General features: G+C 62.4%; 49 protein-coding genes, 13 pseudogenes and 1 riboswitch (2 of these 63 only partly in view). Of the genes and pseudogenes, 32 read left to right on the top strand and 30 right to left on the bottom strand.

Annotated elements, in window-relative coordinates; translation table 11 throughout:
* The 3 genes from N7E02_RS26865 to N7E02_RS26855 form a co-directional block, all read left to right on the top strand.
* On the top strand, nt 1-1,391 hold the 3' portion of the coding sequence (locus N7E02_RS26865) for a DUF1800 domain-containing protein (protein WP_286580841.1). Its footprint begins 82 nt before the window's first position; only the last 1,391 of its 1,473 coding nucleotides appear in the window; the start codon falls outside the window, past its left edge; it ends in the stop codon at nt 1,389-1,391.
* 4 nt (nt 1,392-1,395) lie between these two features.
* Entirely contained in the window at nt 1,396-2,583 is a 1,188-nt protein-coding gene (locus tag N7E02_RS26860) for a DUF1501 domain-containing protein (RefSeq protein WP_286580838.1), read from the top strand.
* 71 nt (nt 2,584-2,654) lie between these two features.
* Entirely contained in the window at nt 2,655-3,086 is a 432-nt protein-coding gene (locus N7E02_RS26855) for a hypothetical protein (RefSeq protein ID WP_286580837.1), read from the top strand.
* 77 nt (nt 3,087-3,163) lie between these two features.
* On the opposite strand, the gene N7E02_RS26850 is transcribed toward N7E02_RS26855, so the two are convergent.
* Nucleotides 3,164-3,550: an acyl-CoA thioesterase gene (locus N7E02_RS26850; protein ID WP_286584056.1), complete on the bottom strand. Its 387-nt coding sequence runs from the start codon at nt 3,548-3,550 to the stop codon at nt 3,164-3,166.
* A 239-nt stretch (nt 3,551-3,789) separates the two neighbouring features.
* Between N7E02_RS26850 and N7E02_RS26845 the strand changes: the two genes are divergently transcribed.
* Together N7E02_RS26845 and N7E02_RS26840 are read left to right on the top strand one after the other, a co-directional pair.
* Nucleotides 3,790-5,607: a methyl-accepting chemotaxis protein gene (locus tag N7E02_RS26845; protein ID WP_286580834.1), complete on the top strand. Its 1,818-nt coding sequence runs from the start codon at nt 3,790-3,792 to the stop codon at nt 5,605-5,607.
* A 217-nt stretch (nt 5,608-5,824) separates the two neighbouring features.
* Entirely contained in the window at nt 5,825-7,168 is a 1,344-nt protein-coding gene (locus N7E02_RS26840) for an extensin-like domain-containing protein (RefSeq protein ID WP_286580831.1), read from the top strand.
* An 89-nt stretch (nt 7,169-7,257) separates the two neighbouring features.
* Here N7E02_RS26840 and N7E02_RS26835 read toward each other — a convergent pair whose 3' ends face one another.
* Both N7E02_RS26835 and N7E02_RS26830 read right to left on the bottom strand, forming a co-directional pair.
* Nucleotides 7,258-7,452: a hypothetical protein gene (locus N7E02_RS26835; RefSeq protein ID WP_286580828.1), complete on the bottom strand. Its 195-nt coding sequence runs from the start codon at nt 7,450-7,452 to the stop codon at nt 7,258-7,260.
* Nucleotides 7,453-7,641: 189 nt separating this feature from the next.
* Entirely contained in the window at nt 7,642-7,878 is a 237-nt protein-coding gene (locus tag N7E02_RS26830) for a hypothetical protein (RefSeq protein WP_286580826.1), read from the bottom strand.
* Nucleotides 7,879-8,004: 126 nt separating this feature from the next.
* On the opposite strand from N7E02_RS26830, the gene N7E02_RS26825 reads away from it, so the two are divergent.
* Nucleotides 8,005-8,826, top strand: coding sequence for a sulfite exporter TauE/SafE family protein (locus tag N7E02_RS26825; protein ID WP_286580825.1), 822 nt, complete (start codon nt 8,005-8,007; stop codon nt 8,824-8,826).
* 16 nt (nt 8,827-8,842) lie between these two features.
* Here N7E02_RS26825 and N7E02_RS26820 read toward each other — a convergent pair whose 3' ends face one another.
* On the bottom strand, nt 8,843-9,694 hold the full coding sequence (locus N7E02_RS26820; RefSeq protein WP_286580823.1) for a tetratricopeptide repeat protein: 852 nt from the start codon (nt 9,692-9,694) through the stop codon (nt 8,843-8,845).
* A 74-nt stretch (nt 9,695-9,768) separates the two neighbouring features.
* Here N7E02_RS26820 and N7E02_RS26815 point away from each other — a divergent pair, with 74 nt between their 5' ends.
* The 3 genes from N7E02_RS26815 to N7E02_RS26805 all read left to right on the top strand — a co-directional run bounded on the left by N7E02_RS26815 (nt 9,769) and on the right by N7E02_RS26805 (nt 12,147).
* Complete coding sequence (locus tag N7E02_RS26815; protein WP_286580822.1) at nt 9,769-10,326, top strand: hypothetical protein; 558 nt, start codon at nt 9,769-9,771, stop codon at nt 10,324-10,326.
* A gap of 136 nt (nt 10,327-10,462) precedes the next feature.
* The gene (locus N7E02_RS26810) at nt 10,463-11,389 is read left to right on the top strand and encodes an ABC transporter ATP-binding protein (RefSeq protein WP_286580821.1); all 927 of its coding nucleotides are present in this window, start codon (nt 10,463-10,465) and stop codon (nt 11,387-11,389) included.
* On the top strand, nt 11,386-12,147 hold the full coding sequence (locus N7E02_RS26805; RefSeq protein WP_286580820.1) for an ABC transporter permease: 762 nt from the start codon (nt 11,386-11,388) through the stop codon (nt 12,145-12,147). Before N7E02_RS26810 ends, N7E02_RS26805 begins: the two co-directional genes overlap by 4 nt.
* A gap of 21 nt (nt 12,148-12,168) precedes the next feature.
* Here the strand turns inward: N7E02_RS26805 and N7E02_RS26800 are convergent, their stop codons facing one another.
* A complete protein-coding gene (locus tag N7E02_RS26800; RefSeq protein ID WP_286580818.1) occupies nt 12,169-12,573 on the bottom strand; it encodes a YkgJ family cysteine cluster protein in 405 nt (134 codons plus the stop codon).
* Nucleotides 12,574-12,855: 282 nt separating this feature from the next.
* On the opposite strand from N7E02_RS26800, the gene N7E02_RS26795 reads away from it, so the two are divergent.
* Nucleotides 12,856-14,070, top strand: coding sequence for a hypothetical protein (locus tag N7E02_RS26795; protein ID WP_286580816.1), 1,215 nt, complete (start codon nt 12,856-12,858; stop codon nt 14,068-14,070).
* Nucleotides 14,071-14,195: 125 nt separating this feature from the next.
* Here N7E02_RS26795 and N7E02_RS26790 read toward each other — a convergent pair whose 3' ends face one another.
* Complete coding sequence (locus N7E02_RS26790; protein ID WP_286580814.1) at nt 14,196-15,413, bottom strand: MFS transporter; 1,218 nt, start codon at nt 15,411-15,413, stop codon at nt 14,196-14,198.
* A gap of 72 nt (nt 15,414-15,485) precedes the next feature.
* Between N7E02_RS26790 and N7E02_RS26785 the strand changes: the two genes are divergently transcribed.
* A complete protein-coding gene (locus tag N7E02_RS26785) occupies nt 15,486-16,475 on the top strand; it encodes an AraC family transcriptional regulator (protein WP_286580812.1) in 990 nt (329 codons plus the stop codon).
* Between the two features lie 28 nt (nt 16,476-16,503).
* Here N7E02_RS26785 and N7E02_RS26780 read toward each other — a convergent pair whose 3' ends face one another.
* The 4 genes and pseudogenes from N7E02_RS26780 to N7E02_RS26765 all read right to left on the bottom strand — a co-directional run bounded on the left by N7E02_RS26780 (nt 16,504) and on the right by N7E02_RS26765 (nt 18,540).
* Nucleotides 16,504-16,755: a hypothetical protein gene (locus tag N7E02_RS26780; RefSeq protein WP_286580810.1), complete on the bottom strand. Its 252-nt coding sequence runs from the start codon at nt 16,753-16,755 to the stop codon at nt 16,504-16,506.
* Nucleotides 16,756-16,823: 68 nt separating this feature from the next.
* Complete coding sequence (locus N7E02_RS26775; protein ID WP_286580808.1) at nt 16,824-17,525, bottom strand: retropepsin-like aspartic protease family protein; 702 nt, start codon at nt 17,523-17,525, stop codon at nt 16,824-16,826.
* Nucleotides 17,522-17,743, bottom strand: coding sequence for a DUF1289 domain-containing protein (locus N7E02_RS26770; protein ID WP_286580806.1), 222 nt, complete (start codon nt 17,741-17,743; stop codon nt 17,522-17,524). Before N7E02_RS26770 ends, N7E02_RS26775 begins: the two co-directional genes overlap by 4 nt.
* Before the next feature lie 18 nt (nt 17,744-17,761).
* Nucleotides 17,762-18,540: pseudogene (locus N7E02_RS26765) on the bottom strand (adenosylcobinamide-GDP ribazoletransferase).
* A gap of 109 nt (nt 18,541-18,649) precedes the next feature.
* Here N7E02_RS26765 and cobT point away from each other — a divergent pair.
* Together cobT and N7E02_RS26755 are read left to right on the top strand one after the other, a co-directional pair.
* Nucleotides 18,650-19,669 (top strand): nicotinate-nucleotide--dimethylbenzimidazole phosphoribosyltransferase, encoded by a 1,020-nt coding sequence (cobT, locus tag N7E02_RS26760; RefSeq protein WP_286580804.1) that lies wholly within the window; start codon nt 18,650-18,652, stop codon nt 19,667-19,669.
* Nucleotides 19,670-19,676: 7 nt separating this feature from the next.
* Entirely contained in the window at nt 19,677-20,069 is a 393-nt protein-coding gene (locus N7E02_RS26755; protein WP_286580803.1) for a diacylglycerol kinase, read from the top strand.
* Between the two features lie 6 nt (nt 20,070-20,075).
* Here N7E02_RS26755 and N7E02_RS26750 read toward each other — a convergent pair whose 3' ends face one another.
* From N7E02_RS26750 to N7E02_RS26740, 3 genes and pseudogenes are all read right to left on the bottom strand, one after another.
* A complete protein-coding gene (locus N7E02_RS26750) occupies nt 20,076-20,348 on the bottom strand; it encodes a type II toxin-antitoxin system RelE/ParE family toxin (protein ID WP_286580800.1) in 273 nt (90 codons plus the stop codon).
* Complete coding sequence (locus tag N7E02_RS26745; RefSeq protein ID WP_286580796.1) at nt 20,345-20,572, bottom strand: hypothetical protein; 228 nt, start codon at nt 20,570-20,572, stop codon at nt 20,345-20,347. Before N7E02_RS26745 ends, N7E02_RS26750 begins: the two co-directional genes overlap by 4 nt.
* 49 nt (nt 20,573-20,621) lie before the next feature.
* Nucleotides 20,622-22,156: pseudogene (locus N7E02_RS26740) on the bottom strand (sensor histidine kinase).
* A gap of 121 nt (nt 22,157-22,277) precedes the next feature.
* Here N7E02_RS26740 and N7E02_RS26735 point away from each other — a divergent pair.
* The 4 genes and pseudogenes from N7E02_RS26735 (at nt 22,278) to N7E02_RS26720 (ending at nt 25,181) form a co-directional block, all read left to right on the top strand.
* Nucleotides 22,278-22,841 (top strand): thermonuclease family protein, encoded by a 564-nt coding sequence (locus N7E02_RS26735; protein ID WP_286580794.1) that lies wholly within the window; start codon nt 22,278-22,280, stop codon nt 22,839-22,841.
* Nucleotides 22,841-23,482: pseudogene (locus tag N7E02_RS26730) on the top strand (uracil-DNA glycosylase family protein). The gene N7E02_RS26735 and the pseudogene N7E02_RS26730 overlap by 1 nt, the downstream one beginning before the upstream one ends.
* Before the next feature lie 52 nt (nt 23,483-23,534).
* Nucleotides 23,535-24,023 carry an Lrp/AsnC family transcriptional regulator gene (locus N7E02_RS26725; RefSeq protein ID WP_286580792.1) on the top strand — a complete coding sequence of 163 codons (489 nt, stop codon included), beginning with the start codon at nt 23,535-23,537 and terminating at the stop codon, nt 24,021-24,023.
* A gap of 120 nt (nt 24,024-24,143) precedes the next feature.
* Nucleotides 24,144-25,181, top strand: coding sequence for an alpha/beta fold hydrolase (locus tag N7E02_RS26720; RefSeq protein WP_286580790.1), 1,038 nt, complete (start codon nt 24,144-24,146; stop codon nt 25,179-25,181).
* A gap of 56 nt (nt 25,182-25,237) precedes the next feature.
* Here N7E02_RS26720 and N7E02_RS26715 read toward each other — a convergent pair whose 3' ends face one another.
* Together N7E02_RS26715 and N7E02_RS26710 are read right to left on the bottom strand one after the other, a co-directional pair.
* Nucleotides 25,238-26,062, bottom strand: a complete 825-nt coding sequence (locus N7E02_RS26715) for a hypothetical protein (protein ID WP_286580788.1) — start codon at nt 26,060-26,062, stop codon at nt 25,238-25,240.
* A 126-nt stretch (nt 26,063-26,188) separates the two neighbouring features.
* The gene (locus N7E02_RS26710; protein ID WP_286580787.1) at nt 26,189-27,061 is read right to left on the bottom strand and encodes an NAD(P)-dependent oxidoreductase; all 873 of its coding nucleotides are present in this window, start codon (nt 27,059-27,061) and stop codon (nt 26,189-26,191) included.
* A 296-nt stretch (nt 27,062-27,357) separates the two neighbouring features.
* Here N7E02_RS26710 and N7E02_RS26705 point away from each other — a divergent pair, with 296 nt between their 5' ends.
* The 4 genes and pseudogenes from N7E02_RS26705 (at nt 27,358) to N7E02_RS26690 (ending at nt 31,331) form a co-directional block, all read left to right on the top strand.
* On the top strand, nt 27,358-28,323 hold the full coding sequence (locus tag N7E02_RS26705) for an aliphatic sulfonate ABC transporter substrate-binding protein (RefSeq protein WP_286580786.1): 966 nt from the start codon (nt 27,358-27,360) through the stop codon (nt 28,321-28,323).
* Nucleotides 28,324-28,376: 53 nt separating this feature from the next.
* Nucleotides 28,377-29,551 (top strand): annotated as a pseudogene (gene ssuD / locus N7E02_RS26700) (FMNH2-dependent alkanesulfonate monooxygenase).
* A 140-nt stretch (nt 29,552-29,691) separates the two neighbouring features.
* Nucleotides 29,692-30,483: an ABC transporter permease subunit gene (locus N7E02_RS26695; protein ID WP_286580783.1), complete on the top strand. Its 792-nt coding sequence runs from the start codon at nt 29,692-29,694 to the stop codon at nt 30,481-30,483.
* 11 nt (nt 30,484-30,494) lie between these two features.
* A complete protein-coding gene (locus tag N7E02_RS26690; protein ID WP_286580781.1) occupies nt 30,495-31,331 on the top strand; it encodes an ATP-binding cassette domain-containing protein in 837 nt (278 codons plus the stop codon).
* Nucleotides 31,332-31,459: 128 nt separating this feature from the next.
* On the opposite strand, the gene N7E02_RS26685 is transcribed toward N7E02_RS26690, so the two are convergent.
* The 8 genes and pseudogenes from N7E02_RS26685 to N7E02_RS26650 form a co-directional block, all read right to left on the bottom strand.
* Nucleotides 31,460-31,870, bottom strand: coding sequence for a HemJ family protein (locus N7E02_RS26685; RefSeq protein ID WP_286580780.1), 411 nt, complete (start codon nt 31,868-31,870; stop codon nt 31,460-31,462).
* Nucleotides 31,871-31,873: 3 nt separating this feature from the next.
* Complete coding sequence (locus N7E02_RS26680) at nt 31,874-32,437, bottom strand: DinB family protein (protein WP_286580778.1); 564 nt, start codon at nt 32,435-32,437, stop codon at nt 31,874-31,876.
* A gap of 211 nt (nt 32,438-32,648) precedes the next feature.
* Nucleotides 32,649-33,458 carry a class I SAM-dependent methyltransferase gene (locus N7E02_RS26675; RefSeq protein WP_286580776.1) on the bottom strand — a complete coding sequence of 270 codons (810 nt, stop codon included), beginning with the start codon at nt 33,456-33,458 and terminating at the stop codon, nt 32,649-32,651.
* 91 nt (nt 33,459-33,549) lie between these two features.
* Nucleotides 33,550-33,813: an usg protein gene (locus N7E02_RS26670; RefSeq protein ID WP_286580774.1), complete on the bottom strand. Its 264-nt coding sequence runs from the start codon at nt 33,811-33,813 to the stop codon at nt 33,550-33,552.
* 148 nt (nt 33,814-33,961) lie between these two features.
* A pseudogene (locus N7E02_RS26665) lies at nt 33,962-34,791 on the bottom strand (ABC transporter permease).
* Nucleotides 34,788-35,569: pseudogene (locus N7E02_RS26660) on the bottom strand (ABC transporter permease). Before N7E02_RS26660 ends, N7E02_RS26665 begins: the two co-directional pseudogenes overlap by 4 nt.
* Nucleotides 35,570-35,722: 153 nt before the next feature.
* Nucleotides 35,723-36,504, bottom strand: a pseudogene (locus N7E02_RS26655) (ABC transporter substrate-binding protein).
* Between the two features lie 480 nt (nt 36,505-36,984).
* Nucleotides 36,985-37,758 (bottom strand): hypothetical protein, encoded by a 774-nt coding sequence (locus N7E02_RS26650; protein ID WP_286580773.1) that lies wholly within the window; start codon nt 37,756-37,758, stop codon nt 36,985-36,987.
* 476 nt (nt 37,759-38,234) lie between these two features.
* Between N7E02_RS26650 and N7E02_RS26645 the strand changes: the two are divergent.
* Nucleotides 38,235-39,026 (top strand): annotated as a pseudogene (locus N7E02_RS26645) (OmpA family protein); the annotation flags it as partial.
* Nucleotides 39,027-39,078: 52 nt separating this feature from the next.
* Here N7E02_RS26645 and mobB read toward each other — a convergent pair.
* The 3 genes and pseudogenes from mobB to N7E02_RS26630 all read right to left on the bottom strand — a co-directional run bounded on the left by mobB (nt 39,079) and on the right by N7E02_RS26630 (nt 41,217).
* Nucleotides 39,079-39,590 (bottom strand): annotated as a pseudogene (mobB, locus tag N7E02_RS26640) (molybdopterin-guanine dinucleotide biosynthesis protein B).
* Nucleotides 39,590-40,213 carry a molybdenum cofactor guanylyltransferase MobA gene (gene mobA, locus N7E02_RS26635; protein WP_286580770.1) on the bottom strand — a complete coding sequence of 208 codons (624 nt, stop codon included), beginning with the start codon at nt 40,211-40,213 and terminating at the stop codon, nt 39,590-39,592. Before mobA ends, mobB begins: the two are co-directional and overlap by 1 nt.
* 95 nt (nt 40,214-40,308) lie before the next feature.
* The gene (locus tag N7E02_RS26630; protein WP_286580768.1) at nt 40,309-41,217 is read right to left on the bottom strand and encodes a DMT family transporter; all 909 of its coding nucleotides are present in this window, start codon (nt 41,215-41,217) and stop codon (nt 40,309-40,311) included.
* A gap of 201 nt (nt 41,218-41,418) precedes the next feature.
* Between N7E02_RS26630 and N7E02_RS30250 the strand changes: the two are divergent.
* Nucleotides 41,419-44,009: pseudogene (locus N7E02_RS30250) on the top strand (methyl-accepting chemotaxis protein).
* 6 nt (nt 44,010-44,015) lie between these two features.
* On the opposite strand, the gene N7E02_RS26620 reads toward N7E02_RS30250, so the two are convergent.
* Nucleotides 44,016-44,900, bottom strand: coding sequence for a LysR family transcriptional regulator (locus N7E02_RS26620; protein WP_286580766.1), 885 nt, complete (start codon nt 44,898-44,900; stop codon nt 44,016-44,018).
* 152 nt (nt 44,901-45,052) lie between these two features.
* Between N7E02_RS26620 and N7E02_RS26615 the strand changes: the two genes are divergently transcribed.
* From N7E02_RS26615 to thiD, 5 genes and pseudogenes are all read left to right on the top strand, one after another.
* The gene (locus tag N7E02_RS26615) at nt 45,053-45,526 is read left to right on the top strand and encodes a hypothetical protein (protein ID WP_286580765.1); all 474 of its coding nucleotides are present in this window, start codon (nt 45,053-45,055) and stop codon (nt 45,524-45,526) included.
* Nucleotides 45,523-46,401: a lactonase family protein gene (locus N7E02_RS26610; protein WP_286580764.1), complete on the top strand. Its 879-nt coding sequence runs from the start codon at nt 45,523-45,525 to the stop codon at nt 46,399-46,401. Before N7E02_RS26615 ends, N7E02_RS26610 begins: the two co-directional genes overlap by 4 nt.
* Before the next feature lie 76 nt (nt 46,402-46,477).
* A riboswitch (TPP riboswitch) is annotated at nt 46,478-46,573 on the top strand.
* A gap of 79 nt (nt 46,574-46,652) precedes the next feature.
* Entirely contained in the window at nt 46,653-47,456 is an 804-nt protein-coding gene (thiM, locus tag N7E02_RS26605; RefSeq protein ID WP_374730749.1) for a hydroxyethylthiazole kinase, read from the top strand.
* Nucleotides 47,453-48,087, top strand: a pseudogene (gene thiE, locus N7E02_RS26600) (thiamine phosphate synthase). The gene thiM and the pseudogene thiE overlap by 4 nt, the downstream one beginning before the upstream one ends.
* Entirely contained in the window at nt 48,084-48,911 is an 828-nt protein-coding gene (gene thiD / locus N7E02_RS26595) for a bifunctional hydroxymethylpyrimidine kinase/phosphomethylpyrimidine kinase (protein WP_286580760.1), read from the top strand. Before thiE ends, thiD begins: the two are co-directional and overlap by 4 nt.
* Here the strand turns inward: thiD and moaA are convergent.
* A complete protein-coding gene (gene moaA / locus N7E02_RS26590) occupies nt 48,898-49,896 on the bottom strand; it encodes a GTP 3',8-cyclase MoaA (RefSeq protein WP_286584055.1) in 999 nt (332 codons plus the stop codon). The two genes, thiD and moaA, sit on opposite strands and share 14 nt — an antisense overlap.
* Nucleotides 49,897-50,091: 195 nt before the next feature.
* Between moaA and N7E02_RS26585 the strand changes: the two genes are divergently transcribed.
* The 3 genes and pseudogenes from N7E02_RS26585 (at nt 50,092) to N7E02_RS26575 (ending at nt 52,973) form a co-directional block, all read left to right on the top strand.
* Nucleotides 50,092-50,466 carry a gamma-butyrobetaine hydroxylase family protein gene (locus N7E02_RS26585; protein WP_286580757.1) on the top strand — a complete coding sequence of 125 codons (375 nt, stop codon included), beginning with the start codon at nt 50,092-50,094 and terminating at the stop codon, nt 50,464-50,466.
* A 62-nt stretch (nt 50,467-50,528) separates the two neighbouring features.
* Nucleotides 50,529-52,353: pseudogene (locus N7E02_RS26580) on the top strand (monovalent cation:proton antiporter-2 (CPA2) family protein).
* Nucleotides 52,350-52,973: a pyridoxamine 5'-phosphate oxidase family protein gene (locus N7E02_RS26575; RefSeq protein ID WP_353622854.1), complete on the top strand. Its 624-nt coding sequence runs from the start codon at nt 52,350-52,352 to the stop codon at nt 52,971-52,973. The pseudogene N7E02_RS26580 and the gene N7E02_RS26575 overlap by 4 nt, the downstream one beginning before the upstream one ends.
* Nucleotides 52,974-52,998: 25 nt before the next feature.
* Here N7E02_RS26575 and N7E02_RS26570 read toward each other — a convergent pair whose 3' ends face one another.
* Together N7E02_RS26570 and fumC are read right to left on the bottom strand one after the other, a co-directional pair.
* A complete protein-coding gene (locus N7E02_RS26570) occupies nt 52,999-54,069 on the bottom strand; it encodes a GGDEF domain-containing protein (RefSeq protein ID WP_286580756.1) in 1,071 nt (356 codons plus the stop codon).
* Between the two features lie 286 nt (nt 54,070-54,355).
* A pseudogene (fumC, locus tag N7E02_RS26565) lies at nt 54,356-55,746 on the bottom strand (class II fumarate hydratase).
* A gap of 95 nt (nt 55,747-55,841) precedes the next feature.
* Between fumC and N7E02_RS26560 the strand changes: the two are divergent.
* Nucleotides 55,842-56,013, top strand: the 5' portion of a protein-coding gene (locus tag N7E02_RS26560) for a hypothetical protein (protein ID WP_286580754.1). The gene runs 74 nt beyond the window's last position; only the first 172 of its 246 coding nucleotides appear in the window; it begins with the start codon at nt 55,842-55,844; the stop codon falls past the right edge of the window.

The following is a 56,013-nucleotide window of genomic DNA, read 5'->3' as shown; positions in this document are numbered from 1 at the left end:
ATGGGCTGCTGGAACAGGTTCAGAAGGGCGTCGATCGCAAGCCGCGCTTCCCGCGCGAGGGAATAGGTGGGCGGCAGGAGGCGGCGCGGCGGATGATCTCGCTGAGACTGGCCGAAGCCAAGGCGGCCAAGGACGGCAAGCCGAACGAGAGCATCCGCAAGGAGACCCAGAAGGAGGCGCAGCGCGCTTACCGCGTCGATGCGATGGCGCGGCTGTCGCAGGCGGTGCATTCCCGCTACGGATTTTACGAACGGCTGGCGAGCTTCTGGATGGATCATTTTTCCACCAGCGCGCTGAAATCGCTACCCATGCGGATGATCGTGCCGCTTTACGAGGCGCAGGCGATCCGGCCCAATCTCGCCGGTTCCTTTTCCGATCTTCTGAAGGCGGCGATCCTGCATCCGGCTATGCTGATCTATCTAGACCAGACCCAGAGCGTCGGGCCGGATTCGGTCGCCGGCCGTGAGAATGGTCGCGGGCTCAACGAAAATCTCGGTCGCGAGCTGCTCGAACTGCACACGCTCGGTGCCGGCAGTGGATACGGACAGGACGACGTCCGGGCAGCGGCGTTGATCCTGACCGGGCTCTCGGTCGACAATCGTGCGCTGGAAGTCGTCAATCGCCCTCGAAGGTCGCAGGGCGGGACGATCACGCTTCTCGGGCGCGACTATGACGACGACGAAGGAAGCGGCCAGGATCATGTCCTGATGCTGAAGGATCTGGCAGCCGACCCACGCACGGCCAGGAATATCTGCCGCAAGCTCGCAGCGCATTTCGTCAGCGACGAGCCGCCGGCCGAGTTGGTCGATGCCATGGTGGCGGGATGGAACGGCAGCGACGGCAATCTGAGCGAAGTCTACCGGGCGATGCTGGAGCATCCGGCAGCCTGGGACAATCCGGGCCAGAAGATCAAGCAGCCGTTCGAGTTCATCGTTTCCGGCTTTCGCGCGCTTGATCTGCCCGACGAGAACCTGACGGCGCTGCTGCAGGACATGGATGGCGACGACGAGCCGAGCGCTGTCGGCAAGGCGATGCAGATGGCAAGCAGTGCCCGGACCGAGGAATTGCGCAAGCGGCGGGCATCCCAGGCCAATGGCCTGACGCTCGGTGCATTGCAGCGGATGGGGCAGCCGATCTGGCAGCCGTCTAGCCCGGCAGGCTTCGCCGATGTGGCAAATGTCTGGCTGACGCCGAGCCAGCTCAGCGAGCGGATCGCATGGTCGCGGCTGGTGGCGCGGCTGCTCGGACAGAAGCTGGAGCCATCCGATTTTCTGCAGGCGGCGCTCGGCGATGCGGCGTCGGCCGATACGCGGCGGGTCATCGGGCAGGCGCCAAGCCGGGTCCATGGGCTGACCATGGTAATGGCATCCGCAGAGTTCAACAGGAGATAGACCGATGGGCTTCGATCACAGCAACGAAAGCTTGCGGCTGTCCCGTCGTGGTTTTCTGGCCGGCGCCTGCTGCGCGGCGGCGGCTCCCGTTCTGACGCCGGTGACATTTGCCGCGACGCCGGGCGACAACCGTTTCGTCACCATTATCCTGCGCGGGGCCATGGATGGGCTCGATCTCGTCCAGCCTTACGGAGACCCGGCCTTTGCGGCCTTGCGGCCGAAGCTTGCCCAGACGCCGGATACAGGTCTGCTGGATCTGGACGGGTTCTACGGTCTCAATCCGTCGGCTTCGGCGCTGATGCCGCTCTGGCAGGCAAGGCAGCTTTCCTTCGTGCATGCCGTATCAACGCCCTATCGCGACCAGCGCAGCCATTTCGACGGACAGGACATCCTTGAGACCGGCGGCATGGACAAGAGCCAGAAGAGCGGCTGGCTGAATCGGGCGCTCGCGGTGATCCCGCGCTCCGACGCACGGCGGGCGATCGATATCAACACGTCGATGGAGCTGATCCTGACCGGCCCCAACAAGGCGGATTCCTGGTCGAGCCAGAGCAATTTCGCTTTGGCGGAAGACGAGATCGCGTTCCTCGATCGGCTCTATGCCAACGATCCGGCCTTTGCCAAGGCGCTGAACGAAGCCAAGGAGGCGGATGTCGCCTCGGACCTGCTTTATGGCGACGAGAAGCGTGGCGCCGGGATTGCCGACATGGCCAGGCTGACGGCCGGGATGCTGAAGGAGGATTACCGTGTCGCGAGCTTCTCGATCAACGGCTGGGACACGCATGTCGGCCAGCCGATGCAATTCCGCAAGGCGGTGGGCGATCTCGCGACGGCAATCACGACCCTGAAGCAGGCGATAGGTGACGACGTGTGGAGCAAGACCGTCGTAGTGGCGATGACGGAATTCGGCCGCACCGCACGGGAGAACGGCACCAACGGCACCGACCACGGGACGGGTGGGCTTGCAATCCTTGCCGGTGGTTCGATCGCGGGAGGACGGGTTCTCGGGCAATGGCCCGGGCTCGGCGACGACAAACTGCTGGACGAGCGCGACCTGATGCCGACCGGAGACGTGCGGGAAGTGGCAGCGGCGATGCTCTATCGCCAGTTCGACATCACGCCGGGCAACCTGACCGGCAAGGTATTTCCGGGCGTCGGATTCGATACGTCATCTGTGTACCTCAAAGGGTGATAGTTCGACGGGCCGCGTCGCTTCGATACGGGTTTTAGGCCAGTATGGACGCGGGTGTCGGGAAGCGATTCATGCCAACAATCAGGATATATGGCATCTATGACGCGAAGATGCGCGAGCTCGTCGTCGATCTGCGCCACCTCCTGCGCGTGCTTGCTCCAAGATCGGTGCAGGCGATGTGGTCGGTTTCGGCGGTGAAATCGTCCGAGCCGGGGCGTCAGTGGTTCGACGCGACCGGCGAAGGCGGCGAGGAGCTCGAAACGTTGGCGCGGGACAATGCCCAGGTTTCGGGCCCGGTGCTGGCGGCGCTGGCGGAAGCGACGGATCAGGTGATCTGGGGCGAATTCACCGGTCGGTTCCCGGCCGAGACCGACAGGGACTGGATCACCATTCGCGCCGTGGACAGCAGTTTTTACGAGGTGACGACGCTGGACGATACCGCGATCGGCAAGATCAAGGCGGCCTTCAAGGACGTGCGCAGTGCCACCGCACCGTTTGCATGATGTGGCATCTCCAATACGGGATGATGCCACATCATGGAAAGGCGGGCGGCTGCTGGTGCGCCATCCCCATGCCCGGACTATTCCTCGGAGGGGACCGGTGAGGGCTTGCCGTTCTCGTCGAGCGAGACCATGACGAAGGTCGCGGCGGTGACTTTTTCCAGCGCCCGGTGCCGCGAGCGGTGCGCCCAGGCTTCTACGTTCAACGTGATGGAACTGGTGCCGACACGGGTGATCTCGGTATAGACGTTGAGCGTGTCGCCGATCTTGACGGGCAGCTGGAAGGCCATTTCCTTGACGGCGGCGGTGACGACACGACCGTGGGCGCGCTCGGCGGCGCGGATGCCGCTTGCGAGGTCCATCTGGGCCATGACCCAACCGCCGAAGATATCGCCGGCCGGGTTGGCGTCGCTCGGCATGGCCAGCGTTCTCAGGGTCAGTTCACCGGTTGGTTTGGCGGCGGGCATCGTGGTCATGGGGCGAAATTTTCCTTGCTCATTGCAGAGGTTCGTGCGGAACACTCTGTAAGTGACTGACATTAGCGAGGTTTTCAGGCTTTGCCAGAGCCTTTTCGTCATGCTCCCATGTGCGGGAAGCATGGCGCAGTATTAGACTTTCGACTAATGCGCGTATTGCGAGAACTTTACACCGCAGTAATCTCCCTTGTTTAGAATTTAATGCGAATTGCAAATAATGGGGGAGTAACATGCAACGTCTAGCCATTTCCTGGCGGCTTTATTGTCTTGTCGGATTGTCACTCGTCATTCTCGCCGCGGCGCTGACCTTCAGTCTATTGGAAAGCTATTCTTCATCGGAGCGGGAGCGGAAGGCGGGGCTCGCGCAGATGAACGACACGGCGCTGGCCGTGATGAAGAAATACCAGGCGATGGAAGCCTCGGGCGCGATGACGCGTGATGAGGCGCAGGCGCAGGCCAAGGCGGTGATCTCCGCCATGCGCTACGACAACGGTTCCGGCTATTTCTGGATCAACGACATGCATCCGACGATGGTGATGCATGCGGTGAAGCCGGAGATGAATGGGTCCGACCTGACGCAGAACAAGGACCCCAACGGGAAATTCCTGTTCGTCGAATTCGTCAAGGTGGTGAAGGCTAACGGCAAGGGCTTCATGGACTATTACTGGCCGAAGCCGGGTGCAGACCAGCCGGTCGAAAAGTTCTCGCATGTCGCCGGTTTCGAACCCTGGGGATGGATTGTCGGCACGGGCGTCTATGTCGACGACCTCGATGCGATGTTCCGCCGCGACGCTTATACGTTTGCCGGTATTTTTGGCGCGGGCGCGCTGCTTCTGATCGGCGGGGCGTGGTTCGTCGTCAAGAGCGTCACCGGTCCGCTCTACAAGGTACGGCAGGTGCTGCAGGCGATCGCCGGTGGCGCGTCCGGCGTGGCGGTGCCCTGTACCGAACAGAAAAACGAGATCGGCGAGATGGCCCGTGCGCTTCTCGTCTTGCGTGACTCGGTCGAGGAACGCTCGGCGCTGCAGGCGCGTGAGGCGGACCAGCAGCGTGCGATCGCGGCGGAACGGTCTGCGAGCGAGCAGGCGATTTCGACGGCTGCCGACCGGCAGTCCCGGGCGATGCAGGAGCTTGGGGCAGCGCTGGAGCATCTGGCAGGCGGCGACCTTTCCGTCTCGCTCGGCGAGATCGGCGAGGACTATGGCAAGCTGCGCGGGGACTTCAATGCGGCGGTCGGCGCGCTGAACGCGGCGATCGTGGCGATTTCGGAGACCGGCATGATCGTGCGCGACAGTGCCTCGGACATTTCGAGTGCCACAGGCAATCTGGCCAAGCGCACCGAACAGCAGGCGGCGGCGCTGGAGGAAACGGCGGCGGCACTCGACGAGATCACCACCACCGTGCGCACCGCCTCGCAGCGGGCGAAGGAGGCGCGCGACATGGTGAGCGAAACGAAGGCGAGCGCCAGCCGCTCGGGTGCGATCGTCCGCGATGCGATCGATGCGATGGGCAGGATCGAGGGTGCGTCGAGCAAGATCAGCCAGATCATCTCGGTGATCGACGAGATTGCCTTCCAGACGAACCTGCTGGCGCTCAATGCCGGCGTCGAAGCCGCGCGGGCCGGTGAAGCGGGCAGGGGTTTTGCGGTCGTCGCATCGGAAGTGCGGGAACTTGCGCAGCGCTCGGCTGGTGCTGCGAAGGAGATCAAAACGCTGATCTCCAACTCCGTGCAGGAGGTCGAGGGCGGCGTGGCGCTGGTGCGTTCCACCGGCGATGCGCTGGTCGAGATCGCGGCGCTGGTCGAAAAGGTCAATGCCCATGTGGAGACGATCGCCACCACGTCGCAGGAGCAGGCGACCGGACTGCAGGAGATCAATTCCTCGGTCAACCACATGGACCAGATGACCCAGCAGAATGCTGCCATGGTGGAGGAGACGACGGCGGCGAGCCAGGTGCTTGCCGAGCAGAGCCTGCACTTGCAGCATCTGCTCCAGGCCTTCAGGCTGAACGCTGCGGGTAACGGCCAACGCATGACGCGTGCTGCCTGAGACTGGATGTTCCAGCTGTAACCTATTGATCTGGATAGGAACGAAGGCCGGGTGCGGAAGCATTCCGGCCTTCGTCGTTGACGACCTGGGCTGCACGGCGTCGTCTCGGTGACCCGAAATCGCCCAGAAAGCGCCGCCATGTGGCAAGGTTTCGTTTACCGAACCTGCCTAAAATGCCCAATTGTGTCATTTTGGCACCGGAAGAGTGGCAACTGGTATGGCGTATGCTCCCTTATCCCGCCGAGTGATCGGCGCGCTGATGGTCTCGACAATGCTGGTCGCATGCTCGGCCGACGGGCTTGTGCCACCGGCGTCGATCGATAGCGGCACCCAGGTCGGGTCGATTTCGCCCAGCCGTTCGCTGCCGCCGGCACCGATTTCCCAGCAGCCCTACCAGATGGCATCCGCTCCGGTTTCGCAGGCGAGCGGCGGTTATCCGGCTCCGAATGCCTCGAACGATGGTGGCCATTACCTGCGCGCGCCGGATGGTGCCCAGCCGGTCTATCAGCCCAGCGCGCCGCTGGCTTCTCAAGGTCGGTTGCCGATGATCGACAGTGACGAGGCGATGGGCCAGGCGTCGGCTGCGCGGACATCCGGGCAGGGTGGTCAGATGTCAATCCCGTCCGAAGGCGTCAACATGGACGAGGAGTTCGGTTTCGGACCGGACGAGAGCGATGTCGTCGGGCTGGCCGAAGAGCAGGACACTGATATCGCCGAAGGTGTCGGTGACCAGCCCGTCGTCGACGGGATTGGCACGGACAACCCCGTGGCGTTGCAGGGGCGGCGTCAGCCGATCTCGAATAGCCCGGCGAACGATGATCGGGTGATCGTACCGCCGAAGCGCCAGGGTGCGGCCATGATGTGGGGCGACCGCTCGCCGGTCGTCGCGCCTAGCCGCGCACCAGCGGAAGTCCAGGAAGTGGCGATGCTGCGGCCGAACAATCCCGTCGCCAGCGACGCGCCGATGAGCGAACCGGATGCGCCATTCCTTCGCAATGTCATGCCGAAATCCGAAGTCGCCTGCCGCAGCGAGCTGCGCCGCCTCGGCGTCGAGTTTCGTGACCTGCCGCGGATTTCCCAGGGCAAGAGCTGTGGCATCGACTACCCGGTCAAGCTTTCCGGTCTTTCCGGTGGTATCGACGTGAAGCCGGCGGTAACGCTGAACTGCCAGGTGACGCTTGCCTTTGCCAAATGGGTGAAGAACGATCTCGCGATCTCGGCGCGTACCCGCTATCTCACCGGCATTCGCCAGATCCAGCCGATGGGCGGCTATTCCTGCCGCAAGATGAACAACAGCCGCCAGCGCAACAATCCGATGTCGGAACATGCCCGGGGCAACGCGATCGACATCGGCGCGATCGTGCTGAAGAACGGCCAAGATATCGACGTGCGCAAGAAGGGGCTGTTCTCGTTCCGCGAGGGCGGGCTTTTGAAGTCCGTGCGCGGCGACAGCTGCAAGTATTTCAACACGGTGCTCGGCCCCGGCAGCAACAAGGAGCACTGGAACCACTTTCACTTCGACCTGAGATCGCGCAAGGGCGGACGGCGTTACTGCGACTGAGGCGGACAGGGCATCGCGTTCCGAGCGCCGCGCAGTACCACGGTGGAAAGCTGCTTTCGAGAGTGCCAAACGGGACGCTTGGCTCCCGTTCAGTTGTGCGGTTTGGCAAAGCGTGGTTTTGCGTCGATCTCTGCGTCGCCCGTGTCGGCCAGATCGGATGCCATCGGCATGGTAAAAGCTTCCACCATCATCGCAGCCATTTCTTCCATGGAACCGAAATCATCATCGCACTCCTCAGCCGGAAAAACCTCCGGCGTGCGTTGCGTCTTCAGAGCATTGGGCATGGTATTCGTCTCTCATGATCCGGGTAATAGCCAAGATCTTCCCGGTTGGTTTCATGGTACGGTACTCCGGCACCGTTTATACGCGACTAAACGCCAAACTGCATTACGTCAATTTCCGGGGTGTGGATTGCTGGTTGCTTATGTTCTTCTTGCTAATTCTTTGTCGTCTGCACGGGGGCAGATTTTCAATCAAGAGCGCATAAGTGGAATCAACCTAATCCATTCGAAGTATTGAATATAAAGCAGAATCAAAAGCCCAAAGAAAAAGCCGGCCCAATGTGTCGAAACATTGGCGGCCGGCGAGACGAGCGGCGGCATCTTGGGAAGGCCTTCCTCGCTCCAATCGTCCTCATCAGGCGGGCAAGCCGTGTTGATGACCCAGCCGTATCGATGACCGGGCGGACGAGCATTTTCACGGTCGCGCAAGGGTGCGGCGGCGGTTCGCGGGACCGGCGCTTGCCTAGCCACAACAATGCTGTAGACAGGTAACGACAAGATGACAGACGTGCGGCGGACCCTGCTTTCTGCGCGCTTAACGTGCAGGAGAAGGCCGTGCCCGCATTCATCGACTTATGGCCGTTCATCGTCGCGCTGCTGGCAGCCGGCGTGCTTGCGGGCCTTTTGGCTGGTCTGTTCGGTATCGGCGGCGGGGCCATCCTCGTTCCGATCTTTTTTCATGTCTTCGGCCTGCTCGGCGTGTCCGACGCGGTGCGCATGCATCTGGCGCTCGGGACGTCGCTTGCGATCATCGTGCCGACCTCGATCCGCTCCTTCATGGCGCATCGGCAAAGAGGCGCCGTCGATATCGATCTGCTGAAGGGCTGGATCGTCGCGGTGCCGCTCGGCACGATCATCGCCACCATCGTGGCTGCCTGGGCTTCCAGTACCGAATTGCGGCTGATCTTCGCGATCATCGCGTTGGCGCTGGCGCTTCGCATGATCTTCGCCAAGGACAGCTGGCGGTTGGGTTCCGACTTGCCGGGAAATCCGGTGAAATTTCTGATGGGGACCGGGATCGGCATCCTGTCCGGCCTGATGGGCATCGGGGGCGGGGTGATGAACAACACCTTCATGACGCTCTATGGCCGCTCTATCCACCAGGCCGTGGCAACGTCCTCCGGCGTTGGCGTGCTGATCTCGATACCGGGTCTTGTCGGGTATGTCTGGGGCGGATGGGGCGAGGCGGGCCTGCCGCCGTTTTCCACCGGCTATATCAACTGGCTGGCGGTGGCGCTGCTGATCCCCGTGACACTCTATACGGCACCCTATGGCGCTCGGCTGGCGCATGCGCTTTCGAAAAAGCATCTGGAGTTCGCGTTTGCGCTGTTTCTGGTCGCGGTGTCGATGCAGTTTTTTGCGAGCGTGGTTTTCTGATCTTCGGTCATGGTTTCTAGCGAGGCCTGAATGCCGCTTTCAATCGCGAGAGCAGACTATGTGGCGGTGCTTGAAGCGGATCGGGAAACTGCTTGTCGCGCTCCTCTCTCGCGAAATCCTGCGTCGAAGAGGAGCACTGGACCTCGGCGAATGCGACAGCCTCATCGAACGAGGTTCTTGCATCATCTTTGCGGCCGGCCCTGAATTGAAGTCGGCCAAATGTCATCAGCGCCGTCACCCGGCGCCCGGGATCGGTAGCGTAGTCATTGAGATCAAGACTGCGCTTGCCGTAATAGAGGGCGCGGTCGAAATCTCCCAGCGCTTCCTGGCTTTCCGACATTAACCTCAGGAGATTGCTGAGCTCCGAGCTGTGCTGGCCATGGTGTTTTTCGCCATCGGCAAGAAGTGGCTCGAAAACATCGAGGCCCATACGAGAACTGCCGATCGACTTCTCGTAGATGCCAAGATTGAGGCGGGTGAAGAATTCTTCACCGATTGGACGATCAAGCTGCGCATGAAGCGACAATGCCTTGTCGAGGTGCATGCGGGTTCTCGGGTCATCGCTCCATGTCGCGCCCACATCACCACAGAGGACGTGCATGAAATAGAGCCGGTCCGGTGGTAGGATATCGGTGTCTGCCTGCGCAGCGAGCGCCCGATCGGCATGGTCGAGGCAAGACAACTGGCCTCTTTTTCCTTCCAGAACAGCAAGCTCGCGAAATAGCCAGGCCTCGTTTTGCCTGTCTGGAATATATGGGGCCAGAGCAAGTAAGTCGTCCACCATGCCTTCGCCCAAGAAGCGAGCATCCGGATCGTCGAGTTCTTGCTTGAGTTCCTGAAACCTTACCGCAAAATCGACCATGTGCATTATTCAATCTGCTTTTGATGAAAATATTCGGCCGTACGAAATCGCCTGCTCAGGGCAGATAGGGGAGAATGGGGATGTGTCCAGACAGTGCAGATATCGGCGATGGCCAACGCGTTCGGATGCCTGTGATCCTTTTCGTCTGTTTCGCCGTCGCTCCGCTTTACCCGGCATTGGCCAGATCAGCCCGCACCACTTCGCTCGATAATCTGAAGCCTCTCGTTGCGGACCTGCTGCCGGACGCTATTCAAACGAGGCGGTCATTGGAGGAGACCTTTGCCGTGCGCATGGAGCCTGATAGCGGAACGCCTGCCTTCGCGACATTTCGAGCCGAAGACATTGAAATCCACAATGTTCATGTGGATGAGATCGTCTATCGCGCGCCCCGTCCGGGTGTAGAAGTTACCGCGGGGCCGATAGTCGAGCTTCGCCTGCCCCGCGAACCCTGCTTCGACAAAGGAGAGGTCGTCGGCGCATATCCTGCTCTGGCAACGGGATCCGCGCCACCGCCGGAGGACTCTGATCCTACGCAGTATTACCGTATCGAAAATAGCGGGGCGGTGCTCTCTATGGGGTTTCCAGCCAACGGTCCGCATTGCCTGCGTAGCATAGTTTTCAGCATCAGGGAGCCATAGGAAGCCGCAGGGCCGACAGCTCATTACTCCGAAATTCGGAACGCAATATTCTTCCATCAAGGGATAGATTCTGCACGAACTCGCCCCTATATTGCGCCTTCCTGCGAAATCATCTTCCACGAAAAGCGCGATACACATGCCCCCCATCATATCGGTCCAGAATTTGACCAAGACCTATGGAAACGGGTTCGAGGCCCTGAAAGGCGTCGATCTCGATATCCGGCGCGGCGAGATCCTGGCGCTGCTCGGGCCGAATGGTGCGGGCAAGACGACGCTGATCTCGATCGTCTGCGGCATCGTCAATCCGACCGGCGGCACCGTGCTGGTCGGCGGCCATAACGTGGTGAAAGACTTTCGCCAGACCCGCGCGATGATCGGGCTGGTGCCGCAGGAGCTGACGACCGACCAGTTCGAGACGGTGTGGAATACGGTGAGCTTCTCCCGCGGCGTGTTCGGCAAGAAGGCCAATCCGGCGCTGATCGAAAAGATCCTGCGCGATCTGTCCCTCTGGAAGAAGAAGGACAACATGCTGCGCGAACTTTCCGGCGGCATGAAGCGGCGTGTGCTGATCGCCAAGGCACTGAGCCACGAGCCGGAAGTGCTGTTCCTCGACGAGCCGACGGCGGGCGTCGATGTCAGCCTGCGGCGCGACATGTGGGAGGTGGTCAAGCAGCTGCGCGAACAGGGCGTGACGATCATTCTCACCACCCACTATATCGAGGAGGCGGAGGAGATCGCCGATCGGGTGGGCGTGATCAACAGCGGCAAGCTTCTTCTGCTGGAGGAGAAGGCGGCGCTGATGAAACAGCTCGGCCGCAAGCAGTTGACGCTCGAACTGACGGAGCCGCTGGCTGCCATTCCGCCGAGCCTTGGCGGCTTCGACCTGACATTGTCGGACGATGGGCTGCGGCTGATCCACGAATACAGCCACGACGAAAGCCAGGACAGCATATCCTCGCTGCTTGCGGCGCTGACGGCCGCCGGTATCCACTTCAAAGACCTCTCCACACGGCAGAGTTCACTGGAGGACATTTTCGTCGCTCTGGTGGAGGAAAAGGCATGAATTTCCAAGCGATCAAATCCATCTACGGCTTCGAGATGGCGCGCATGCGCCGCACGCTGCTGCAGAGCGTCATCTCGCCGGTCATCACCACTTCGCTCTATTTCATCGTTTTCGGCACGGCGATCGGTTCGCGCATCCAGTCGGTGGACGGGGTCTCCTACGGCTCCTTCATCACGCCGGGGCTGATCATGCTGACACTTCTGACCCAATGCACGGCCAACGGTTCGATCGGCATCTACTTCCCGAAATTCACGGGCACGATCTACGAGATCCTTTCAGCGCCTGTGGCGATGACGGAAATCCTGGTCGGCTATGTTGGGGCGGCGGCGAGCAAGGGGCTGATCATCGGCCTGATCATTCTGGCCACCGCGTCCTTCTTCGTCGATATCCGCATCGCCCATCCCTTCGTCATGGTGCTGTTCCTGGTGCTGACGGCGATCACCTTCAGCCTGTTCGGCTTCATCATCGGGGTGTGGGCGAAGAACTTCGAGCAGTTGAACATCGTGCCGATGCTGGTCGTGCCGCCGCTGACCTTCCTCGGCGGCAGCTTCTACTCGATCGACATGCTGCCGCCCTTCTGGCAGGCGGTGAGCCACCTCAACCCGGTTCTCTATCTGGTCAGCGGTTTCCGCTGGAGCTTTTACGAGATCGCGGACGTCAACCCGATCGTCAGCCTGGCGATGATCGGCGTGTTCCTGGCCTTGTGCCTGTCGGTGCTCGGCTGGATGTTCAAGACGGGGTACAGGCTGAGGAGCTGACGACGTCCACTCGGATTTGCGTCAGATCTTCACCACCTCGTCGCGCCAGAAGACGATCATGTAGCCGCCCGTCTTTGCCGCTTCCGCTGCCCATGCCTGAAGCTGGGGAAGGTAGGGATCATCGCGCCAGACATCCGGAAAATCAGGGTCTGCGAGAACCGTGATCTGCTGGCCCTGGGCGTAGATCATCACATGGGAGCGGGAGGGGTCCCATTCGTTTCCGAGCGCGCCATCCGTCATCCAGCGACAGAGAAAATCACGGCAGACGGAAGGACGTCGACTGTAGATGGAACAGCCCTGTTCGGCGACACAATGGGCGCACCATTCGTCTGCCGGCTTGTCGAAGTGATCGATTTCAGGCAGACGGCAACAGAGCGTGCATGTGCCGCAAGCGCGGCCTTGCGTGGTGTATGAGGCTGACAGCATGGAGGCAGCCATAGCAGCTTTCCGTACCGGCGGAAAAGCCGGCGCCTCGCTACGATGACTGCAATCCGCTGAACGTGCGGATGGTTGGCGGCAAAGCGCCGACGACGGGCGTATGTCCGGGAAAGTTTGGGCCAGCGGTGGCGACAGACGGATTCCTCCTTAATCCCGCCACAGGTCTGGGCTTAGGGCGTGCTGCGCGCGCCAAAGCTGAGGTCCGTCTAAAATGCCGCCGGGCCAGTGGGGAGCCCGACAAATTCCCGCCCTAAAAGAAAGAAACCCTGAGTGCCCGCATCTTCATCGTCTGCACGCGTCGCAAAACGCGTGGTTCTACACTTTCCCGGCTTTGAACAGCTGGACGCGCCGCGCCATCGGGTGCGCTATGAGCGCGCGATGCAGATGACGGCAAAGCTGTGGGGCCTGTCTGCCGAGGTGGGGGCGCTGCGAGAAGACGGACACTGTCCCTATTTCGATATCGAGGCCACCGGCGGTAGGGCCTCCGAGGATGGGGCCTGGCGGACGTCGAGCCGGTTCTTCGTTCTGGACCATGACGGCATCGTCAGTCGTCTGGCGCAGCGGCCGTTGCTGACGCGGTTGGGGCGGGGTTTTCGCAGTGCTGCCGTCGTGGTGCTGGAAGGCGGGGCGTTCGGCTACTTCCGCCACGCCTGGCGTTTCGGCCTGTTCTTCGTCTTTCCGTTTCTGCTCGTCGTGTTGGGGCTCGCGATCAGCCTGGCGCTGGCGGCCTACCCATCGTGGTTGGATCTCCCCGTTTGGCATTATCCGCTCGGCATCGCGCTGGGCGTCGCGTTTTTCCTAAAACTCTTCCTGCCGTTCTCGGAGCGGTATTTTACCCTGCACCTGTTTTCCGACTGGGAGATGGCGGTCGCCGTCGCACGCATGGATGAGGCGTGGATCAGGGAGTGGGTCGAGGCATCGGCCAAGGCAGCAAGGCCGGCATTCGATGAGGATGCCGACGAGTATGTCATCACCTCCCACAGCATGGGATCGAGCATGGCGGTGCATACGATCGGCCTGCTGCTGGAACGGGAGCCGGACCTGTTTGCCGGCAAGCGGGTCACATTCGTCACGCTCGGCGGGGCGATCCTGCAATGCGGGCTGCTGCGCTCCGCCAAGGTGCTTCGGTCGCGTGTCGGGACGATCGCGCGATCAAGGGATCTTTCCTTCGTGGAGGTTCAGTGCCTCACCGACATCATCAGCTTCTACAAATCCTCGGTGACGGCCTTGACCGGCCATGCGAACGTGCCATCGCCACGGCTGATCTTCCTGCGGATCCGCAACATGCTGGAGCCTGAGCGCTACCGCCGGATCAAGCGGGATTTCCTGCGGGTGCATCGGCAGTATGTGCTGGGGTCCGACCGGCGGACGAATTTCGATTTCGGTTTGATGACGGCGGGGCCGTGGCCGGCGACGTTCTTTGCCGATGTCGCGCCGGGGCGCAGTCTCGACGATGCATTGGCCAGCGACTACCGGGCTGTCTGAGGGCGGAGCAAAGAAAAACCGCCCGCAACCTTGTCGGCTGCGGGCGGTTCGATCTGCTTTCGGGGCACATTTCTGGCTGGAGGTCAGTCGCCCCCGCAGATCCCATGCCGGGCTGAGTGCTGGGTTCAGCCGAGCGAGAGCTGGCGGCGTTCGCCGCGGGCGGCCATGACCGAGGCGCCGAGGGCTGCCGCGATGGCGGCGAAGGCGACGACGGCGACGGGGCCCTGGGTTTCGATCAGCAGGCCGCCGAAGATCGCGCCGCTCGAAATGGCGATCTGGAAGGCGGGGATGACCAGCGCGCCGGCGCTTTCGGCTTCATCCGGCGCATGACCGACGACAAAGCTCTGGACGCTGACCGGGAAGGCGCCGAAGGCGAGACCCCAGAGAGCGATCGCTGTTGCCGAAACGACGAGCGAAGCACCACCGACCGCAAGCATGATGGCGGATGCCGCGACAAGGCTGGTAAAGAGCACGATCGACAGGCGCGGGCTGCGCTCGGAGACCATGCCGCCCAGCATGTTGCCGAAGAAGCCGGTGACGCCATAGGCGAGCAGGATGAGCGAGATCGTCTCGACATCGAGATGCGGCACCTGCTCCAGGAAGGGGCGGATATAGGTGAAGCCGGCGAAATGGCCTGCGACGAAGAGCAGTATGGTAAAGAGCGCGGTGCGGATGGCCGGACGGCGCATGACGGCGGCCAGCGTTCCGAGGCCGGCATGGCCGGTCGGCGGCAGGGCCGGCAGGGTGAAGGCCTGGACGGCTAGCGCTATGACGCCGACGGCGGCGGACAGGTAGAAGGCGGCGCGCCAGCCGAGCGTGGCGCCGATCCAGGCACCGAGCGGAGCGGCACAGACGGTTGCAAGCGAAACGCCGGCCATGATGATGGCCATGGCGCGCGGCATCTTTGCCGGCGGGACGAGGCGCATGGCGAGTGCCGCCGACATGGCCCAGAAGCCGCCGAGGCCGATGCCGAGCAGGGCGCGGGCGGCAAGCACGATGTAGATGTTCGTTGCGGTCGCGGCGATCAGGCTGGAGACGATCAGGAGCGTCGTCAGGACCAGAACAATCCAGCGGCGGTCGAAGCTGCGGGTGCCGATGACGACACCGGGGCCGGCGAAGGCGGCCATGACGGCCGTCGTGGTGATCGACTGGCCGGCGATGCCGGTGCTGACGCCGAGATCTGCCGACATGGGCGTCAGCAGGCTGACCGGCAGGAATTCTGCAGTAACGAGACCGAAGACGCCGAGGGTGAGCGAAACGACCGCGCCCCAACGGGAAACTTCCTGTGCGACACCTTGTCCGGTCCGCGTTTCGTCATCAGATGGTAGAGGGCTGCCGTGCATGGGAATCTCCTGATTTGATATTCGTCAGGAATAGGCGTGACGATCTGGCGTTTCCATGCTAGAAACTCCGACATGCTTGACAGATCGTCCAAATTCTCATCCGCAATGCCAGCCGATCCGCTTTCGGAGATGCTGCGGGGCCTGCGACTCGACGGTGTCGAATACGGCCGCTGCCGGCTGGCCGAGCCCTGGGCCACGGCTTTCCCGGCCGAAGATGCCGCGCGCTTCCATTTCATTTCCTCCGGATCGGCGCTTCTAAAGGCGCCATCAGGCGAATGGCTGAGGCTCAATGCGGGCGATGCGGTGATCCTGCCGCGGGGCGATGCGCATGTGATCGCCAGTGGCGAAAACATCGAGCCCCTGCCATTCGGCCGCTACGGCAAGAAGGAAGTCTGCCAGGGCGTGTTCGACATGCAATGCGCCGATGCCCGTTGCGGCACCGTGGCGCTGACGGCATCGATGCGCTTCAACATCGACAAGCTGCATCCGCTGCTACAGATGATGCCCGAGGCGATGCTGACCAGCGATCTCGCCACCAGCGAACCCGCCATTCCGCATCTTCTTGAGGCCATGGCTCGCGAGGTGGATATGGACCGTGTGGGGGCGGGCGGCATTCTGGCGCGTCTGGCGGATGTGCTGACGGCGACGATCATCCGCACCTGGGTAGAACATGGCTGCGGCGATACGAGCGGCTGGATTGCGGCCGTGCGCAACCCGGAGATCGGGCGGGTACTGGCCGCCATCCATCTGGAGCCGGATCGGGACTGGTCCGTTGCCGAACTGGCGCGGCTGATGGGCGCTTCGCGCTCGGGATTTGCCGAGCGCTTCGCCCGTGTCGTCGGCGAGACGCCGGCGCGCTATGTGGCGCGGGTGAGGATGCATCAGGCACGGCTGTGGCTGAAGGACGGGATGCGCGTCGCGACGGTGGCGGAGAAGCTCGGCTATGATGCCGAGGCCTCGTTCAGCCGTGCCTTCAAGCGCATCATCGGCGACCCGCCTAGCCATTTTCGCGGCAAGGGTGATGAGGCTCCGGCTGTGGTCGAATTGATCGCGGCGGAATAGGCGCGCTGTTGCCCGCAGGTGAATGCGCTCAGGTGGCCGCCAGCTGCAGCCGGGCGGTCTGCCATTCCTCCCAGCAGTTTTCCGGATCGATGTCGCGATAGCCACGCGACTCATCCATTCTTCGCGCTACATCCGGAGAGACCGAAATCGCGGGACAATTGTCGCGGATCTCGATCACTTCCCGTTCCGTGAGCGGGCTGCCCTTGGTCTTCTCCATATTGAGAAGGGTCGCAACGAGGCTGGGGATGGGATAGATCACGAGGTCGTTGTTCTCGGTCATGGTGCTCCTGTTACAGGCTCCAGCCTGCCGTTGCGACGTGATCTCGATCCCGGGCCCGGGCCGGGATGTCAGTCCCTCAGTCTCAGCTCATCCGTCTGCATCTGCAGCGAACTCAGCGTCGAGAGAAAGCTCATGCCGAGCAGGCTTTCGTCGAGGCGGCCTTCTTCCGACACCATGGCGCGGACATTGCGGCGGGAAATCGGGCCGATGGCGATTTCGTCGAGCCGCACGGGCGCGGCCATGGCGCGGCCGTTGGCGGTCATGACCGGGATTGTGTAGGCAAGCGCGCCGGTGTCGATGCCGAGCGTTTCGGCGTCATCATAGGACAGGACGACGCTGCTGGCGCCGGTATCGACCAGCATCGGGATCGTCTTGCCGTCGACCGTGACATCGGCCTGGAAGTGGCCGCTGAGCGCCTTCTGGATGATCACTTCATCGCCATCCCTGCTGGTGACGACCACGGCGCGGCCGGGAACGAGGCCGGCGACCATGCGGCCGGCGAACTGCTGGGCGTCGTAGCGGTAGAGATAGCCGGCGACGAAGCCGAGTATGATGACGAGCCAGATGGCGAGATTGCGCAGTGCCTCGCTCATATTGCCGCGGCGGCCGGACAGAATGCCGGCGCCGAGCAAGCCGGCGATCGGGATCAGGTAGATCAGCTGACCGAAATCGCTGTTGTCGATGCCGAAGGTGCGGCCGGGATCGTGGTTGAAGACAAGCAGGGCAAGGCCCGCACCGAGGACGAGAAGGACGAGGGTCAGACCATTCATAGGCCTTGGCGCTCCTTGATCATGCGCTGGCGACGGGTTTCCCGCCGCGGCTTGCGCTCTACGGTTTCCAATCTCGCGGCGAGCGCGTCCATGATCGCGTGGCGCTCGGCATCGGAATAGTCGATCCATCCGGCGATCTCATCGCGCGTGCGGCCGCAGCCGAAGCAGTAGCCGGTCTTCATGTCGATCGAGCAGATTAGGATACAGGGCGAGATCATGGCCAATATATCGACAGTTCAGGCGATGATCGCAAGGGTGGCCAGGAGGGCGATCTCGCAGATTTGTTGGGTCGCGCCGATCGTATCGCCGGTATGGCCGCCAAGTTTTTGCGCACGAAGCCGGTAAAGCCGAAACCGGCGAGTGCGGTGATGACGAGCGCAAGGGCCGCATCGTCGAAGCCGAGATGGGACATGATGAAGACGATGCCGAGGACGGCGCCAGATATGAGCGCGACGTTGCGGGCCGTTTCCTCCGGTGCGCCGGCGGAGGCGGCGACGCCGGTCTCGCGTGCCGAGGGCAGGGCGCTCCAGTGCCAGATCATCACTGCCCGGCTGACGGAGGCTGCCGCGAGCATCGCGACGGCCGCAAGGCTGGTATCGATGCGGGCCAACGCGGCGAGCGAGGCGGCGCGCAGGCCGAAGGAAAGGACGAGTGCGACGACGCCATAGGAGCCGATGCGGCTGTCCTTCATGATCAGAAGCGCGTGATCGCTGTCGCGCCCGCCGCCGAGGCCGTCGGCGGCGTCGGCAAGGCCATCCTCGTGCAGCGCGCCGGTCAGCAGGGTGAGCAGTGTCAGTGCGAGCAGGGTCGCGACCATCGCATCGCCGATCTCGGCTAGGCCGTAGAGGACGAGAGCCGGGATCAGGGCAATCAGCAGGCCGGCGAGAGGAAAGGCCCGCACGACGCGGGAAATAGAGCCGTCATGATCTCGGAAGAACCGGTCCGGCACGGGGATGCGGCTCAGGAATGCGACCGAGCGGGCGAGGTCGGCGATGAAATCCGTCGCGTTTGGCAGTTGTGGCTCCTGGCTTCCCCGATTAAGAAGTGCGCACACAAGCGTGATTTGCCGGCAAACACAAGTGTCAAACACGAGCGCGCCGGCGCCGAGACCAGAGAGACTTTCCATGAGCTTGAGCGGCCTGCCTTTCGACGATTTCCGCAACCTCATCGCCAACCTGCCCGGTCCGGATGCGCGGGCGCTGGTGGATGCCCGTGAGCGCGACGCGCAGCTGACCAAGCCGCCGGGAGCGCTCGGACGGCTGGAAGAGATCGCCTACTGGCTTGCCGCCTGGACGGGCAGGGCACCGGCCGTCAACCGTCCGCTGGTGGCGATCTTTGCGGGCAATCACGGCGTGACGAAGCACGGTATCACTCCGTTCCCCTCGTCCGTGACGCAGCAGATGGTCGAGAATTTTGCAGCCGGTGGTGCGGCGATCAACCAGATCTGCGTGACGCACGATCTGGGCCTCAAGATCTTCGATCTGGCGCTCGATTATCCGACCGGTGACATTGCGACCGAGCCGGCGCTTTCGGAGCGCGATTGTGCCGCGACCATGGCCTTCGGCATGGAGGCGATTGCCGGCGGCACCGATCTTCTCTGCCTCGGCGAGATGGGCATCGGTAACACGACGATCGCCGCGGCAATCAATCTGGCGCTCTATGGCGGCGAGGCGGAAGACTGGGTTGGGCCGGGCACCGGCAGCCACGGTGAGCTGATGGCCCGCAAGGTGGCCGTGGTGAAGCAGGCGGTGGAACTGCACAGGGATCACCTGAACGATCCGCTGGAAATCCTGCGCCGCCTCGGCGGTCGCGAGATCGCGGCGATCGCCGGTGCAATCCTGGCGGCGCGCATGGAGAAGATCCCGGTCCTGCTCGACGGTTATGTCGTGACGGCTGCCGCCTCCATTCTCAAGGCGATGAACCCCTCGGCGATCGACCACTGCCTGATCGGCCATGTCTCCGGCGAGCCGGGGCATCTGAAGGCGATCGAGAAGCTCGGCAAGACGCCGCTTCTGGCGCTCGGCATGCGGCTCGGCGAAGGCACGGGAGCAGCACTCGCCGCCGGCATCGTCAAGGCGGCGGCCGCCTGCCATTCCGGCATGGCGACCTTCGCGCAGGCCGGCGTGACCAACAAGGAAGCTTAAGTCTCGCATGGAAAAGACACCGCTCGACAGCAATATCGAAAAGGCGAGCGGTGTCCGCCGTATCATCGCGGCGACGCGTTACTCACTGCAGGGGCTGGTGCGTCTGTGGCAGGAGGAGGCGTTCCGGCACGAGGTGATCGCCTTTGTCGTGGGGTTGGTGCTGTTTCTCCTCGTCGGCGCCGGCGCGATGGATTACTTCGTCTTCCTGATCCTCATGCTGGTACTTTTTGCGGTGGAGGCGCTGAATACGGCGATCGAGGAACTGGTCGACCGCATCTCGCCTGAGATCTCCACCGTCGGCCGGCACGCGAAGGACCTGGGATCGTTCGCGGTGTTCTGTTTGCTAGCGGCGAACGGGCTGTTTGCGCTATATGTGGTGGTGCGACAGATGGTGGGTTGAAGTTCTTCAACGCCGACGAGACGTGTGGCGAAAACGCAAAATGATGATTTCGTCTTGCGATACACGGTAGTAAATCGCGTAGGGATAAGGTGTCAGGAACAGACGGCGGGTGTTGGGCTTCCTATGGATGGCGCCGGCCTCGGGCTGCTGTCGCAACAACTCAATTATCTTGTAGAACCGCGAAGCGACATGTTGCGCGCCCTGAGGTGAGCGCGCGCCGATATAGGCGATGGCATTGTCAATTTCACGAAGAGCGCTCGGAGTATATCTGAGCCTCACAGTCCGTACTTTGCCCACATCGCGCGGACGTCTTTCTCAGATACCAACTCGCCTCGCTCGACTTCGCGCTCTGCCTCGTCGAGATCGGCTTCCTCTTCAGGCGTCAGGGCGTGGGTGCCTTGTCCCTCGTTGACAAAGGTCAGCATCATGCGCGCAAGCTCGTCCTGCAGATCGGCAGGAAGGTCGCGGGATGCTTCGATGGCCATATCGAGAAGCGTGGTCATGTCCCTACTATGCACCCGAATTGGATGGAACAAAAGAGCCCGCCTAGTCTCAAGCAAAGCTCCTGCGGCGGCGTTCCACCGCGGGCGCATCCGCAAAGGCGGGGACGCTCTGGAGGACGCGGGTGGCGGGGAGGATGGCGATCGCTTCGGTGCCTTCGCGCAGCTTCGAGCGCAAGACGAACTGGCCGTCATGCTTGGCAAGGATCGCCTGGACGATGGGCAGGCCGAGGCCGGTGCCCTGTTCGGCGCTCTTGATCGCTATCGAACCCTGGCCGAAGGCGGAGAGCACGACCGGGATTTCCTCTTCTGGAATGCCGGGACCGTTGTCCTTGATGGCGAGATATTGTCCGCCGCCGGCGGTCCAGCCGACCTTGACGGTGACTTCGCCGCCCTGGCTGGTGAATTTCACCGCGTTGGAGAGAAGGTTGAGCATGACCTGGCGGATCGCCTTTTCATCGGCCCAGACCTGCGGCATTTCCTTCTCGAACTGCGAGCGGATGGTGATGTTCTTGGCGCGCGCACGCAGCTGCACCATGCCGATGCAGTCTTCCGCCACTTCCAGAAGCGACAGGAATCCTCGTTCAGATCGTAGCGGCCCGCCTCGATGCGGGAGAGGTCGAGGATCTCGTTGATGAGGTTGAGGAGGTGCTCACCGGAGCGGTGGATGTCACCGGCATATTCGCGGTAGGTCGGGTTGGGCAGGGGGCCGAGCACCTCGGAGCTCATCACCTCGGAGAAGCCCAGAATGGCGTTGAGTGGCGTGCGCAGCTCATGGGACATGGAGGCGAGGAAGCGGGACTTTGCGAGGTTCGCCTCTTCTGCCCGGCGGCGGGCCTCGTCCGACATGGATTTCGCCACTTCGAGTTCTGCGATGAGATCGTCCTTTTCCGACTGGTAGGCCATCAGCGTCAGATTGGAACGATAAAGGCGGTCGCCGATATAGTGGAAGAAGACGACGGCCGTGGCGCAGATGGCTGTGAGCCCGATATCCAGCAACTGGCGCGTCAGCACGGCGTTGACGAGCAGGGCGAGGATCATCGGCAGAAAACCGATCAGCACGCTCTGGCGCAGCATGAAGCTGCTCATTGCCGTGATGGAAATGGCGAAGAGAAGGGCGGCGCCCTTGTAGAAATAATAGGTGTCTCCGCCGCAGACGGGGCAATTGTAGAGCGCGAAAAGTGCCCAGCCGATGCCCAGCAGCACCTGACCGATCAAAAGCCTCCGGCGCCATTTCGCGCTGTCGGCGGCGGTGATTTCCTTGCGGCTGAATCGTCGGGCGATCAACAGGTTGATCGCATGAAGGCTGAGCATCAAAAGCGCCCAGGCCAGCATGTTGGCGCTCGGGCTGAGGTACATGCCGACGCCGGTGATGAGCGTGATAAAGAGAGGGACGGCCGCAGCTGATTGGAGAACGGCGTTGACATGCTGGGCGAGCATGTCCCGATCAAAGGCGTGATTGCCGTTGGTGCTGAACTGCAGGCGTTCACGGGTCGCGCGGACAGCCTTGGACACCGCCTTGTTGCGGTGGCTGCGCGATCGATCAACGATAATTTTGTCGGTCGAGGTACTGACGCCGCTACTCATGGGTTGTGAACTATTGCCTCGTGTGATTGAGACATTAGGGAGCAATCCTTAAGAAGATGCTGCCGGGAAAGGTTTTGTTTGCCATTTTCCTGAAGTTTCCGTTTTCCATTGAGGCCGGATTGTGACCCGACTACCCAAGATCCTGATGGACGGCGTTTTCCTCGGGGCGTTCTTCATTCTCGCATCGCTGATCATCGCCAAGATCGACCTCGGCCATGAAGTCGAGCTGCAAGGGCCGTTTTATGCAATCGACGGGGACACATTGGCTGCCGGTGTCGAGCGGTTGCGGCTTGTAGGGATCGACGCACCGGAAGCAGACCAGACCTGTGGTGGCGAGGGCAAAAGCCAATGGCGCTGCGGGGATGCGGCGCGAGAAGCGCTTGCCGCCTTTGCGCGTGACCCGGCCACCGAATGTGGCGGCGATGCGCGCGATAGGTTCGGCCGAATTCTCGTACAGTGTCGCCGTGCAACGATCGACGTCAATGCGGAGATGGTGAGCCAGGGCATGGCAGTCGCAGCTGGTGACTACACCGATGAGGAAGGCACAGCGCGCGACGCCGGCAGGGGCATATGGGCCGGCCCGTTCGAAACGCCGAAAGCCTGGCGCGCAAGCCGCGGTCAGCCGGAGGAGCAGGAGAGCGGCGGGTCGATGCTTCCGGCCTGGCTGACGGACCTCTGGTCGTGATCGGCACAGACCCGATCGCGGAGCTCAGCGCATCGATATCGCGCTGCCGCATCTGTCGGGACTGTCCTCAAAGGGGAAGCGGATCGGCTGCCGCACGAGCCGCGGCCGGTCGTGGTGCTGTCGTCTACCGCACGGCTTTTGATCGCCGGGCAGGCGCCGGGGCTTCGGGTGCACGAAAGCGGGCTGCCGTTTAATGACGCATCCGGCAATCGGCTGCGCGACTGGATGGGTGTCTCGCGTGAGGAATTCTATGATGCGAGCCGCATCGCCATCGTGCCGATGGGTTTCTGTTTCCCCGGTTATGATGCCAGGGGCAGCGACCTGCCGCCACGGCGTGAATGCGCACCGGCCTGGCGCGCCCGAGTGATGGCCGCGATGCCGCAGGTCGATACGATCCTCGTCATCGGCCAATATGCGGCGGCATGGCATCTCGGTTCACGGCGCAAGGAAGCGTGACCGAGACGGTCAAAAACTGGCGCGAGTATTTTTTTGTCAATGACGGTCCGCGCATCCTGCCGTTGCCGCATCCGAGCTGGCGCAATACGGCGTGGTTGAAAAACAACCCATGGTTTGAGGCGGATGTGCTGCCTGTCCTAAGGCGGGTTGTGGATAGCTTGATCGGGAGAACGAATTTCGGTTAACTGCTCAAAAATACCTATATAATGGAAAAATCATTTCGAAAGGGCTCTTTCCATGGACCGTCTTGACCGCAAGATCCTGCGCATTCTGCAGGAAGATTCTACCCTCGCAGTTGCGGATCTCGCCAAGAAGGTCGGCCTGTCGACGACACCCTGCTGGCGGCGCATCCAGAAGATGGAAGAGGACGGCGTCATCCGCCGCCGCGTGGCGCTTCTCGATCCGGGCAAGGTCAACACGAAGGTCACGGTTTTCGTCTCGATCCGCACCGCCAGCCATTCGATCGAATGGCTGAAGCGCTTTTCGGAAGTGGTGGTGGAATTCCCTGAAGTGGTTGAATTCTATCGCATGAGCGGCGACGTCGATTACCTTCTGCGCGTCGTCGTGCCGGATATCGCCTCCTATGACGCCTTCTACAAGCGGCTGATCGCCAAGATCGAGATCCGCGACGTCTCGTCCGTCTTCGCCATGGAGCAGATCAAGTACACGACCGAGCTGCCGCTCGACTACATGCTGATCGACAACCAGAAGGCCGGCGACGACTGATCTTCCGATAAACCTCTTTCACAGGGCCGTTATTGTCGATTGCCGCGGATGTGGCGCCTCCTACCTGAGCCCGTGACCCATTGCGCAATCTGCCGGGTCCGAATGCCAGAAGGAGTTTTCATGTCCGCACGATCCCTCATCTCCCTTGCCGCTTTGGCGCCTGTCCTGCTTGGAGGCGTGACCTTAACCGGCCCGGCCTTCGCCCAGGATGCGGCTGCCGAACGGCCGACTTATGGGGCGCGGCTGGAAGGATTCGAATACCCGTTCAAGACCGAGATGTTCAATGTCTCCAGTCAGGGACAGTTGCTGGAGATGGCCTTCATGGACATCGCGGCGGAGAACCCGAACGGGCGCACGGTCGTGCTGTTGCATGGCAAGAATTTCTGTGGCGCCACCTGGGAAGGGCAGATCAAGAGCCTGACCCAGGCGGGATACCGGGTGATCGCGCCCGACCAGATCGGTTTCTGCAAGTCGTCGAAACCTCAGGCCTACCAGTTCAGCTTTCAGCAGCTTGCGGAAAATACCCATGCGCTGCTTGAAGCGCGCGGCATCGAGAAGGCGACGATTGTCGGCCATTCGATGGGTGGCATGCTCGCGACACGCTATGCGCTGATGTATCCCGGTGAGACGGAGAAGCTGGTTCTGGTCAATCCGATCGGGCTTGAGGACTGGAAGGCCAAGGGTGTGCCCTATCAGCCGATCGAGGCTGCCTTCGAGGGCGAGAAGAAGACGACATTCGACAGCATCAAGGCCTATCAGACGAAGTTCTACTACTCGGGCCATTGGAAGCCGGGCTACGACAAGTGGGTGGCGATGGGCGCCGGCATGTATGAAGGCGAGGGCGGTGATCAGGTAGCCTGGGATCAGGCGCTGACTTCCGACATGGTCTTCACCCAGCCGGTGGTCTACGAATTCGGCCAATTGAAAGTGCCGACGTTGCTGTTGATCGGCCTGACCGACAAGACGGCACCCGGCGCCAATCGGGCGAGCCCGGAGATTGCCGGGACGCTCGGCGATTATACGCAGCTCGGCAAGCAGGCGGCAGAGGCCATTCCGGGCGCGAAGCTCGTCGAGTTCGAAGGCCTTGGCCACGCCCCGCAGATCCAGGATCCGGCGCGCTTCGACAAGGCACTGCTGGATGGACTGACGGACGGCTGACGCAGCATCTCACTCGTGGCCTCGGCTGCCGTCGAGGTGAAGAGTGATTGCGGGCGTCAGGGCGAGGCGTTTGCCGGCTCGGAAACGACGATCATGTCTGCGGGATCGGCGACAAGCCGAACGGACGCGCCCTGGACTTCGACCAGATCGTCGAAGCCGGTGAACTTGCTTTGGCTGACGATGAGAACGCGTTCTTCCCCGAGCGACGCGATATATGCCGGGAGATTGGCGGCCGGGTTGTTCGGATCAAAGAAGGTCTCGTCGTGCCGGTATGTGTCTATGCGTCGCCACAGCTTCGGGAAGATCGGCGGAAGGGCCGCGAGATTGCTGTTCCAGGCGAAGCCGGCAGTCGTCGCGTCGGCAGCCCAGACGCCCGCCCCAGCCTGTCTTGCATTCGCGTATACGGTCGCCAGATGCAACCTCAGGTCCGCGTAAAGCGTATCGTAGAACAGCGGATAGGCGTGGCCGCGGTCAAGCTGCGTGGCATTGACGCTGGTCGCAATGTCTTCGGGACCAAGGTGGATCCTCGCCCCATCGGCCTCCTGGGTGTTGCCGGAGAACACAAAGCAGACCGGCCTTCCATGAGGATCTAGCTGGTTGGTGCAGATATACCCTCTGGCCTCGGACTGCGGCGGCGCCACAAGGCCGAGGTTGGACGCCGTCGCGTCACTCGAATAGGGCTGGATGGCTGCCTTTTCCAGGCAATCGATCCCTTCGTAGCGCAATTGTACGCTTCCGTTCCCGGCGTTGATTCCGGGAGCGGAGCCGCGTCGGCGCAGACGGAAAAGCGGTGCGGGATCGTCCGGGATGAACCGGACGGAATCGCCATCAGGCTGGCCCAGCTGTGGTGCAAACCGACCTTTCAGAAGCCAAAAAGGCATGCTGTTCTCCCCCTCAATCGCATAGCGGTGCGCCGATCTTCGCTTGCGTTATGAGGGGATTTTAGCCTTGAGGTTGTGATGGTTTTGCGACGGCTTCCATTCGTATCGGGTTTTGTGGTCGTTCTTTTATTTCCGCTCCAGCCGCGCCAGCAGCGAGGATGTGTCCCAGCGATTGCCGCCCATGGCCTGGACGTCGCCATAGAACTGGTCGACAAGTGCGGTGAGCGGGAGTTTGGCGCCGTTGCGGCGGGCTTCGGTCAGGACGATATCGAGATCCTTGCGCATCCAGTCGACGGCGAAGCCGAAATCGTATTTGCCCTGATCCATCGTCTTGTGGCGGTTTTCCATCTGCCAGGAGCCGGCAGCGCCCTTGGAGATGACGTCGACGACCTTTTCGATATCGAGGCCCGACTGCTTGCCGAAATGGATGGCCTCCGAAAGCCCCTGGACGATGCCGGCGATGCAGATCTGGTTCATCATCTTGGTCAGCTGGCCGGAGCCGACCGGTCCCATCAGGCCGACCATGCGGGCATAGGCGTCGATGATCGGCTTTGCCTTGTCGAAGATTTCCTGATCGCCGCCGCACATGACGGTGAGGACACCGTTTTCGGCGCCAGCCTGACCGCCGGAGACCGGGGCGTCGATGAAGCCTATGCCCTTTTCCTTCGCCGCCGTTTCCAGCTCGCGGGCGACTTCGGCGCTGGCCGTCGTATTGTCGATCAGGATCGCGCCGGATTTCATGCCAGAGAGCACGCCATGCTCGCCAATGGTGACCGAGCGCAGGTCGTCGTCATTGCCCACGCAGGTGAAGACGAAGTCGGCATCCTTGGCGGCCTCCGCCGGGGTGGCACCGGTTTGGCCGCCGAATTTCGCAGCCCAGTCGGCGGCCTTGGCGGCGGTGCGGTTATAGACGGAGACGTCATGGCCGCCTTTTTCCTTGAGATGTCCTGCCATCGGGAACCCCATTACGCCAAGACCGATGAATGCCACTTTCGCCATGCCGAACCTCCATGAATTTCCTGAGCCGTCAGGATTAGAACAAAGCGTGGCCGGCGCAAAGCGTCAAAAGGGCAAAAATGATTTTCTGCGGCGCAGCATGTTTTGTCTGTTTAGCAGTTTTGCATTCCGATCCTGGAGAAATGGAGAAATGAAATCTCATTGAAGGGTTGTTTTTTGAAATGACGGAATGTCGACCAAGTCGATAGAGTATGGGAGCCTTTTCTTCATCGAAAGGATCGCCGCCATGAGGGACATGGACGGGCACGACGATCCGGGGAGAGGAAAGGGACGCTTCCATGGTTACGCGCAGACAGACATTGGGGCTTATCGGGGCGGCGGCTGCTGCGACGGTTCTGCCGATCGGGGGCAAGGCACGGGCTGCGGCAAAGGAGCTGCGCATCGGCTGGCAGAAGAACGGCGTGCTGGCACTTGCCAAGAGCCAGGGCGCGCTCGAAAAGCGCTTCGCCGATCGCGGCATCACGGTGACATGGTCGGAATTCACCTCCGGCCCGCCGCTGCTCGAGGCGCTGGGCGCCGGGGCGCTCGATTTCGGCCCGACCGGCGATGTGCCGCCTTTGTTTGCCCAGGCGGCGCGGGGCAACCTGTTTTATGTCGGCACCTATCGCGGCAGCTCTGAAGGCTCGGCCATTCTGGTGCACAAGGATAGCCCGATCCAGTCGATCGAGGATCTGAAGGGCAAGCGGCTTGCCTTCAAGCGCGGATCGAGCGCGCATAACGTGGCGGTGAAGGTTCTGCGCAAGGGCGGACTGGCACCAACGGATGTGACGCAGCTCGACCTTGCTCCGCCGGATGCCGCCGCCGCCTTCAAGAACGGCTCGATCGACGCCTGGTCGATCTGGGATCCCTATACGGCAATTGCCGAGGCGGACCCGAACACGCGGGTGCTGACGACGGCGGAAGGCGTTGTCGATAGCTGGAGCTATTTCCTCGGCAATGGCGATTTCGCGGCCGAGAACGGCGACCTGATCGTCGAGGTGATCGACGAACTGAAGAAGGTGGGTGGCGCGGCGCAATCCAATTTCGAAGAGACGGTGAAGGCGATCGCCTCGATCACCGGCGTGCCGGAAAAGGTGACCAACGTCGTACTCTCCCGTCGCGGAGCCGATCTTGGCGCCGTGTCGACCGTGCCGGATGCGGCGGTCCAGTACCAGCAGGCGCTGGCGGACGAGTTCTACGAGCTCAAGATCATCCCTCGCAAACTCGACATCAGCGACATCGTCTGGCGGCCGAAGGCGAGCTGAGCGGCAAGCCGCGCGACGCTCTCGATACTCTATAGCGATCAAGGATTTTTCGAATGACCGATACGTCAAAACCCATCGATTTTCTCTGGTTCATCCCGACGGCCGGCGACGGCTCTTATCTCGGTGGCAGCGAACTGAACCGCCCACCCGAGCACCGCTACCTGCGCGAACTGGCGCAGGCGGTGGATCGCCTCGGATATACCGGCGTGCTTCTGCCGACCGGGGTTTCCTGCGAGGAGTCCTTCGTCACCGCGGCGGCACTTGCGCCCTTTACCGAAAAGCTGAAATTCCTGGTGGCGATCCGTCCGGGCACGGCGGCACCCGCCTATTACGCTCGGCTGGCGGCAGCACTCGACCGGGTATCGAACGGCAGGCTGCTGCTCAATATCGTGGTCGGCGGCAATCCGTCCGAACTCGCAGGCGACGGCATCTTCCTTGAGCATGACGAGCGCTACACCCATGCGGAAGAGTTCTTCCAGGTGTTCGAGGATCTGGTGACGACCGGTCATGCCGATCTCGATGGCAAGCATATCAAGGCGAAGAATGCCAAGCTTGGGTTTCCCACCATCCAACAGCCGCGGCCACCGCTCTATTTCGGCGGGTCGTCGGATGCTGGCATCGAATTTTTCGCCGGGCGGGGCGACAAGTATCTCACCTGGGGCGAGCCGCCGGAACAGGTGGAGCAGAAGATCAAGGCCGTGCGCGCCGCCGCCGAAAAGCGGGGCAGGAGGTTTCCTTCGGCATCCGCCTGCACTTCATCGTGCGCGAGACGGATGAGGAGGCGTGGGAAGCGGCCGATCGGCTGATCTCTAAACTGTCCGATGAGACGATCGCCAAGGCGCAGGCGCATTTCGCCAGGGATTCCGACAGCGTCGGCCAGCGGCGCATGGCGGCACTGCACAACGGGCGACGCGACAAGCTGGAAGTCTCACCTAACCTCTGGGCCGGGATCGGACTGGTGCGCTCCGGCGCGGGTACCGCTCTGGTCGGCTCGCCCAAGACGGTGGCGGCGCGGCTTCGCGAATACCAGGCGCTCGGCATCGAGACGGTGATCGGCTCGGGTTATCCGCATCTGGAAGAAGCCTACCGGGTGGCGGAGCTGCTGTTCCCGGAACTTGGGCTTACGCGCGAGGAACAGCGGGCGGGTTTCGGCAACGAATTCGCCAGCGAGAAACCGGTCTTCGGCGGCGGCGGCCACGCCACCATCCGCGCCGTCGCGGCATCCTGATCAACCGGGGACAAGAAAACAGATGACGACAGTCGACACGTTTTCGGAAGGCCGGCAGATCCGGCGCATCAGAGACGACAGCCCGTCCGCGACGGGCAAGAGCACACCCTCCCAGGGCTGCGGCGGAGAAAGGTGCGCGGGTGGTTCCTCGCCCGCGTGCCTTCTCCAAGGCCGGGAGCGGGAGCGCATGGCTGCCTTATCTTCTGCCGGTGACACTGGTCGTGCTCTGGCAGGTCGGTTCCTCGGCCGGGATCATTTCCGACCGGATCATGCCTTCGCCGGTTGCCGTAGTGGCGGCATTCTGGGAGCGGCTGCTGTCGGGCGAATTGGCGCGTGATGTCGGTGTCAGTGGCGCCCGCGCGGTGAGCGGGCTTTTGATCGGCGGTTCGATCGGCTTCCTGCTCGGCATCGCCAATGGCGTGTCGAAACTCTCCGAGCAGTTGACGGACACGACGCTGCAGATGCTGCGCACCATTCCGCATCTGGCGATGATCCCGCTGGTCATTCTCTGGTTCGGGATCGGTGAGGAGGCGAAGCTATTTCTGACCTCGCTCGGCGTGCTCTTCCCGATCTATCTCAACACCTATCATGGGGTTCGCAATGTCGACCGCGATCTGGTCGAGATGGGGCGGATCTACGGGATGAGCAGCTGGTCGCTGTTCCGCAAGGTGATCTTTCCCGGCGCGCTGCCGTCGATCTTCGTCGGCTTGCGTTATGCGCTCGGCATCATGTGGCTGACGCTGATCGTGTCGGAATCCATCGCCGCCAATTCCGGCATCGGCTACATGGCCAATACCGCCCGCGAATTCATGATGACCGATGTCGTGGTGCTGGCACTGGTCATCTACGCAGCTCTCGGCAAGCTTGCCGATGTGATCGCCCGCACGCTGGAACGCCGGGCGCTCGCCTGGAACGCGGCCTATCAGGGATGAGGAGAGAAGACATGCCGATCGGACCCTACCAATCGCCGCTCGCCTTCGTTTCTGACGGGGAGCTGGAACGTCACCATGTCGAGCCACTGCCGGTGCCACACGAGGCCGCAGGGCCACAGCCGGCTGGCCTCAGGCTGCGCGGCATCGAAAAACGCTTCGGCGACAATCATGTGCTGAAGGGCATCGATCTCGACGTGCCGGTCGGGCAGTTCGTCGCGATCGTCGGAAAGAGCGGCTGCGGCAAGAGCACGCTTCTGCGGCTGCTTGTCGGACTGGACGAGCCGACCGGCGGCGAGATTTCCTTCCATGGAGATGATGGGGCAACAGCAGAGCCGAATGCCCGCATCGTCTTCCAGGAGCCTCGGCTTCTGCCGTGGTTCTCGGTGGCGGACAATGTCGCCGTCGGCCTCGGCGACGGCGTGCCGAAGGAGACGGGCAGGCGCGAGGCGGAACGGGCGCTCGCCGCCGTGCAGCTTGCCGAGAAGGCGTGCGACTGGCCGTCGAAACTCTCGGGCGGGCAAAGGCAGCGCGTGGCGCTGGCCAGAGCTCTGGTCAGCCGTCCGGGGCTGCTGGCGCTCGACGAACCGCTCGGGGCGCTCGATGCGCTGACGCGGATCGGCATGCAGGAACTCGTCGCGCAGGTCTGGCGCGAGCTCGGGTTCACGGCGGTGCTGGTGACCCACGACGTTTCCGAAGCCGTGTTTCTGGCCGACAGGGTGATCGTGCTCGACGAGGGTCGGGTCAGCCTCGATCTCGATATCCCGCAGACGGGCGAGAGGCGGCATGGCGATCCCGTGTTGGCGGAGATTGAGGGACGGTTGCTGGATCGGATCTTGGGGCGGGGGTAAACGCTCCGCACTCGCGGGCGTCTTCCTCGGGCTTGTCCCGAGGATCCAAACACGTCGCGTAGGCTGCAACGATGGTAGATGCTCGGGGCAAGCCCGAGCCTCACGTTGGTGACGCGGCGGGTGGCGAATCAGAACGGCTTGATTACCGCCAGAGCCACGACCAGCACGAGACAGATCAGGATGATCGGCATGCCGCGGCGCACGAAAGCGTTCGGGTCGAGCTTGGGGTCGGCCGCCATCTTGCGCATCGCTGCCTGCTGCATGCCGTGGAGCGCGGAGAGGAGGACGACGAGCAGCAGCTTGGCGTGCAGCCAGCCTTCCGAGAAGCCAATATAGCCTATTGCCAGCCAGAGGCCGAAGATCCAGGCGCCGGCAAGGGCAGCCGTCGTGACGGTGCGGTCGTATTTCCGCAAGGCTTCGATGACGCCGACGCGGATCGGCGCCGGCACCATGGAAATGACGAAGGCGTTGATCAGCATGCCGCCGATCAGCAGGAAGTCGGACAGGATGTGCAGGGCCTTGATGACGAAATATAGCATGGGTCAGTCACTCCAAATGAGAGACTCGGTATAGCCGAGTTCATGTAAATCCTGGCGACGAAGCGCCTGCTCTGCCGGGTCGGCGGGAAAGAATTCGTCGAGCTGTGGCGGTGCTACACGGGTGCCCGAGAGCATCCCATGGACCTGGCCACGATGATGGATCTGGTGCTGGAAGAGATGCAGCAGGATGCGGTCGGCGGGCTCCACCTGAACATGGGTGTCGCGCGGGATGCGGACCTCGGCGCCCAGGGTTTTAGCGGTCAGGCTTCGACAGTGGTCGATGAGGCGGCGGTCGGCGGCGCGCTGCTCTCGGTCGAGATCGGCGAAGTCGGGAAATGGGATTTCGGGCTCGAAGGCGGAGGCGCCGGGACAGTGGCCTTCCAGTGCGCCGATATAGAGCCAGTCCACCGTCAGGATGTGGTTCAGCGTGTGGATGATGGAGGGGAAGAAGCTGGTGCGGGGCGCGGAGAGTTCTTCGGCTGAGAGTTTTGCGCAGGCTTTCAGGAGGCGGTGGTTGGACCAGGCGTTGTTATAGGCCTGGGCGAGGATGTAGCGCTGTGGTGTCACGGGCGTCTCCCGATAGTTTCCCCGCCCTTGGGGGAGATGTCGCCGAAGGTGACAGAGGGGGACAGTTCCGGTGCTGCACCCGGCACGATAGGGAGAATATGGAGCTGCCACCCCCTCTGCCCTGCCGGGCATCTCCCCCACAAGGGGGAGATCGGAGCGCTGCGCCGCCTCAGTCACCATGGCCGATTTCTCCGCTGATCCGACGAAGAAACTAGCCTTTCAACTTCGCGATGACCAGATGGCCGGGGCTCGGCTCTCCGTCCTGCATGCGCACGTTGATCTCAGTCATTTCGACGAGTTCGAAGCCGGTATCTGCGAGGCGGGTGCGGATGTAGGCGGGGGAATGCAGGAAGCGCTGGTGCGGGCCGACCGTGTAGGTGCGCGCGTCGCCATCGGGCAGGGCTTCGGAGGAAAAGATGAAGAGGCCGCCGGGGAGCATGTTTTCGGCTGCGCCGAAGAAGAGCGGTTCCAGCGCGCCGAGATAGGGCAGGACGTCGGTGGCGGTGACGAGATCGAAGGCGTCGTCGTCATTGTCCTCGAGAAAGTCCTCGACTTCGGCGACATAGAGCGTCTCGTAGAGTTCCTTCTCATGGGCGATCTCGACCATGTTTTCGGAAATGTCCATGCCGGTCATGTCGTCGACCATGTCGCGCAAGGCGCCGCCGGTGAGGCCCGTGCCGCAGCCGAGGTCGAGCATGCGCTTGAACGGGCCGAGCTTCAGGTCCTGCAGGCGCTGGCGCACCATGACGGGTACGGCATAGCCGAGCTGTTCGACGAGGATATCCTCGAAACCTTCGGCATGCTGGTCGAACAGGGTCTCGACATAGGCGTCGGGCGCCTTGGGCGGGGCTTCGCCGCGGCCCATGGAGGCGATGCGGACGGCGGCACCACCATGATCCTCGGGGTCGATTTCGAGCACCTGACGGTAAGCCTCGACGGCGGCGTCGATGTCGCCGGCCTTTTCCAGCTCCAGCGCGCGGTTATAGGCTTCCGCCAATGCTTCTTCGTCGATCTTCGCCATAGCCGTATTCCCTGTTGTCGCGAGCGCTTTAAGCGTCACGGCGCCGTTTGGCAATCGCGACTTGGCAATCCGACGAGCGGGATGCGGCGTTTCAGTGCAGGATGATCTCGCCGTTGACGGCGCGCCACTCACTGGCGGAGATCAGCTTGCGGTGGACGTAGCGGACGGAATGCAGCGGGCCATCCAGCTTCTCCTGCCAGAATTTCAGAAAGCCGTTCATCTCGGGAAAATTCGGGGCGAGATCGTAGTCCTGCCAGACATAGCTCTGCAGCAGGTGAGGGTGATCCGGCAGGTGGTAGAAAATCTGGGCGGTGGTGAGGCCGTAGCCTCTCAGCATCATTTCGAGTTCCGACATTTGCTGTTCCCTTCTTTTTCGACGCATCGGGTGCGCCGTAAAGGAAATGGAAACATGGCATGCTTAACGGAAGCTTGCCTGGAAGCGGTTGCCGCGCGAAATTGATACGATATTTCAGGTGGTTAGCAGCGTTCTCGATTGAGTGCTGCTAACGCACCAGATGGCGGGTGAGGCGGCGTTCGATGAAGGCCCAGAGGTGGCGGAGCGCTTCGACCATGGAGAGGTAGAAGATCGCTGCCCAGAGATAGGTCTGGTAATCGAAGGTGCGCGAGAAGGCGTAGCGCGTCTCGCCCATCAGGTCGTAGACCGTGACGATGGCGACGACGGCCGAGCCCTTGATCATCAGGATGATCTCGTTCCCATAGGGGCGTAGTGCGACGATCAGTGCCTGGGGCAGGATGACCTTCAGGAAGGTGACGCGTTTCGACAGACCGAGGGCGGCCGCCCCTCATGCTGGCCGCGCGGAACACTCTCGATCGCGCCGCGCAGGATTTCCGCCTGATAGGCGGCGGTGTTGATGGTCAGCGAGAAGAGGCCGCAATACCAGGCCTCGCGGAAGAACCACCAGAGGCCGATGGCTTCCAGCTGCGGTCGGAAACTACCGAGCCCGTAATAGATCAGGAAGAGCTGGGCGAGCAGCGGCGTCGAGCGGAAGATATAGACATAGGCATAGGCGATCGCGTTCAGGACGCGGTTCTTCGCCATGCGGGCAAAGGCGATCGGCAGCGACAGGATCGCGCCGAGGACGATCGAGATGCCGACCAGCGAGATGGTCGTCCAGAGGCCGTTCAGATAGCGCGGCCCGTAACGCTCGAACTTGGCCGGATCCCAACCTTCGATGACCATGCTGAGCAGGCCCATGGCGAGGATCGCCCAGAGCACCAGCACAATCATGCCGACGACCTTTGCGGCGGTCAGCGGCCGTTCGAGGACGGCTGGGGCCGGTTGCGGCGGAATGAGTTCGTTGATCACGCTCATCGGGCGACCTCCGAGCGCTTGGCCCAGCGTTCGATGAAGCCGAGGCCGAAGAGGAGATCATCGCCAGGATGAGATAGAGCAGGCAGGCGATGAAGTAGAAGAAGAAGGCTTCCTTGCTGACGCGCGCGGCAATGCCGGTCTGGCGGACGATATCGGCAAGGCCGATGACCGAGACATAGGACGTGTCCTTCAGGAGGATCAGCCAGAGATTGGTGAGACCGGGCAGCGCGATGCGGATGAGCTGCGGCAGGATGATGAGAAACATCGTGCGCCAGCGGCGCAGGCCCAGCGCATCGCCCGCCTCATACTGGCCGCGCGGGATTGCACGGAAGGCCGACAGAAGCACTTCCGAGGAATAGGACGAGAAGACGACCGCGAGCGCCACGAGACCGGCGACGAAGGCGTTGATCTCGATGCGCCCTTCATAACCGAAGGTGGCGGCGACCGACTGGATCAGCATCTGGGCGCCGTAATAGACGATGAACAGCGTCAGGAGTTCCGGCAGGCCACGGAAGATCGTCGTGTAGATGCCGGCGGCGAGCCTCAGGAGCTTTTCCTCGGACTGGGCGGCGAGCGCGATCAGGAAGCCGATGGCGAGGCCGACCGGCAGCGTCGCGATGGCCAGCGATATTGTGACCTTGACGCCGAAGGCGATTTCATCGCCCCAGCCCGCATCGCCGCAGGCGACCAGCGAATTGCCGGCCAGCCAGGTGAACAGGCCTACGGGACCACAGAACGGGTCAAGGGTGTCGAAGAGGGCGGAAAGCCATCCGCTCATAGGATCATGTTCCGGTTCATATTCCCCTGCGGCTTATGCCGTGCCGCTTTCGAAATCCAATTAAAAAGGAAAATTACCTGAGGACAAGGGGTTCACAAAAATGAAAACGGCGGAAGGACGAACCTTCCGCCGCTTTTTCACGACAAAATCGGGTTATTCGCCGCCGTAGACGTCGAAGTCGAAATACTTGTCCTGGATCTTCTTGTATTCGCCGCTGGCACGGATCGCAGCGATGGCGGCGGTGAACTTGTCGGCGAGCGCCTGTTCGTCCTTGCGGACCGCGACGCCTGCGCCTTCGCCGTTGATCTCCGGATCGACCGGCAGCGGAGCGAGAATCTTGCAGCAGGAGCCGGCATCGGACTTGACCCATTCGGTCAGCACGACGATGTCGTCGACCACGCCGTCGATGCGGCCGTTGGTGAGGTCGAGCTTGTATTCGTCAGCCGTCGGATAGAGCTTCTCGTCGGAATCGGGGAAGTGCTTCTCGACATAGTTGGCGTGGCTGGTGGAGCCCTGGGCGCCGAGCGCCTTGCCCTTCAGGGATTCAGCGGAGGCGTCCTTCAGGTCGGAATCCTTCGGCACGGCGATCGCCGGCGGAGTGTTGTAATACTTCTTGGAGAAGGTGACCTGTTCCTGGCGCTCCGGCGTGATCGACATGGAGGCTATGATCGCGTCGAACTTCTTGGACTGGAGGGCCGGGATGATACCGTCCCAGTCATTGGTGACGAAGGTGCACTCGACCTTCATCTCGGTGCAGAGCGCCTTGGCGATGTCGATGTCGAAACCGGTGAGGTTACCGTTGGATTCCAGAACGTTGAAGGGCGGGTAGGCGCCTTCCGTACCGATCACCAGCTTTTCCTGTGCCGAGGCGGCGCCTGCGAAAGCGAAAGTGCAGCAACCGAGGCTGCTGCAAACAAACGGGCGGAGATGTTCATGATGGTCCTCTCTGTTGGCTACCCGGCAGCGTTTTCCTGCTTTTTCGCAGCCGGGGCAGGGCGCGGTGGCCCTTGCGTTTTATAGATACCGGCGCCGGAGAAATTGCAACGGCATTTTCAACGGCAACCAAGGGCTTCACAGCTCCTTGATACCCACGCTTATGGTGCACTGCAACTCGGTCACGATGAACGGGCTGTTCAAAGCCGGTTCAGACTTTGGTCCAGATCATAGGGACCTTTGCTGCCCGGCCCGGCTGGAACCAATCTGGAACACAAGCAGTTGAGCCGCCGCGAAAGCCCGCCCGCAGAGGCGCCCGCAAGGGCAAAGGCTATGCGAACCAAGGGACGAAAACCCAAGAGAAGGAATTCGTGATGTCGATCAAACAGAGATTGTTCGCCAGCGTGGCGGCCCCGGTCCTGTCGCTGCCGCTGCTGATGCAGCCGGCCTATGCGATACCGCCGGGTATCGGGAGCGATCCGTCACTTGCAAAACCGGGCGTGATACGCGTGCAGCAGGAGATCATTCCGGAAGAGGGCAAGCAGCCGCAGGAGCCGCAAGCCGAGCAGCCCCAGGCCGAGCAACCGCAGCCGGAGCAATCGCAGGAGCAGCCTGCCCAGCGAGAGCAGCAGGCTGAACAGCCGCAGGAACAGCCTGCTCAGCGGGAACAGCAGAACGCCGAGGAGCCGGAGGGCGAGCGTCCTCAGCGCCGTGAACAACGGGCGCAGGAACAGGAAGGCGCAGAGCCGTCGCAGCGACGCGAGGAACAGGCCGAACAGCCGCAGGAGCAGCCGCCCCAGCGCGAACAGCGGGCCCAGGAAGAAGGTGGTGAAAAGCCGCAGCGTCGCCAGCAACAGGCGGAGCAGCCTGCGGCTGCGGAAGAACCCGCCGAGCAGAAGGCCGACCAGGCTCCTGAGCCAAAGGCGGGAGAGACAAATCAGTCCGAACCGAGCCAGGCTGAGACAAAGCCGGCAGAACCGGCTCCGGCCGAACCGGCACAGCGTCAGGCAGAGGAGCCGAAACCCGAGCGTCAGCAGAATGCCGAGCAGCCGGCTGCGACCGAACAGCAACAGAGAAACGCCGAGCAGCCGCAGGGCGAGCGCCCGCGTCGTGCCCAGCAGGCTGAGCAGGGCCGGGAGGGCGAGCGTCCGCGTCGCGGACAGCAGGCAAAGGACGGCCAGCCCGCAGTTGGCGAAGCGGCACCCGATCAGGCGACAAGCGGTGGCGAGCGCAGAGAGCAGCCCGCAGCGCAGCAACAGGCTGAACAGCCAGCAACGCTGCCCGTCGAAAATGGTGCGGCCGTGCTCGACAGCGCCAAGGAACAGCGTCCTGCCGCCGCGCCGGGTGCTGCCGAGGCTCCACGTGCCCCCGGCGCACGCCCGAGCGGCGATGCAGCGGGCCAGGCTCCGGGCCAGCCAGCCGCCCCCAGCAGGCGCAGCAGCCTGCCGCCCCGCCGCCGCGCACGGATGCCGACGCGCAGGCCAATGAACGGATCACCCGCGAACAGCGCGAGCAATGGCGCAACCAGCGCCGCGAACTGGTCGAAGAGCGCGGCGAGCGCATGGATGGCCGGCCTGAGTTCCAGCGCCCGCGTGGCTGGGACGTGCTCGGCGCGATCGCCGGTGGCGATCGTGAACAGGGCCGGAACCAGAGAAGAGATCGTGATCGCGACCGGGACCGCGATGACGGGCGCGTCATCATCTCGATCGATAACCAGACCATCGTCCGTCACGACGACAGCCGGCGATTCTATGAGGATGGCCGCGGGCCAGAATACGAGCGTCTGGGCGATGGCCGCTATCGTGAGGTGGTGGAACGCTCGGACGGCACGCGCGTCGTGACGATCCGCAACCGCTACGGCGAGGTGGTGCAGCGTTCGCGTATCATCCGCGGCGGCGAGGAATACGTGCTCTATTATGCGCCGGAGCTGCTGGAGGATCGCGACGAGAACTACACATGGCGTGACCCGGGCGAGGACCTGCCGCCCATGCGTCTCGGCGTGCCGATCGACGACTATATCATCGACACGTCGAGCGAGCCGGATCGCGATTACTACGAGTTCCTGGAGCAGCCGCCGGTGGAGAGGGTCGAGCGACCCTATTCGCTCGACGAAGTCCGCTACTCGGCGCGTATCCGCGACAAGGTTCCGCGTATCGACCTCGATACGGTTACCTTCGCGACCGGTAGCGCCGAAATCCCGATGAACCAGGCAAGCTCGCTGCGCAAGGTGGCGGATGCGATCAACAAGGTGCTGGAAAAGGATCCGTCCGAGACCTTCCTGATCGAAGGCCATACCGATGCCGTGGGTTCGGACGACAGCAATCTGGTGCTCTCCGACCGTCGCGCGGAATCGGTCGCCGTCGTGCTGTCGGATGCGTTCGGCATTCCGCCGGAGAACATGACGACCCAGGGCTATGGCGAGCGCTATTTGAAGGTCAATACCGAGGCGGCCAACCAGGAAAACCGCCGCGTCACCATCCGGCGCATCACGCCGCTGGTGAAGCCGGTGGCTTCCAACCAGTAAGCGACGTCAAATCTGCAGATAAGGAAGCCGCCGGCCGCAAGGCCGGCGGCTTTCAGCGTTTGGGGAGGCCGGTTGTCTCGACGATGAAATCGGCGATGGAAGCCGTGTCGTCGAGGTGGAAGACCGGCAGGGCGCTGTCTTCAACCGCATGGTCAGCGGCGATCGCGACGATATGCGGATCGTTCGGAGCCAATGGTTCGCGGCTTTTGGATTCCAGACGGCGGAGTTCGATCTTCGGGATGGCCTCGCGCTTGTAGCCTTCGACGATAACGAGATCGCAGGGGATATCCGCGCAAGGATTTCGGCGAGCGTCGGTTCGGCCGCACCGCGCAATTCGTGCATGATGGCGAAGCGCGTGCCCGAGACGATCGTCACTTCCTCGGCGCCGGCTTCCCGGTGGCGGAAGGAATCGGCGCCCGGCTTGTCGATGTCGAAGTCATGATGGGCGTGCTTGATCGTCGACACGCGGTAGCCACGGGCAGTGAGTTCCGTCACCAGCCGGACGGTCAGGCCGGTCTTGCCGGAATTCTTCCAGCCGGAAATGCCGAAGACGGCCTGCGTCATTACAGGACCTCGGAGAACAGGTTTGCACGCGCAAGGTCTTCCGGCGTGTTGATGTTGAGGAAGGGATCGAGCGTGCCATGGGCGGTCTCGACCGGAGCAAAATCGACGGTCACCGTAGGGTGACGGGAAAGAAATCCGTTGATCCGCCGGTTCTCGTCTGTGGTGAGCCATGCCTCGAGATCGTCGGCGAGTGCGACGGGCCAGAGCGCGAATACCGGATGGTTGCGGCCGAGCGAGGATGCGACGACGATCGTGCGGGCGTCGGGCCTTGTGTCGAAGAGGCGTTCGGTAAGGTGGAGCGGTAAAAGAGGGCTGTCGCAGGGGACGGTGAGGAAATGGCGTGCCTCGGGCTCCGTTTCGCCGAAGTGGCGCATCCCGGTCAGGATGCCTGCAAGCGGGCCGAGTTGGCCGGGCGTCGTATCCGCAAGATAGCGCAAGCCCTCGAAACCCGGCAACGGCGTCGACGCATTGACTGCAACGCTCAAGACCTGCGGCTTCAACCGGCGCAGGACATGGCCGAGCACGGTGTCGCTGCCAAGCGCGAGAAGAGCCTTGTTGCTGCCCATCCGGCTCGACTTGCCGCCGGCGAGAATCAGGCCGGGCGGGGCGGAGGGGCTTGCCATGTGGTTCTCCTCAATGCGCAATCATTCAAACTCGGCTGTTAGCCGAGCTTGGTTAATGTCACAAGATGCGGACGCCTCAAGATCTCACGAAGCGCTTAGCCACTGGCGGGTGGCACGGCGGCGGTCTTGGCCGTATCGATGGCGCGCCGGCTTTCGCGATAGAAGGTGTAGAGGCCCGAACCGATGACGATCGCTGCGCCGATGAGGACGGAAATACCAGGGCGTTCGCCGAAGATGAGCACGCCGATGATCAAGGCCCAGATGAGGCTGGTATAACGGAATGGCGCGACGCAGGAGATCTCGCCTCCGCGCATGGCGATAATGACGGCCTGGTATCCGGCGAAGACTGCAATGGACGTCAAGGCAAGCATCAGCCAGCCGGTCCCGGAGATCGGCTGCCAGCCGCCCATCGGGACGATGAGCGCGAAGCCAACGACCATCACCACGAACGACGTGAAGAGGGTGATCGTCAGTGTCGGCACATCCGACGAAATACGGCGGGTGGTGAGGTCGCGGCAGGCGGTGAAGCAGATGGCCGCGACGGCGAACAGCGCGGCTGGCTGGAAACCTTCCGGGCCCGGACGGAGAATGAGAAGCACACCCAGAAAGCCGACGATAATGGCTGTCCAGCGCCGCCAGCCGACCGGCTCGCGGAAGACGAGGGCGGCGCCAAGGGTGACTGCCAGCGGCAACGACTGCATGATCGAGGCTGCGGCCGCAAATTCGATGCGGGCAAGGGCGGAAAAGAAGGTGAGGGTGGCCCCAAGTTCAAAAGCGGTGCGCAAGAGCACCAGTGGGTTAGCCAGCCATTTCAGCGACAAGCTGACGCCGAGCATTCGGGAGACGGAGAGGACCAGAAGAGTGGTCATGACACCGCGTACGGCCATGATCTGGGCGATGCTCAGATCTTGTGTCAGCAACTTCACCATCGCGTCGTTGCACGCGAAAGCCGCCATCGCGGACGCCATGAAGAGAGCGCCGCGGGTATTGTCCGATAGGGCCATGCTGTTTCCTCCCGAGATCGTCGTCATAAGCGATGGCGGTGACTGCCGCCAGTCGGAAAGCGGCCTTTCGGGTACGGATCGGCGGGCAATAGTCACTGCTCGCCTCTGATGCGCGTGCAATTAACACTTGTTCAACCGAATGTGGTGAAAGGTGCTCAAAAATGCTCTCGCATGAGGTTGGAGCCTAGCCGCTACGCATGGATGACATCCGTGGACTGCTGCGCGCCAATTGCGGGAACGAGCTTGTTTATCGATCGACTTCTTCAAAGCCGTAAAATCGTCACCAAAGTCCTTCTTTTCGTCATTCCGCTCGTGCTGCTGATCGCGGGTGTCGGGCTCGCGGGCTATTACACGGCCCGGACGCTGAACGGCCATATGACGGTGACGCGTGCGACGATCGAGAATATCGGTGATTTCGAGCGGCTGCAGGCGAGCCTGCAGGAGTTTTCCGTGGCGCCGGACGACAAGACGCTTTCCGCATTGAAGGCGGATATCGACAAGCAGGAAAGCGGTGTCGGCACGCTGAAGGGGTTGCTGACATCCGAGGGGGACAGTGCAAGGATCGCACCCGTCCTGGAACTCGCACCGGCCATGCGGGCGCATGTCGACGGGCTGTGGGCAATCAAGACCGCGCGGGACCAAACCGAAAGCCAGATGGATGCCGCAATGGCGGAGATCCAAACGATGGGCACCGCCGTCGAAAAGCAGGTGGGCACGCTGCGCAAGCAGACCGAAGGCAAGGAAAAGTTCGCCAAGGGCATGCTGCTCGAAGCCTTTGCCTACAACGCCATCGCAGGCCGAATCGCCAACCTGCGAGAAGCCATGCGTCGCGCGGAAAGCGACGACAGCGCAATCAATACCGCCAAGCTTTATATCGGCGCGCTCGATGAGGAATTCGCCAAGATCAAGGGCCTGATCTCCGAGAAGGCCGACAAGGCTTTCGTTCCGGCTCGCGAAGCTTCTGCCAATCTCTCCAAGGCGTTGGCGAGTGATGCGCCCGTCACAGAGAAGGGACAGGCAGCCCGCGTCGGTACCAGTGCCTTCATGCGCATCCAGGGCGATCTCGATGCGCTTTCCACCAAGAAGGCGGTGACGGCGGCTGAGCGTTTCGTCGGGTTGGAAGGCGACGTGAATGCGCAGCGCGAGCTTCTGGCGCAGACAGAGGATTCGCTTCGACGGATCGACGAGCTGCAGCTTCTCGTAGAGCGGCTGCGTGGCACGGTAACGGAGAATGCACGTGCGGCGCTTACTGAAAGCACCGCTGCGTTGCGTGCTGTTACGGCACGCGTTTCCGAGCTAGCCAAGAGCAACGTGACGATGGCGGAATTTGCCGGTAGGGCCGAGGTTCATCTAACCGTGCTCGACAATGCTGCTGCAAAGCTGCTCGGCATCGCCGGCGAATGGCAGAAGGCGCGTACTGCGGCAGCAGCAACGCTGACGACCGGGATGGCGGGCCTGAAGGATTTCGTCGCCCAGGCACAGGAAGTGGGCAAGGAAGACAGCGAGCGTTCGGCTTCGCTTTCCGTCGCGGCGATGGTGATCGGTACCGTGCTGGCGATCGCCGGCGGCCTGATGCTGGTCGAGACCCTGCGTGGTCCGCTGCGCCGCGTCACCGAAGTGATGCGCCGGCTGGCCGACGGTGATCTGGAAGTGGCGATCGAAGGCCGCGAGCGTCGTGACGAGATCGGCGACATGGTGCGGTCCGTCACCGTGTTCCGCGACGCCGCGAGGAAAATATCCGCCTGGAACAGGAAGCGGCTGCGGCTCGCGAGCTTTCCAGCGCCGAGGCCGAGCGCCGTGCTTCCGAACGGGCGCGTGTGGCGGCCGAACAGCAGCATGCTCTGACCGCGCTGTCGGGAGTGCTCGGCAGCCTTGCCGAAGGCGATCTTGCCGCCGGCATGGACGAAAACCTGCCGGCCGACTTCATCGAGATGGCCCGGACCTACAACCAGGCCGTCGAGGCTCTCCGGGCGACGCTGCTAGAGGTGCGCTCGGCAGCGCATGAGATCGATGGCGGTACGGCGAACCTCGCCGTTTCCGCCGACGACCTCGCACGCCGCACCGAACAGCAGGCTGCGGCGCTCGAGCAGAGTTCACGGGCGCTGCGTCATCTGAGCGAGGTCGTGCGCAGCACGGCGGGCAGCGCACAGCAGACGTCGCAGTCGGTCAACGAGACCGAAGCGTTTGCCGTGCGCTCGGGCGAGGTGGTCGCCCGTGCGGTCGACGCCATGGGCGAGATCAGCCGGTCGTCCGACAAGATCAGCCAGATCATCGGCGTGATCGACGAGATCGCCTTCCAGACCAACCTCCTAGCGCTGAATGCCGGGGTGGAAGCAGCCCGTGCGGGCGAGGCCGGCCGCGGCTTTGCGGTGGTAGCCCAGGAAGTGCGCGAACTGGCGCAGCGCTGCGCCGGGGCGGCCCGCGAAATCAAGCAGTTGATCTCGGCAAGCTCCACCCAGGTGGAAAGCGGTGTGCATCTGGTCGAACAGACCGGCGAGGCACTGTCGCAGATCATCTCCCATGTCTCGGATGTCCGCAAACTGGTGGCGCAGATCTCTTCCGCCGCGGCGGAACAGTCGACCGGCATTTCCGAAGTCACCCATGCGGTGCAGGAGGTGGAGCTGATCACCCAGCAGAATGCCGCCATGGTGGAGGAGAACAATGCCGAGATCCACGGTCTGCGCAATCGGGTAGAAGCGCTGACGACGAAGATCGAGCGTTTCCGGACTGCCAGCGGCCGCGACGCGGGCATGGGAGAGTACCGGCCGGGCCGGCACAGCAATGCTGCCTGACCGGATCTAGCGGACGTAAAGCGCCAGAACCTCATCAAGGAACCGGCGGCCGGTGGCCGTCAGTTCCGGTTTCAACCATGACGCCGCCATCGGCAACGATGGCGGCGTTGGCGTGACCGGGCGATAGCAGACGCCTGGGCGGGGCTGGCGCGACAGGCCGTGGGTGACGAAACCGATGCCGGTACCGGCCGCGACAAGCCCGGAGAGCGTGGTCATCGGGGTGACTTCCTGCACGACGTGCGGCGTTACGCCTTCCGACTGGAAGAGGGCGATCATCCGGTCATAAATGCTCGGGCCGACGGCGCGCGGTGCGATCAGCATCGGTTCGTCGGCAAGCGCCCTGATCGGTATTTCTTCGAATGCCGCGAGCGGATGGCTTTCGGGCAGAGCCAGTATCAATGGTTCATCGGGCAGGGAGCGGACCATCAGTTCCAGGTGACCGAGCGGTGGATGGAGGATCGCGAGATCGATCGTACCGGTGATCAGTGCCGTTTCCAGCGACGGCGAATTCATTTCGACCAGTTCCACTTCGACATCCGGATGGCGGCGGCGGAAGGCCTGCAGCGCTTCGGGCAGAAGGCCGTAGAAGGCGAGGACGGTGAAGCCAAGACGCAAGCGCCCGACTTCTCCACGGACGGCCCGCAATGCCTGTTCCTTCGCTATACGGGCATTGTCGATTGAGCGGCGTGCCGGTTCGAGAAAGGCCTTGCCGGCGGGAGTGAGGGCGACGCTGCGGCGGTCGCGGACGAAGAGATCGGTACCGATCTCATGCTCCAGGGCACGGATGCGCTGGCTGAGCGAGGGCTGGGTGAGATGCAGGCGCTCGGCCGCGCGGCGGAAATGCAGCTCCTCTGCGACGGCGACGAAGCAGGCCATAGCGCGGATATCCATCTCAGGCTCCTGATGCGATATGCCTATCACGGAATGGAATATTTCGATTGGATCGTGATCAGAGTGATCCCTATCCTTCGTGATGGCAAGGCGACGGCATGCGCGTGAGCACCGTCTACGCCTCTCTGCCCATGGATCGAAGGAGCCGGATCATGATGCCATCACATCTTTTTTCGACGACCGTGCTTGCTGCCTCGCTGGCACTGAGTGTCGTGCCTGGATCGGCGCAATCGCTTGATGCCCTTGCCGGGATTTCGGCGGGTAAGGTGGCGGTGATTTCCGACGGCGACTATGTCGCCCGCACCTATGCGGATGGTGTGCTGGCGCCTGACGAAGCGGGGCACCGCGATATGCTGACGGTGCTGTCCATCGTTGACGGGAAGGTGAGCCGGGAAACGTTGCCTATTTCGAATTCGGTGACGGCTGCGCCGGAAATACTGGAGCTGACGCCGGATGGACAAACGGCCTTCATCACTGAGCGGCTGGGAGAACGGCCGAACGGCGCGACGACCATGAGGGAATTGCCGCCGGGGAACCGGCTGTTTGCTGTCGATCTGTCCGACGGCGCCGATCCTGCGCTTGCCGATACGGCCGAGATCGGCATCCATCCCGAGGATTGGCGGTGAGCCCGGATGGAAACCGCGTGGCCGTCGTCTCCAATACGGCGCAGGAGAGCCTTTTGCAGATCGCCGAGTTCCGCGACGGAAAATTCGGTCCGGTGGCGCGGTTCAATCTGGCCGAACTTGGCGTAACGGGAACGGCTTCGGGGCCGCGCGCGGGCGTGACGGCAACCAATGTCCAGTGGCATCCCTCCGGGCGGTATCTGGCGGCGAATATCAACACGCAGGATCGTGTCGCCTTTTTCGAGGTGGCGGATGGTGACGATGGTCCTGCGCTGAAACTCTGGGGCAATATCGTGGAGACCGGGCGCGATCCGTTCGTCGGGCGATTTACCCCGGACTGGCGCCATTACCTGACTTCCAACTGGGGCCGGGATTTTGCCGCCACGACACTGGATGGGCGCATTCCAGATGCCGCCTCGACCATGAGTGTCATCCGGCTGGCCGATCCGGAGGCGCGGGAGGTCCGGCATGAGCGGCTCGGCAGCGTCGATACCGACATTTCCGCCGAGGGCATGGCGGTGAGCCCGGACGGGCGACTGGTCGCGACCTTCAATATGCGCGGGACGAGCTTTGCGCCGGGTACGCCGCGCTACAGCCGGGAGGCGGGTATTTCGCTGCTTGCCTTCGATCCGAAGACGGGGGCGCTCGAAAAGCTGTCGGACACGTCCTTCGAAGCGGTGCTGCCGGAAGGTGGAACGTTCGATCTTACCGGCGACCATGTGATTGCGACCTCATTCGAGGCGCAGCCGGATGCGGCACCGGGCGTGGGGGCAGGGCTTGCCGTGTTTCGGGTGGTGAAGGATGGAACGCCGAGGCTGGAACCGATCGGGCGCGTGCCGCTGCCGCACGGGGTGCATCACGTTGATGTGGCGCCCTAGGTTTACGATAGGATCCGAGCCATGGGGTTCCTGTGGCATAATCTGCTGGCCCCGAAAGCTGTATTCCGCTAGATCTTGCAACTGACAGGGGCGTCCGGCGAAAGCCGGGCTGAGAAGCACCCTTTGAACCTGAACCAGATCATGCTGGCGGAGGAGTCGTTCGGGTCTTCGCATTCTCATGTGGTGCCCTGCGTCCGCCTCCGTTCGAAAAGGAGGCGCAGATGGAAGTCGATCCAATTCATTCAAGTAACATCGAACCGATCGTAGCACCGGGACAATTGCTTGCGGCAATGCGGGCGAGAAATCCGTTGGTGCAGAACATCACGAATTTCGTCGCGATGAATATCGCCGCCAATGTCATGCTGGCCGTGGGAGCGTCGCCGGCTATGGTGCATGCGGCCGAGGAATCTGCCGAGTTCGCGGCCATCGCTTCGGCGCTGACGATCAATATCGGCACGATCTCGCCGGACTTCCTGGCAGGGATGCGGCAGGCGGCGCGCGCGGCCGGTGATAACGGCAGACCTTGGGTTCTGGATCCGGTGGCGCATTTCGCCACGTCCTATCGCCGTGCGGTTGTTGTCGAAATGCTGGAGCTCAAGCCGACGGTCATTCGCGGTAATGCGTCGGAGATCATTGCGCTGGCCGGCGAACGCGCCGGAGGCCGGGGCGTCGATGCCGGGGATAGCGTTAGCTCCGCGGAGCTTGCTGCGAAGGTCTTGGCGAAACATCATGGATGTGTGGTGGCCGTGACCGGCGAGCGTGATTTCGTGACCGACGGAAAACGCTCGGTGCATGTGGTCGGCGGCTCGGCATGGATGCCGAAGGTGACGGCGCTGGGTTGCTCGTTGACGGGCGTGGTCGGGGCGTTTGTTGCGACAATACCAGACCGGCAGTTCGATGCGACGGTGGCGGCTTTGTCTGTCTTCGCCGCTGCCGGAGAGAAGGCAGGAGAGCGCGCGGACGGGCCGGGCTCGTTTGCCGTGCGCTTCCTCGATGAGTTGGCGAAGCTGACGCCTGCCGAGTTGGATGCGGCAGGACGGGTGGTGCCGGCATGAGGCGCCTCGATCTTTCGCTTTATCTGGTGCTCGATCGCGATCTGTGCGGTTCGTGCGGCATGGTCGAGACGGCGCGGCTGGCTGTTTCCGGCGGCGTGACGATGGTGCAGCTGCGCGACAAGCTCGCGACCACGGAGGAAATGATCGTGATCGGGCGGGCGCTCAAGGAAGTGCTTGCCGGCACCGGCGTGCCGTTGATCGTCAACGACGATGTGGAGGCGGCGGTCGCGATCGGGACGGATGGCATCCATGTTGGTCAGGATGATCTGGAGGCGGCGAGCGTGCGTCGGCGGGTCGGGCCGAACATGATCCTTGGCCTCTCGGTCGAGACCGAGGACCTAGTACGGCGCGTCGATCCAGCCGTGGTGGACTATGTCGGTGTCGGGCCGGTCTTCGCCACGGCGACGAAGCCGGATCACAAGGCGCCGATCGGTTTTGAAGGACTGGCTCGGATCGTGGCTGCTGCGCCAGTGCCTGCGGTTGCGATCGGCGGGGTGAAGGGGAGCATGCCGGCGCCGTGCTCGCGGCCGGGGCGCAAGGCTTGGCGGTGGTGTCCGCGATCTGTGGTCAACCGGACCCGGTGGCGGCCGCAAGATCCATCGCAGGCGAAATCGAAAGGGTGCGCCGATGACGATCCGGAATGTTCTTTCCATCGCCGGTTCCGATCCCTCCGGCGGGGCCGGTATTCAGGCGGACCTCAAGGCATTTTCCGCCCGTGGTACCTACGGGATGGCGGCGCTGACAGCGCTGACCGCCCAGAACACGCGGGGCGTTATCGCCATACAGGCGCTGCCGCCGGATTTCGTCAGGGCCGAGATCGAAGCGGTCTTTGCTGATATCCGCGTCGATGCGGTGAAGATCGGGATGATCGCCAATGCGGAGATTGCCGAGGCCGTGGCCGACGTGCTGGGACCCTATGCCGAGACGATACCGATCGTGCTGGATCCTGTCATGGTCGCCAAGGGTGGTTCACCGCTATTGGCGCCGGATGCCAAGCAGGCAGTCATCGAGCGCCTGCTGCCGCTCGCCAGTCTGGTGACGCCCAACCTCCCGGAGACGGCGGCGCTGCTCGGGGAAGCGGAGGCGGTGACCCGCGAGGAGATGGCGGATCAGGCCAGACGGCTGCTTGAGCGCGGTCCGAAGGCTGTGCTGGTGAAGGGCGGTCATCTCGAAACTGCGGACAGTCCCGATGTGCTGGCGGAGGTTCGTGGGCTCACATGGCTGGAGGGCAAGCGGATCGCGACCAGCAATACCCATGGGACCGGCTGTACATTGTCGAGCGCAATTGCAGCCGAGCTTGCCAAAGGGGCTTCGATGGTTTCGGCCGTGACCACAGCGAAAGCCTATCTCGCAGAGGCCATCGCCGCAGCCGACAAGCTCGATGTCGGAAGCGGCCACGGGCCCGTGCATCACTTCGTTCAATTGTGGGAAAGCGAGGGTATCACCCGCCGGTGACGCTCATGTGGCGTGAGACGGCGGGGCGATTGTTGCGGTCGATGATGAAGTCGTGACCCTTCGGCTTGCGGCCGATCGCCTCGTCTATTGCGGATGACAGGTAATCGTTGCTCTCGGAAGCGCGCAGTGCCGTGCGGAGATCGGCGGCGTCGTTCTGGCCGAGGCACATGTAGAGCGTGCCGGTGCAGGTGAGACGAACGCGGTTGCAGCTCTCGCAGAAATTATGGGTCATCGGCGTGATGAAGCCGAGGCGACCGCCGGTTTCCTTTACCTCGACATAACGCGCCGGGCCGCCGGTCTTGTAGGGGATATCGGACAGGGCGAACTGCTGCTCAAGACCGTCGCGAACCTCAGACAGCGGCAGGTACTGGTCGGTGCGGTCCTCGTCGATCTCGCCCATCGGCATGGTCTCGATGAGAGTCAGGTCCATGCCGCGGCCATGGGCGAAGCGGAGCATGTCGGGGATTTCCAGATCGTTGAAGCCCTTCAGTGCTACGGCATTCAGCTTGATCTTGATCCCGGCCTTCTGGGCGGCGTCGATGCCGTCCATGACCTTGCGGAAATCGCCCCAGCGGGTGATCTGTTTGAATTTCGCCTCATCCAGCGTGTCGAGCGATACGTTGATGCGGCGAACGCCGTTGTCGTAGAGCTCCTGAGCGTAACGGGCAAGCTGCGAACCGTTGGTGGTCAGCGTCAGTTCGTCGAGGTCACCGGCCTCGATATGCTTGCCGAGCTTCTCGACGAGGAACATGATATTCTTGCGCACTAGAGGCTCGCCGCCGGTGAGGCGCAGCTTGCGCACGCCCTTGGCGATAAAGGCCGAACAGAGCCGGTCAAGTTCTTCGAGCGTCAAAAGGTCCTTCTTCGGCAGGAAGGTCATGTTTTCCGCCATGCAATAGGTGCAGCGGAAATCGCAGCGATCCGTCACCGAGACGCGCAGATAGGTCACCGCCCGGCCGAACGGATCGATCATCGGCCCCGGCATGGCTGCCAGCGGCTTTACAATGTCGATAGGTCCGGCAATCGTATTCACGGGGCAGTCTCCCTCATGGGCGCAAGTTGGGAATTCCGGGCGGCAGCGTCAAGGCCTGGGCCGCCGATCGGCGCAGTCCAAAACAGGTTGCAGCAGAAACGTCAAACCCATAATGCTCCGATATCATTTATAAAGCGAGACATGACGATGACCGATACCTGGCCGACGGAACTCAGGGTCTCCAAGGACCGGCATACCCTGACGGTGACATTTTCCGACGATTTCGCGGCTGCCATCCCGGCGGAGACGATGCGCGTTCTCTCGCCATCCGCAGAGGTTCAGGGGCATGGACCGGGCCAGAAGGTGACCGTTCCAGGCAAGCGTAACGTCGGCATCAAGGCCGTGGCGCCGGCCGGCAACTACGCGGTGCGCGTCGCCTTCGACGACGGCCATGACAGCGGAATCTTCACCTGGTCATATCTTCGCGAGCTTGGCGAAAAAGGCACCGATATGTTCGCCGAATACGAGCGCGAGCTTGCCGAGAAGGGCTTGAGTCGCGATGGTGTCACAAGAACGAGATAGGTGGCAGCGCCGATAATCGGCGTGGGCGATAACTGGGTTAAACAGACGAGAGGGTAGACGGGGTGGCGGCAGAAGCAGGTGGAAGCGAACTGGTCCAGGTAGTGGCCTTGCTGGGGGCAGGCGTCATTGCCGCGCCATTGTTCAAGCGGATCGGGCTCGGATCGGTTCTCGGCTATCTGGCCGCGGGCCTAGCGATCGGGCCGTTCGGGCTGAAGCTCGTGTCAGACCCGCAGGCAATTTTGCATATCGCCGAACTCGGCGTCGTCATGTTCCTCTTCATCATCGGGCTGGAAATGCAGCCTTCGCGGCTGTGGAACATGCGCAAGGACATTTTCGGTCTCGGCGCATTGCAGGTTGGCGCCTGTATCGTGCTGCTGATGGCCGTCGGTATGGGGTTCGGCCTGTCGGCACCGGTGGCCTTCGTTGCCGGCACGGGCTTCGTGCTGACTTCGACTGCGATCGTCATGCAGATGCTGCAGGAGCGCAACCATCTGCACACGCCGAAGGGGCAGCATATCGTGGCGATCCTGCTGTTCGAGGATCTGGCCATCGTGCCGCTGCTGGCGGTCGTGGCACTGCTTGCCTCCGATGGCGGGTCGGTTCCTTTGGCTGAGCGGCTGCAATCTGTCGGCATCGGTTTTGCGGCGCTGGTCGCGCTCGTCATTGCCGGTCGCTATCTGCTCAATCCGCTCTTTCGTCTGCTCGCCGTGTCCGGGGCGCGCGAGGTCATGACGGCGGCTGCATTGCTCGTCGTGCTCGGCTCGGCGCTCCTGATGGACCTGGCAGGTCTGTCCATGGCAATGGGCGCGTTCCTTGCGGGTGTGCTTCTGTCGGAATCGTCGTTCAGACATCAGTTGGAGGCCGATATCGAGCCCTTCCGCGGCATCCTGCTCGGCCTGTTCTTCCTCGGTGTCGGCATGGCCGTCGATCTCGCGGTGATCGCCGCCAACTGGCAGCATGTGATCCTAGCCGTCATCGCGTACATGATCGTCAAAGGCCTGGCGATCTACGGCGTGGCGCGGCTTATGGGGGCTGCACATCCCGAGAGCCTCGGCCGCGCTATCCTGATGGCGCAGGGCGGTGAATTCGCCTTCGTTCTCTACGCCGCCGCGGCGTCGGTCGGTATTATCGATGCCGATACGAATGCCGTACTCACCGCGACGATCGTGCTTTCCATGGCCGTCACGCCGCTGGTGGTCGCGATCTATGTACGGATGGCGCCGAAGCCGACGGTCGATACGAGCGGGCTGAACCAGCCCGAGAACATCGAGAATACCGTGCTGATGATCGGATTCGGCCGCTTCGGCCAGATCGTCAGCCAGCCTATGCTGGCCCGCGGCTATACGCTTTCGATCATCGACAAGGATGCAGAGTTCATCCGCGATATCGGCGATTTCGGCTTCAAGGTTTTCTACGGCGACGGATCGAGGCCCGAGATCCTGCACGCTGCCGGCGCAGCAACCGCCAGGGCGATCCTGATCTGCGTTGATGACAAGGAGGCGGCGGTCAGGATCGCCGAGATCGTCAAGGAAGAATATCCGATGGTCCCGGTTCTGGCGCGCGCCTATGACCGGGGCCACGCGATCGACCTGTTGAAGGCGGGCGTCGACTACCAGATCCGCGAGACCTACGAGATCGGCGCTCAATTTCGGCAGCGAGGTGCTGACGGTGCTCGGCGAGGAAGAGGAGCTTGCCGCTCAGATCATCGAGGAATTCCGCGAGACCGATCGCGAGCGGTTTGCGATGGAACAAGTGGGAGGCATCTATGCCGGTCGCTCGCTGATCAAGGGCAACGCGCAGCCGGCCGACGTCATCGCAGCAAGGACCGGGCGCGAACGCGAGCGTCGTGCGGCGGAGCAGGCCGCTGCCCAGGAGGCCGCAACATGAACGACATGTCTACCGGCATCATCACTTCGGTCGAGCAGCTGAAGGCCATCTATGACGGGGTATCGGAAGCGTCCGTCGCCAAGGTGACAACGACACTGACGGTCGAGTATCGCCAGATGATCGAGACGGCGCCCTTCGTGGCGCTGGCAACCGTTGGCCCCGAAGGGCTCGATTGCTCGCCACGCGGCGATCTCGGCGGCGTCGTCAGGGTGAAAGACGGCAAGACGCTGCTGCTGCCGGACTGGCGCGGGAACAATCGGGTGGACTCGCTGATCAATATCGTCCGCGATCCGCGGGTGGCGCTGATGTTCCTGATCCCGGGCTCCAATACGGCGATGCGCATCAATGGAACAGCGGTCGTCTCGGCGGAGCCGGGACTGCTGGACAGTTTCGAGATGGAGGGACGGCATCCGCGCACGGTAACCGTGATCACGGTCGGCGAGGCCTATTTTCAGTGCGCGCGGGCGCTGATGCGCTCGGAGCTCTGGAATGCCGAACGTTTTGTCGATCCGAAGGATCTGCCGACACCCGGGCAGCTCTTGAAGGCCGCCAAGGCGGATTTCGACCAGGAAACCTACGATCGCGAATGGGCCGGTCGCGCCGCCAAGACCATGTGGTGAGCGGCGGCTGACCTCTGGGTAAGTCTTACGACTTGTAGATCAGCCAGCTCTTGCCAACATAGTGGCTCTTCATGCTGTCTTCGAAGAAGACCGTGCGGTTGCGGCCGCTGTTCTTGGCGTAGTAAAGCGCGGCATCCGACTGGGCATAGAGCTCGCCCGGATCGGTCGCCTGGGCGGCCATGGAATAGCCGAGCGAAATCGTCACCGGTCCGTAATTGATGCCCGAACGGGTGTTGCGGAACGTGCGGGTTTCAAGCGCGCGGCGTACGCGTTCGCAGATGATCATGACTTCATCCGGCGTGTTGCCCTCGACCAGCAGCGCGAATTCCTCGCCGCCGGTACGGGCGACGAAGACATCCTTGCGGACATTGGCACGCAGGACAGATGCGACGGTTGCCAGGATCTTGTCGCCGACCGGATGGCCGAAGCTGTCGTTGATCTTCTTGAAATTGTCGATATCGGCCAGCACGAGCGCGGTGAGCGGCAGGGCGGTCGGATTGTCGTAGGCGAGCGCCAGACGCTCGTCGAAGGCACGGCGGTTGGAAAGCCGCGTCAGCGAATCGGTATTGGCGATGCGCTTGTATTCGTCGAGTTCGCGGCGGACCTGATCCATCTCGTGGGAGCGCTGAACCATGTCGTCCACGGTGCGCTCGCCGTGAGCCATCTTGTCGTCGGTCGCCTCGCTCAAGAGGCTGATCGCGCTGCGGATGATCTCGGACGAGAAGCTGTTCTTCGAATTGATGCGGGCAGCCGTCTCGCTGAGCAGCTTGCCGTAGCTTTCCAGGGAGTTTTGTTCCTGGCGCAGCAGCTTCAGAAGCGCGTCGAGCTCGGTCAGCAAGCGATCATTGGCCTTTTCGATGACCGCCGCATGGGGCGCGCCCATGTAGCGTTCGGAAATGGCGTCCAGATCTTCCTGCGTCGCCCGGCTGCCAAGGGCCGCCAGATCACGCGTCAGGTCCGGATTGGATCCGATATACGCTTCATAGAAGAGGTTATAGTTGCGCGGGATGGGAGAGACCCCCATCGACCTTACCGCCAGAATGATCTGCCCCATCAGATCACTCGGCTGCGCTTTCGGTGCAGATACCGTCGTCATCGACGACCCCCAGTTAAATCTCGGCACGTTAAGTTTGGTAAATTGATAGGTTAAAAATATTGGGAAACAATTAAGGCGTTCGTTTCGCTATGCCGCTTTGGATTGGGCCGGCGACGATCATTCTGAATTAAAATTATTTCTGTATTCAAGCACTTACGAGATTTTTTCACATTCATTATGCAAGCGGCTCGATGGCATTCAAGATTTTAGTGAAAAAATATTTGCGGTAATGAGAGGCCGCCAAGGCGCTTTTGGGTGCTTGGCGGCCACAATCTATAGTTCAGCGTTACTTCGGTCCGATCATGTTTTCAGGGCGGACATACTGGTCGAACTCCTCATTCGTCAGGTAACCGCCGCCAACAGCTTCCTCACGGAGCGTCGTGCCGTTCTTGTGGGCTGTCTTGGCGATCTTGGCGCAGGCGTCGTAGCCGAGCTTGGAATTGAGCGCGGTGACCAGCATGAGTGAGTTTTCGACACCCTTGCGGATGTTGTCCTCGCGGGCCTCGATGCCGACGACGCAATTGTCGGTGAAGGAGACGGCGGCGTCGCCGAGCAGCTGAACCGACTGCAGGAAGTTGTAGGCCATCATCGGATTGTAGACGTTGAGCTCGAAATGGCCCTGGCTGCCGGCGAAGGTGAGTGCCGCGTGATTGCCGAAGATGTGGGCGCAGACCTGAGTCAGAGCTTCCGACTGGGTCGGGTTGACCTTGCCCGGCATGATTGACGAGCCCGGTTCGTTTTCCGGCAGCGACAGTTCGCCGAGGCCGGCGCGCGGGCCGGAGCCGAGGAAGCGGATGTCGTTGGCGATCTTGAAGAGGGCGGCCGCCGCAGCGTTGATCGCGCCGTGCGAGAAGACCATGGAGTCGTGTGAAGCGAGCGCCTCGAACTTGTTCGGCGCCGTGACGAAGGGCAAGCCGGTGATCTTGGAGATCTCCTCGGCGACCTTCTCAGCGAAGCCAACCGGCGCATTCAGGCCCGTGCCGACAGCGGTGCCGCCCTGAGCAAGCTTGGACAGGGCAGGGATGGTCAGTTCGATGTTGGCGATCGCGGATGCGACCTGAGCGGCGTAGCCGGAGAATTCCTGGCCGAGGGTGAGCGGCGTTGCATCCTGGGTGTGGGTGCGGCCGATCTTGATGATGTGGCTGAAGGCCTTGACCTTGGCTTCCAGCGCCTGGTGCAGGTGCTTCAGCGACGGCAGGAGGTGGTGGTGGATCTGTTCGACGCAGGCGATGTGCATGGCCGTCGGATAGGTGTCGTTCGACGACTGGCTCATGTTGACGTGGTCGTTCGGATGCACGGGCTTTTGGAGCCCATGACGCCGCCGAGCACCTCGATCGCGCGGTTGGAGATCACTTCATTGGCGTTCATGTTCGACTGGGTGCCGGAACCGGTCTGCCAGACGACGAGCGGGAAATGATCGTTGAGCTTGCCATCAATGACTTCCTGAGCGGCATCGACGATGGCCTTGCCGACGGTGCCATCAAGGCCGGCGAGTTCCATGTTGGCGCGGGCGGCTGCCTGCTTGACGATGCCGAGGGCGCGAACGACAGCAAGTGGCTGTTTTTCCCAGCCGATCTTGAAGTTGCCCAGCGAGCGCTGAGCCTGGGCGCCCCAGTAACGGTCGCCTTCGACTTCGATCGGACCAAACGTATCGGTTTCGGTGCGGGTGGATGCCATGTTCGCTGCCTTTTCTCCCTGGTGCTGCTGCCGGGCGGCACGTCCACAAACGCAGCTGGGGCGCAAACTCCTCCGGCGCGCGCATTACTATACGAATGCCTGAGGTCCGCAAGCCGGAAGCGGCCGTTTTTGCGATCGATCCCCCCGTGTCGTTTTTGACACGTCTCGTCGTTTTATCGACGCGCTATATTGTGGTTGAAGGCTCGCTATCGGCATTTGTCAGTAAAAAATTAACCAATAAATTCTTAACCTTCTCCGTGTTCGGCG

It is taken from the genome of Terrirhizobium terrae, assembly GCF_030323265.1.
Classification (GTDB): Bacteria; Pseudomonadota; Alphaproteobacteria; order Rhizobiales; family Rhizobiaceae; genus Neorhizobium.
This window is presented reverse-complemented; position numbering and strand designations above follow the sequence as displayed.

Excerpts from the sequence above, each read along its gene's own strand:
- N7E02_RS26860 (WP_286580838.1), top strand. The coding sequence starts at position 1,396 with ATGGGCTTCGATCACAGCAACGAAAGCTTGCGGCTGTCCCGTCGTGGT.
- N7E02_RS26855 (WP_286580837.1), top strand. The coding sequence starts at position 2,655 with ATGCCAACAATCAGGATATATGGCATCTATGACGCGAAGATGCGCGAG.
- N7E02_RS26850 (WP_286584056.1), bottom strand. The coding sequence starts at position 3,550 with ATGCCCGCCGCCAAACCAACCGGTGAACTGACCCTGAGAACGCTGGCC.
- N7E02_RS26845 (WP_286580834.1), top strand. The coding sequence starts at position 3,790 with ATGCAACGTCTAGCCATTTCCTGGCGGCTTTATTGTCTTGTCGGATTG.
- N7E02_RS26840 (WP_286580831.1), top strand. The coding sequence starts at position 5,825 with ATGGCGTATGCTCCCTTATCCCGCCGAGTGATCGGCGCGCTGATGGTC.
- N7E02_RS26835 (WP_286580828.1), bottom strand. The coding sequence starts at position 7,452 with ATGCCCAATGCTCTGAAGACGCAACGCACGCCGGAGGTTTTTCCGGCT.
- N7E02_RS26820 (WP_286580823.1), bottom strand. The coding sequence starts at position 9,694 with ATGCACATGGTCGATTTTGCGGTAAGGTTTCAGGAACTCAAGCAAGAA.
- N7E02_RS26815 (WP_286580822.1), top strand. The coding sequence starts at position 9,769 with ATGTGTCCAGACAGTGCAGATATCGGCGATGGCCAACGCGTTCGGATG.
- N7E02_RS26810 (WP_286580821.1), top strand. The coding sequence starts at position 10,463 with ATGCCCCCCATCATATCGGTCCAGAATTTGACCAAGACCTATGGAAAC.
- N7E02_RS26805 (WP_286580820.1), top strand. The coding sequence starts at position 11,386 with ATGAATTTCCAAGCGATCAAATCCATCTACGGCTTCGAGATGGCGCGC.
- N7E02_RS26800 (WP_286580818.1), bottom strand. The coding sequence starts at position 12,573 with ATGCTGTCAGCCTCATACACCACGCAAGGCCGCGCTTGCGGCACATGC.
- N7E02_RS26790 (WP_286580814.1), bottom strand. The coding sequence starts at position 15,413 with ATGCACGGCAGCCCTCTACCATCTGATGACGAAACGCGGACCGGACAA.
- N7E02_RS26785 (WP_286580812.1), top strand. The coding sequence starts at position 15,486 with ATGCTTGACAGATCGTCCAAATTCTCATCCGCAATGCCAGCCGATCCG.
- N7E02_RS26780 (WP_286580810.1), bottom strand. The coding sequence starts at position 16,755 with ATGACCGAGAACAACGACCTCGTGATCTATCCCATCCCCAGCCTCGTT.
- N7E02_RS26775 (WP_286580808.1), bottom strand. The coding sequence starts at position 17,525 with ATGAATGGTCTGACCCTCGTCCTTCTCGTCCTCGGTGCGGGCCTTGCC.
- N7E02_RS26770 (WP_286580806.1), bottom strand. The coding sequence starts at position 17,743 with ATGATCTCGCCCTGTATCCTAATCTGCTCGATCGACATGAAGACCGGC.
- cobT (WP_286580804.1), top strand. The coding sequence starts at position 18,650 with ATGAGCTTGAGCGGCCTGCCTTTCGACGATTTCCGCAACCTCATCGCC.
- N7E02_RS26755 (WP_286580803.1), top strand. The coding sequence starts at position 19,677 with ATGGAAAAGACACCGCTCGACAGCAATATCGAAAAGGCGAGCGGTGTC.
- N7E02_RS26745 (WP_286580796.1), bottom strand. The coding sequence starts at position 20,572 with ATGACCACGCTTCTCGATATGGCCATCGAAGCATCCCGCGACCTTCCT.
- N7E02_RS26725 (WP_286580792.1), top strand. The coding sequence starts at position 23,535 with ATGGACCGTCTTGACCGCAAGATCCTGCGCATTCTGCAGGAAGATTCT.
- N7E02_RS26720 (WP_286580790.1), top strand. The coding sequence starts at position 24,144 with ATGTCCGCACGATCCCTCATCTCCCTTGCCGCTTTGGCGCCTGTCCTG.
- N7E02_RS26715 (WP_286580788.1), bottom strand. The coding sequence starts at position 26,062 with ATGCCTTTTTGGCTTCTGAAAGGTCGGTTTGCACCACAGCTGGGCCAG.
- N7E02_RS26710 (WP_286580787.1), bottom strand. The coding sequence starts at position 27,061 with ATGGCGAAAGTGGCATTCATCGGTCTTGGCGTAATGGGGTTCCCGATG.
- N7E02_RS26705 (WP_286580786.1), top strand. The coding sequence starts at position 27,358 with ATGGTTACGCGCAGACAGACATTGGGGCTTATCGGGGCGGCGGCTGCT.
- N7E02_RS26690 (WP_286580781.1), top strand. The coding sequence starts at position 30,495 with ATGCCGATCGGACCCTACCAATCGCCGCTCGCCTTCGTTTCTGACGGG.
- N7E02_RS26685 (WP_286580780.1), bottom strand. The coding sequence starts at position 31,870 with ATGCTATATTTCGTCATCAAGGCCCTGCACATCCTGTCCGACTTCCTG.
- N7E02_RS26675 (WP_286580776.1), bottom strand. The coding sequence starts at position 33,458 with ATGGCGAAGATCGACGAAGAAGCATTGGCGGAAGCCTATAACCGCGCG.
- N7E02_RS26670 (WP_286580774.1), bottom strand. The coding sequence starts at position 33,813 with ATGTCGGAACTCGAAATGATGCTGAGAGGCTACGGCCTCACCACCGCC.
- mobA (WP_286580770.1), bottom strand. The coding sequence starts at position 40,213 with ATGGCAAGCCCCTCCGCCCCGCCCGGCCTGATTCTCGCCGGCGGCAAG.
- N7E02_RS26630 (WP_286580768.1), bottom strand. The coding sequence starts at position 41,217 with ATGGCCCTATCGGACAATACCCGCGGCGCTCTCTTCATGGCGTCCGCG.
- N7E02_RS26620 (WP_286580766.1), bottom strand. The coding sequence starts at position 44,900 with ATGGATATCCGCGCTATGGCCTGCTTCGTCGCCGTCGCAGAGGAGCTG.
- N7E02_RS26615 (WP_286580765.1), top strand. The coding sequence starts at position 45,053 with ATGATGCCATCACATCTTTTTTCGACGACCGTGCTTGCTGCCTCGCTG.
- thiD (WP_286580760.1), top strand. The coding sequence starts at position 48,084 with ATGACGATCCGGAATGTTCTTTCCATCGCCGGTTCCGATCCCTCCGGC.
- moaA (WP_286584055.1), bottom strand. The coding sequence starts at position 49,896 with ATGCCGGGGCCGATGATCGATCCGTTCGGCCGGGCGGTGACCTATCTG.
- N7E02_RS26585 (WP_286580757.1), top strand. The coding sequence starts at position 50,092 with ATGACCGATACCTGGCCGACGGAACTCAGGGTCTCCAAGGACCGGCAT.
- N7E02_RS26575 (WP_353622854.1), top strand. The coding sequence starts at position 52,350 with ATGAACGACATGTCTACCGGCATCATCACTTCGGTCGAGCAGCTGAAG.
- N7E02_RS26570 (WP_286580756.1), bottom strand. The coding sequence starts at position 54,069 with ATGACGACGGTATCTGCACCGAAAGCGCAGCCGAGTGATCTGATGGGG.